At 67.1% G+C, this 57,671-nt stretch carries 37 protein-coding genes and 1 pseudogene (2 of these 38 cut by a window edge); 29 read left to right on the top strand and 9 right to left on the bottom strand.

Translation table 11 applies throughout. The features are described from left to right. On the top strand, positions 1–1,314 hold the 3' portion of the coding sequence (locus BSF38_RS27850; protein ID WP_168189480.1) for a YifB family Mg chelatase-like AAA ATPase. Its footprint begins 312 nt before the window's first position; the window shows 1,314 of its 1,626 coding nt (coding positions 313–1,626); its start codon lies off the left edge, out of view; the stop codon is at positions 1,312–1,314. Here the strand turns inward: BSF38_RS27850 and BSF38_RS27845 are convergent. Further along, on the bottom strand, positions 1,311–2,603 hold the full coding sequence (locus BSF38_RS27845; RefSeq protein WP_237170650.1) for a replication-associated recombination protein A: 1,293 nt from the start codon (positions 2,601–2,603) through the stop codon (positions 1,311–1,313). The genes BSF38_RS27850 and BSF38_RS27845 overlap by 4 nt on opposite strands. Before the next feature lie 233 nt (positions 2,604–2,836). On the opposite strand from BSF38_RS27845, the gene BSF38_RS27840 reads away from it, so the two are divergent. The 27 genes and pseudogenes from BSF38_RS27840 to lpdA all read left to right on the top strand — a co-directional run bounded on the left by BSF38_RS27840 (position 2,837) and on the right by lpdA (position 48,565). Next, positions 2,837–5,719, top strand: coding sequence for a right-handed parallel beta-helix repeat-containing protein (locus tag BSF38_RS27840; RefSeq protein ID WP_076350282.1), 2,883 nt, complete (start codon positions 2,837–2,839; stop codon positions 5,717–5,719). Between the two features lie 114 nt (positions 5,720–5,833). Continuing rightward, positions 5,834–7,036: a sialidase family protein gene (locus BSF38_RS27835; protein WP_076350281.1), complete on the top strand. Its 1,203-nt coding sequence runs from the start codon at positions 5,834–5,836 to the stop codon at positions 7,034–7,036. An 84-nt stretch (positions 7,037–7,120) separates the two neighbouring features. Next, positions 7,121–8,422 (top strand): MFS transporter, encoded by a 1,302-nt coding sequence (locus BSF38_RS27830; protein ID WP_083713614.1) that lies wholly within the window; start codon positions 7,121–7,123, stop codon positions 8,420–8,422. Between the two features lie 31 nt (positions 8,423–8,453). Further along, complete coding sequence (locus BSF38_RS27825) at positions 8,454–10,121, top strand: permease (RefSeq protein WP_076350280.1); 1,668 nt, start codon at positions 8,454–8,456, stop codon at positions 10,119–10,121. Between the two features lie 415 nt (positions 10,122–10,536). After that, positions 10,537–12,306, top strand: coding sequence for a phosphoenolpyruvate--protein phosphotransferase (gene ptsP / locus BSF38_RS27820; RefSeq protein WP_076350279.1), 1,770 nt, complete (start codon positions 10,537–10,539; stop codon positions 12,304–12,306). A gap of 368 nt (positions 12,307–12,674) precedes the next feature. Further along, the gene (locus BSF38_RS32485) at positions 12,675–14,027 is read left to right on the top strand and encodes a QcrA and Rieske domain-containing protein (RefSeq protein WP_210405656.1); all 1,353 of its coding nucleotides are present in this window, start codon (positions 12,675–12,677) and stop codon (positions 14,025–14,027) included. 109 nt (positions 14,028–14,136) lie between these two features. Continuing rightward, positions 14,137–14,910, top strand: a complete 774-nt coding sequence (locus BSF38_RS27810; protein ID WP_076350278.1) for a cytochrome b N-terminal domain-containing protein — start codon at positions 14,137–14,139, stop codon at positions 14,908–14,910. 70 nt (positions 14,911–14,980) lie between these two features. Beyond that, positions 14,981–16,594 carry a hypothetical protein gene (locus BSF38_RS27805; protein ID WP_076350277.1) on the top strand — a complete coding sequence of 538 codons (1,614 nt, stop codon included), beginning with the start codon at positions 14,981–14,983 and terminating at the stop codon, positions 16,592–16,594. Between the two features lie 96 nt (positions 16,595–16,690). Next, positions 16,691–20,422, top strand: a complete 3,732-nt coding sequence (locus BSF38_RS27800; RefSeq protein ID WP_076350276.1) for a c-type cytochrome — start codon at positions 16,691–16,693, stop codon at positions 20,420–20,422. Between the two features lie 130 nt (positions 20,423–20,552). Beyond that, entirely contained in the window at positions 20,553–21,497 is a 945-nt protein-coding gene (locus BSF38_RS31560) for a hypothetical protein (RefSeq protein WP_168189479.1), read from the top strand. A gap of 219 nt (positions 21,498–21,716) precedes the next feature. Further along, positions 21,717–22,556 (top strand): cupredoxin domain-containing protein, encoded by an 840-nt coding sequence (locus tag BSF38_RS27790; protein WP_076350274.1) that lies wholly within the window; start codon positions 21,717–21,719, stop codon positions 22,554–22,556. A gap of 103 nt (positions 22,557–22,659) precedes the next feature. Next, positions 22,660–22,830: a hypothetical protein gene (locus tag BSF38_RS31555; protein ID WP_168189478.1), complete on the top strand. Its 171-nt coding sequence runs from the start codon at positions 22,660–22,662 to the stop codon at positions 22,828–22,830. Between the two features lie 447 nt (positions 22,831–23,277). Then, positions 23,278–27,768: an outer membrane protein assembly factor BamB family protein gene (locus tag BSF38_RS27785; RefSeq protein WP_076350273.1), complete on the top strand. Its 4,491-nt coding sequence runs from the start codon at positions 23,278–23,280 to the stop codon at positions 27,766–27,768. A gap of 136 nt (positions 27,769–27,904) precedes the next feature. Beyond that, entirely contained in the window at positions 27,905–28,990 is a 1,086-nt protein-coding gene (locus BSF38_RS27780) for an AAA family ATPase (protein WP_237170649.1), read from the top strand. After that, the gene (locus BSF38_RS27775; protein WP_076350272.1) at positions 28,947–29,852 is read left to right on the top strand and encodes a DUF58 domain-containing protein; all 906 of its coding nucleotides are present in this window, start codon (positions 28,947–28,949) and stop codon (positions 29,850–29,852) included. The genes BSF38_RS27780 and BSF38_RS27775 overlap by 44 nt, the downstream gene beginning before the upstream one ends. 40 nt (positions 29,853–29,892) lie before the next feature. Then, the gene (locus tag BSF38_RS27770; RefSeq protein WP_076350271.1) at positions 29,893–32,103 is read left to right on the top strand and encodes a BatA domain-containing protein; all 2,211 of its coding nucleotides are present in this window, start codon (positions 29,893–29,895) and stop codon (positions 32,101–32,103) included. Positions 32,104–32,115: 12 nt separating this feature from the next. Next, positions 32,116–34,533: a VWA domain-containing protein gene (locus BSF38_RS27765; protein ID WP_076350270.1), complete on the top strand. Its 2,418-nt coding sequence runs from the start codon at positions 32,116–32,118 to the stop codon at positions 34,531–34,533. Between the two features lie 109 nt (positions 34,534–34,642). Then, a complete protein-coding gene (locus BSF38_RS27760; protein WP_076350269.1) occupies positions 34,643–38,587 on the top strand; it encodes a DUF4175 family protein in 3,945 nt (1,314 codons plus the stop codon). Positions 38,588–38,590: 3 nt separating this feature from the next. Next, positions 38,591–39,571: a hypothetical protein gene (locus BSF38_RS27755; protein WP_076350268.1), complete on the top strand. Its 981-nt coding sequence runs from the start codon at positions 38,591–38,593 to the stop codon at positions 39,569–39,571. 5 nt (positions 39,572–39,576) lie between these two features. Then, entirely contained in the window at positions 39,577–40,704 is a 1,128-nt protein-coding gene (locus BSF38_RS27750; RefSeq protein WP_145952361.1) for a prenyltransferase/squalene oxidase repeat-containing protein, read from the top strand. Positions 40,705–40,726: 22 nt separating this feature from the next. Then, positions 40,727–41,983, top strand: coding sequence for an NPCBM/NEW2 domain-containing protein (locus tag BSF38_RS27745; protein WP_076350267.1), 1,257 nt, complete (start codon positions 40,727–40,729; stop codon positions 41,981–41,983). 101 nt (positions 41,984–42,084) lie between these two features. After that, positions 42,085–42,870, top strand: a complete 786-nt coding sequence (locus BSF38_RS27740) for a sensor histidine kinase (RefSeq protein ID WP_076350266.1) — start codon at positions 42,085–42,087, stop codon at positions 42,868–42,870. A 25-nt stretch (positions 42,871–42,895) separates the two neighbouring features. Continuing rightward, entirely contained in the window at positions 42,896–43,348 is a 453-nt protein-coding gene (locus BSF38_RS27735; RefSeq protein ID WP_076350265.1) for a hypothetical protein, read from the top strand. A 319-nt stretch (positions 43,349–43,667) separates the two neighbouring features. Then, positions 43,668–44,639, top strand: a pseudogene (gene pdhA, locus BSF38_RS27730) (pyruvate dehydrogenase (acetyl-transferring) E1 component subunit alpha); the annotation flags it as partial. Then, positions 44,531–45,661 carry a pyruvate dehydrogenase complex E1 component subunit beta gene (locus BSF38_RS27725; protein ID WP_420819235.1) on the top strand — a complete coding sequence of 377 codons (1,131 nt, stop codon included), beginning with the start codon at positions 44,531–44,533 and terminating at the stop codon, positions 45,659–45,661. The pseudogene pdhA and the gene BSF38_RS27725, both read left to right, overlap by 109 nt. 77 nt (positions 45,662–45,738) lie before the next feature. Beyond that, positions 45,739–47,043 (top strand): dihydrolipoamide acetyltransferase family protein, encoded by a 1,305-nt coding sequence (locus BSF38_RS27720; protein ID WP_076350262.1) that lies wholly within the window; start codon positions 45,739–45,741, stop codon positions 47,041–47,043. Between the two features lie 130 nt (positions 47,044–47,173). Further along, entirely contained in the window at positions 47,174–48,565 is a 1,392-nt protein-coding gene (lpdA, locus tag BSF38_RS27715; protein WP_076350261.1) for a dihydrolipoyl dehydrogenase, read from the top strand. 88 nt (positions 48,566–48,653) lie between these two features. On the opposite strand, the gene BSF38_RS27710 is transcribed toward lpdA, so the two are convergent. The 8 genes from BSF38_RS27710 to groL (BSF38_RS27675) form a co-directional block, all read right to left on the bottom strand. Next, positions 48,654–49,574 (bottom strand): sulfotransferase family protein, encoded by a 921-nt coding sequence (locus BSF38_RS27710; protein ID WP_168189477.1) that lies wholly within the window; start codon positions 49,572–49,574, stop codon positions 48,654–48,656. Positions 49,575–50,131: 557 nt separating this feature from the next. Next, positions 50,132–50,362, bottom strand: a complete 231-nt coding sequence (locus BSF38_RS27705; protein ID WP_076350259.1) for a DNA gyrase inhibitor YacG — start codon at positions 50,360–50,362, stop codon at positions 50,132–50,134. Then, a complete protein-coding gene (locus BSF38_RS27700; RefSeq protein ID WP_076350258.1) occupies positions 50,362–50,685 on the bottom strand; it encodes an FmdB family zinc ribbon protein in 324 nt (107 codons plus the stop codon). The genes BSF38_RS27705 and BSF38_RS27700 overlap by 1 nt, the downstream gene beginning before the upstream one ends. A gap of 67 nt (positions 50,686–50,752) precedes the next feature. Continuing rightward, a complete protein-coding gene (gene grpE / locus BSF38_RS27695) occupies positions 50,753–51,307 on the bottom strand; it encodes a nucleotide exchange factor GrpE (RefSeq protein ID WP_076350257.1) in 555 nt (184 codons plus the stop codon). Between the two features lie 75 nt (positions 51,308–51,382). After that, the gene (dnaJ, locus tag BSF38_RS27690) at positions 51,383–52,534 is read right to left on the bottom strand and encodes a molecular chaperone DnaJ (protein WP_237170648.1); all 1,152 of its coding nucleotides are present in this window, start codon (positions 52,532–52,534) and stop codon (positions 51,383–51,385) included. A gap of 265 nt (positions 52,535–52,799) precedes the next feature. Next, entirely contained in the window at positions 52,800–54,425 is a 1,626-nt protein-coding gene (gene groL, locus BSF38_RS27685; RefSeq protein ID WP_076350255.1) for a chaperonin GroEL, read from the bottom strand. Between the two features lie 53 nt (positions 54,426–54,478). Further along, the gene (gene groES, locus BSF38_RS27680) at positions 54,479–54,778 is read right to left on the bottom strand and encodes a co-chaperone GroES (protein ID WP_076350254.1); all 300 of its coding nucleotides are present in this window, start codon (positions 54,776–54,778) and stop codon (positions 54,479–54,481) included. A gap of 119 nt (positions 54,779–54,897) precedes the next feature. After that, entirely contained in the window at positions 54,898–56,586 is a 1,689-nt protein-coding gene (gene groL / locus BSF38_RS27675) for a chaperonin GroEL (RefSeq protein WP_076350253.1), read from the bottom strand. A 366-nt stretch (positions 56,587–56,952) separates the two neighbouring features. Here groL (BSF38_RS27675) and BSF38_RS27670 point away from each other — a divergent pair, with 366 nt between their 5' ends. Continuing rightward, positions 56,953–57,671, top strand: partial view of an alpha/beta hydrolase gene (locus BSF38_RS27670; protein WP_237170647.1) — the 5' portion only. It continues 241 nt past the right edge of the window; the window shows 719 of its 960 coding nt (coding positions 1–719); its start codon is at positions 56,953–56,955; its stop codon lies beyond the right edge, outside the window.

The following is a 57,671-nucleotide window of genomic DNA, read 5'->3' as shown; positions in this document are numbered from 1 at the left end:
CTCGATCTCCCACTGGCGATTATCCTCCTTCAAGCAGCCGGCATCCTACCAGATCTCGCGGAGCACCTCGAAGGGGATTACATCCTCCTTGGAGAGCTCGGCTTACACGGCGAAATCCGCAGGGTTCCCGGGGCGCTTTCGATCGCCTTTTGCGCCAAGCCCGGTCAGAAGCTGATCGTCCCGGCGGGCAACGAGAAGGAAGCAGCCCTCATCCTCGCGAAGCCGGGGCACGCCGGATGTGGAGTTTTTCCAGCTTCGACGTTGGACGAGGTCATTCAATATTTCCGAGGCACCGGCAAGCTGGAGAACGCCCTCAAGAATGGAATCCAGTTCGAAAGCCTCATCGAGCGAGCCGTCGACTTTGGAGCCATCAAGGGACAGAACGAAGCGAAGGAAGGAGCCTGCATTGCGGCTGCCGGTGGTCATAATCTGCTGCTCATTGGCCCCCCGGGCGAGGGTAAGTCACTCCTGGCGAGCGCGATCCCAGGGATCCTCCCGAGGCTTTCGGATGAGGAGAAAGTCCAGCTGACGCGGATTTACTCCGCTTATGGAGCGTTGGACCGTGATGGGCTCGCAATCACGCGACGCCCGATGCGGAGCGTCCATCACACAGCGTCGAGACAGGCTTTGGTCGGCGGCGGAAGTAAAATCCCCCGCCCCGGGGAGATCACACTCGCGCACCTCGGCGTGCTCTTTCTCGATGAGATCGCCGAATTCAGTACCGCCACGCTTGAGTCGCTACGTCAGCCGATCGAAACCGGCGAGATCGTCATCTCTCGCGTTGGAGCGACCCTTTCGTATCCAAGTCGTTTCACGCTTGTCGCCGCGATGAATCCATGCCCATGCGGATATTACGGGACGGATGGTTGCACCTGCGCCGTGACCGAGGTTCGAAAATACCAAAAGAAACTCAGCGGCCCGATCGTAGACCGGATCGATCTCCAGGTCGAGCTTCGGCGACTGTCGACGGAGGAGCGATTCGCCGAGCCGGAGAAAGGCGTCTCGCCGCGATTACGGGCCAAAGTCGAACTGGCTCGTGAGCGACAGGAGAGACGGTTTTCCGGCCAAGGGATTCCCTTCAACGCCGCGATCCCGGGCGGGAAGGTCATGGAATATTGCTCATTCGACGACGGTGGACTCTCTTATTTCAAGAATACAGTCCATACCAACACCCTCTCGACTCGGTCCATGGATAGACTCGCAAAAGTATCTCGAACCATCGCTGATCTTGATGGAAAAGACCGCGTCAGTGACAGCCATGTCCTTCGCGCCGAGAAATTCGTCGTGGGAGGCATGCTTCGCAATCAAACCTAGTCATAGCTCGGCCCCTCCGGCTCAACGTACACCTTGCCCACAAGACCGTCGGGGAGGCAGGTCATCTCGTCCTTGGCTTTGGGGTCGTTGTGGACGTAGCGGTAGCCTTCGCCGTAGCCGACCGATTTCATGAGGCGGGTGACGGCGTTGCGGAGGTGGAGGGGGACGGGTTCGCGGGCGGTGGCGGCGGCGTCGGCGGCGGCGGCGAAGTAGGCGTTTTTCACGGCGGCCGACTTGGGGGCGCGGGCGAGGTAGATCGTCGCCTGAGTGAGCGGATAGAGCCCTTCGGGAAGGCCGATGAGCTGGACGATCTGGGCGGCGGCGGCGGCCTGGACGATCGCCTGGGGGTCGGCGAGGCCGACGTCTTCCGAGGCCAGGATGCAGAGCCGTCGGGCGATGAAGATCGGGTCGGCCCCGCCCTCGATCAGCCGGGCCAGCCAGTAGAGCGCGGCGTTCGCGTCCGAATTACGGAGCGACTTGATCAGCGCCGAGGCCAGGTTGTAGTGCTCCTCGCCCCCCTTGTCGTAGGCGAACCGGGCGCGGCCGAGGGCCTCGATCAGGATCTCACGGTCGACCCTTCGAGCGCCGTCGGGACCCGGCTCGGCCCCCTGGACGGCCGATTCGAGGGCTGTCAGGGCCACGCGGGCGTCACCGCCTGCCGAGCGGGCCAGGTGTTCGAGGTCTTCGTCGGCGAGGTGAGGACGCAGTGACGCGAGGCCTCGGTCGGCGTCGGCCAGGGCGCGGCGGAGGATCGCGGCGACGTCGTTCTCGGTGAGCGGATTCAACGTGAGGACGCGGGCGCGTGAGAGCAACGCGGCGTTGACCTCGAACGAGGGGTTCTCGGTCGTCGCCCCGATCAGGGTGACGGTGCCGTCCTCGACGGCCGGCAAAAGCGCGTCTTGCTGGGCCTTGTTGAAGCGATGGATCTCGTCGATGAACAGGATCACGCGGCCGCCTCGACGGCGAATCTTGACAGCCTCGTCGATCGCGGCGCGGACCTCGCGAACGCCCGCGAACACGGCGGAAAGGGCGATGAACTTCACACCCGAGGCCCGGGCGATCAGGCGGCCGAGCGTGGTCTTCCCCGTGCCCGGCGGCCCCCAGAGGATCAACGACGGCAGCTTGCCGCCGCGGCCGACGGCCCGCGTCAACAGCGTCCCCTCGCCGATCAGGTTCGACTGGCCGACGTACTCCTCGAACGTCCGGGGCCGCATCCGCTCGGCCAAGGGAGCGTCGGCGGCCGGTTCGATATCCTCCGGCTGGTCCGGTTCGTCAAACAGAGAACCCATCGATTCACGAGCCATTGCGTCGGTCCCTGATCCCAGGAAATCTCAGGCGGCCATCTTATCACGAATCGGCCGGCACGACGGCCCCGGTGAAGTAGGGGCGGCTCGTCGGGCTTCAGACGATCATCTGGATCTGGTAGGCTTTCGGCCGGAAAGTGCGATGGAAAATGAGGCTTTCGCCGTCCGATGGAACGGGACGAAGGCGGATCTCAGGACGCGTCTCCACGGAGGTCGGCATGAATCCAGCGACGATGAGAACGACGGCCGTCGGCTTCCTGTTTCTTCTGGCTTTCGTGCTCGACGAGCCGAAGTCGGTCCGGGCCGCGAGCTACCAGGCGGCCGGCGGACGACCCGTCGCGCGGTGGATCGGGCAGGACGGCCAGGACTTCGTCGCCAACAACAACCGGCGCGAGCCCAACGACGTCCAGGACGTCCACATCGTCCTGAGTAACCTCGACCCCGACCGCGAGATCTCGTTCATCGACATCCTGCACCTGAGCGGCGACCCCGCGCAATGGCAGTACAACGTCGAGTCGTTCGCCTGGAAGATCGAAGTCAAGCGTCAAAAGGGATCGACCCAGGCCGACCTCTACATCGAGCCCAGCGGCTGGGAAGGCGCGCGCGATTACAAGATGCTGGTCCGTTACGACAACGGCCCGGAACATCAACTGATCCTTCGCGGCCGGAAGGTGAATTCCAGCCTGCGGACCGCTCAGTCCACCTTGGGGCTGAAATGGGTGGGACAAGACGGCTTCGACCGCGTGGGGACCGGCCCGGAAGTCGGTCCCGACGGCTTGCAAGACGCTCGAATCCAGGTCGCCGGGATCTCGAAGAAGGCCCAGATCAAGGCGGTGCGGATCGACGGTCCCGGCGGCGCCAAGTGGGAATCGGGAATCAATCCCCAGTTGCTGCCGGGCACCGAATTCTGGGCCGATCCCAAGACCCCGAGCGAGGGGGACCTGTTCTTTCATCCCTCGCGCGACCTGAACGGGCAGACCCTCAAGGTCAGGATTCTGTACCAGAACGACACCATGGACTCGGCGACCGTGCAGGCGGGGCGTTGCGACCCCAAGCTCCAGATGCCCGAATTGACCACTCCGAAGGTCCACCTGGCGACGGCCACGGCCCGCTGGCTGGGCCAGGACGGCCAGGACGTCAACGGCCCCGGCGACGTGCACGTCACGGTGTCGGGCCTGGGGAAACTGCCGGACCTGGCCGGGGCGGTCCTCACCGACTCAGTCCGCGGCGCGTGGGTCTACCGGGCGGCCGGCGACGAGAAGCTGAAGGCGACCGAGGAATGGGAGAGCAACGGCGCGCTGACGATCCGCCCGGGGTCGGCCTCGGGGTCGCTCGACCTGTTCTTCCCGCCGTCTCGCGATGAAACCGGGGCGAACCTCGTGCTCCGGCTGGTCTCGAAGACGGGCCAGTCCCTGATCGCCCAGTTCCCCGGCGGCGCGTGCGACCCGACCCGTCGAGCCCCGACGCCCACCGCGAACCGCACCGAAGCGAAACCCGGCGACGACCTCCAGGCGGCCGTCGACCGGGGAGGCGTGGTGAGCCTCGCGCCCGGGACGTACCGACTGACGCAGCCGTTGATCCTCAACAAGCCGACGACCCTGACCGCCGAGCAAAAAGGAGCGACGCTCCTCTTCTCGCAGCCCGCCGGCGCGACTCCGTGGACGACGGCGATCAAGATCCACTGCGGCAACACGACGCTCAACGGCTTCGCGGTCCGGTTTGAAGGGCCGATCCGCTGGAACACCGAGGTCAGCTACGGCTCCGCCGTGATCGGCACGACCGACGACCGCGATCCCCAGCGCCACGAGCTGAAGGTCGGCGTCGCCGTGACGAACCTCGACCTTGAAGGCCCCGCCGCGACCGATCCCTCGAAGTGGGTCGAAGCCATGCGGCTGATGCGGTTCACGAACGCGATGAGCGGGAGGATCGAGGGCAACACTCTCAAAGGCGGGCCGATCGAGTTCTTCAAAGGCCCCTGGGTTTGCCTGAACAACGTGTGCACGGGAACCCAGCCCGGCACGTTTTCGCAAGGGGTGTTCACCGGCCACGGCACGAACGACGTGGTGGCTCGCGGCAACCGCGTCAAGCCGGTCGAGCCCAGCGGCAAGGTCTGGCGGTTCCTGGTCCTCACCCAGAACGGCGCGAACGACCTGGTCGAGCAAAACGAGGTCGAGGGCATCGGCGAGATCGACGGCGACGGCGTGCCTCGCATCAACGCGCCTGAGATCATCCTCACCGAGTCGTACCGCGTGAGCTACGAAGGGAAGTTGCGGGCGCTTTCGGACGACGGCCTTTTGCTGCGCACCGGACGGATGCAAGGGGTGGACGTCCGGCCCGGCGACGTCGTGTCGCTGCTCACCGGCCCGGCCGCCGGCCAGTGGCGGCGCGTGGCGCAGCCGCTCGACCCGACGACCCTGCTCGTCGACGCCCCGATTCCGAAAGGGACCGAGTACGTCTCGATCTCGCGCGGGTTCGTCAACGAGCGGTTCGTAGGCAATCGCATCGACATCCGAGGCAGCCGGACCTCGACCTGCATGGTGCTTCCCGGGAACCACTTCGGTCTGCTCGTCGAGAAGAACCACTTGCTCGGCGGGGCCGCATCGCTCGGGTGCTCGGCCTGCGCCACGGAAAGCCCCGTCGCCTGGGGATGGTCGCACGCGCCGGTGCTGGGCGCCGTGGTGCGCGGCAACGTCTTCGAAGACTCCGAGACCGGGGCGACTCTAGGCGTCAGCCACGACCCTAAGTTCGTCAAGGTGAACACCGGGCGGGTTTATATGTCGGCCGTGGTCGAGGACAACCAGGTCCGCTGGACCAATCCGTTCCTGACCCGCCACGCCGGCTCGGCCGACAAGAAGCCCCTGCGCGGCGTCACGTTCGGCTTTCCGCACGCGGCCCACGCGGGGGAGTTCCTCGTCACGGCCGCGCGGAACACGCTCGACGCGCCGGCCGGCCGCAAGCTCGGCCCCAGCCTGATCGTCCACTCGGCCGAGTTGAACAAGCAGCCGCTGCTCAACAAGAACTTCAGCCTCCCTCGCCAGGGTGAAGCCGATCGCGACAAGGCTCCCTCGGCCGGCGGCGGCCCTCCCGGCCTGCGGCGCTGACCTCCGGGGCGATCGAGCCGTCGGGTCGGCCCTTGTTCGCGCCCCTCCGTCGCACTAAACTCTTGAGCCTACGAGTCATCCATCCGTGAAACCAAGACCAGGAACGAGACCGGAATGGCGCGACCGACGATCCTCGCGGTGCTGTGTGGGCTGATCTGTCTCGGCGCCGTCGGCGACAGCCGGCGGGCCGCTTCGGCCGAACCTCCGCAGCTCGTCCGTCAGCCGATCTTCAAGCCCGAGAAGAAACACAACCATTCGTCGTGCGTGGTCGAGACGGCGAACGGCGACCTGCTGGCCGTCTGGTACTCGGGCACCGGCGAGCGGAAGTCGGACGACGTGCTGATCCAGGCCGCGTGGCTCGCCAAGGGCGCCAAGGAGTGGAACCCCCGGTTCGTGACGGCCGACACCCCCGGCTATCCGGATTGCAACCCGGCCGTCTTCGCCGACCCCGACGGCAAGATCTGGCTGTTCTGGCCGACGATCCTCGACCATCGCTGGGAAGGCGCCCTGCTCAAGTACGCCGTGGCCGACGCGCCGCAGACCGCTTCAAGCCCGATTGCGTGGTCACGTTCGGGAGTGCTTCACCTGACGCCCGAGAGCGCCCCGTTCGCCGAGGCGATTCACAAAGCGGTCGCCTCGCTCACGCCCGCTGAGAAGGAGAAGTACAAAGCCGAGTTGGAGCCGGTCGAGCGCCGGGCCGACGACTTGCTCTATCAACGACTCGGCTGGATGCCCCGCGTCCATGCGGTCGTCCTTCCTTCCGGGCGTTGGATCTTGCCGTTGTACTGCGACACGTTCTCGTCGTCGATCATGGCGATCAGCGACGACAAGGGGCAGACCTGGAAGGCCGGCGACCTGATGGTCGGCTTCGGCAACATCCAGCCGAGCCTGGTGCGCAAGAACGACGGGACGCTCGCGGCCTACATGCGCGACAACGGACCGCACCACAAGATCCGCCTCAGCACGTCGCCCGACGAGGGCAAGAGCTGGACGCCGGTCGTCGACACGGCCCTGCCGAACCCCGGCGCGGGGATCGAGGCGATCCGGCTGGCGAGCGGCCGCTGGGCGCTCGTCTACAACGACCTCGATCGAGGCCGGCACTCGCTTGCCGTCTCGCTCTCGGACGACGAGGGAGCGACCTGGTCGAAGACCCGGCACGTCGAGCGAGCCGAGGCCGGCAAGGGCTCGTTCCATTATCCCTCGATGATCCAGTCCCGCGACGGCGCGATCCACCTGACGTACACCCACTCGGTCGGCGGCGAGAGCACGATCATGCACGCCGTGCTCACCGAAGACTGGGTTCTCGCGGGCGACTGATTGATACGGCCCCGGCGCGACGTCGCGCATCGCGTCGAACTCGACGCAGGCTCCTTCCGAAATACTCTGCCTCGCGGTGACCGCATGACCATGGACAGCGACTTCGAATCCGTCCCCGCGCCCCCCAAGGCCCGCCGGCCGCCCGCCGGCGCGTCCTATCCCTGGGTCGTGCTCGGGCTGCTCTGGTTCTGCGGCTTCTTCAACTACGCCGACCGCCAGGCGCTGTACTCGGTCTTCCAGCCGCTCAAGGAGCAGTTTCAGCTCGACGACGACCAGCTCGGCTGGATCGGCTCGGCGTTCATGATCGTCTATGCGTCGACGGCTCCGCTGGCGGGCTTCGTCGTCGACCGCGTCTCCCGGCGCGTGCTGGTCCCCGTCGGCCTGGCCTTCTGGAGCTTGGTCTGCGCGGCGACCGGCTATTGCGGCACCTACTGGCAGCTCATCGCCGTGCGGGCGGCGGAAGGTCTGGGCGAAAGCTTCTACTTCCCGGCCTCGATGTCGCTGCTGGCCGACTACCATGGCCCCCGCACGCGGTCGCGCGCGCTCAGCATCCACCAGACCAGCGTTTACCTCGGCACGGCGGGGGGCGCTGTGCTGGCCGGCGGCCTGGCCAAGCGGTACGGTTGGCCTGCGCCGTTCCTGGCTCTCGGCCTGATGGGCATGCTCTACGCCGTCGTGCTCGCGTTCTGGCTGGTCGAGCCGGAGCGCGGCCAGACGGAACGCGCCGAAGACGCCGCTCCGGAAGCCGATCTCACGGCGTCGATGACGCTCTGGGACAAGGTCGCGCGGATCTTGAGCAACCGGGCCGCGCTGCTGCTGCTCCTGGTGTTCGTCGGGGCCAACTTCGTGGCTTCGACGTTCCTGACGTGGCTGCCGACGTTCATCCTGAGGAAATTCGAGATGGACGTCTCCAACTCGTCGTTGACCTCGACGGCCTGGCCGCTGGCGAGCCTCGTGGGGGCGCTCTGCGGCGGTGTGCTGGCCGACTGGCGGGCGCGGCATCGCAAGGGGGGGCGAATCCAGGTTCAGAGTCTCGGGTTGATCCTGGGCGCTCCGTTCGTCTACTGGGCGGGCGTGAGCAGCACGCTGCCGGTCCTCGTGACGGCCTTGCTCGGCGCGGGGCTCTGCAAGGGGATCTACGACGCCAACATCTTCGCCTCGCTGTTCGACGTCGTGGCGCCCGAGGACCGGGGGACGGCCGCGGGGCTGATGAACTCCGTCGGCTGGACGGGGGGCTTCCTCGCGCCGGTCGCCGTCGGCTACGCCTCGAAATATTATGGTTTGAGCGTGGCGATCGGCTCCACCGCCGTCGTCTACTTCCTGGTGGGAATCCTGGCTCTCTTCGCCGCGAGGGCCGCGGAAAGGCCGTCGCGAGCGCCGGGCTGAATTCGGTTCTAGCTCGTGAGGGGACGCCGCCGTGGACAACTCGACAGCCGTCGCGGCTCATGGTCGAAAGACGTACCAGTGGGCCGGCGCGGGCGACCTGAACGCGTTCTTCGGTCTAATGATCGACAACATCGGCGTGATGATCCTCACGACCAGCCTTCTGGTTCTGGGCTACGGATTCCCGCGCGACTTCGTGCTCACGCGGATGATCCCGGGGACGGCGGTCGGGGTGCTCGTCGGCGACCTGATCTTCACGGTCGCCGCATTCCGCCTGGCGCGGCGGTCGGGCCGAGCCGACGTCACGGCGATGCCGTTGGGCCTCGACACCCCCAGCACGTTCGGCTCGGTGATCCTGATCATCGGCCCGGCCTTCCTGGCGGCGAAGGGCAGGGGGTTGGAGGCGACGGCCGCCGCCGAGCACGCCTGGTTCCTGGGGATCACGATGCTCCTGGCTTCGGGCGTCTTCAAGCTCGCCTGCGCGCCGTTCGGCGGCTGGGTCCGCCGGATGGTCCCGCGCGCCGGGCTGCTGGGCTCGCTGGCGGCGATCGCCCTGGTCCTCATCAGTTTCCTGCCGCTGCTGGACGTCGCCGGCCACCCGGTGGCGGGCTTTGCGTCGCTGATCGTCGTCCTGGCGACCCTCACGGCGCGTTGGCGGTTGCCCGGCCGGTTTCCGGGCGCGGTGTTCGCCGTGGCCCTTGGCTGCCTGGTGTTCTACGGGATGAACCTCGCGGGCCTCGGCGCCGGGGCCGACGGGACCGCGCCGTCGACCTTGTTGCGGTTCGCGCTGCCGTTTCCGATGGCCGCGTGGTGGACCTGGTTCGCCACGGCCTGGCCCGAGGCGCTCGGCTACCTGCCCGTGGCGATCCCCCTGGCCCTGGCGACCGTCGTGGGGGGCATCGACTGCACCGAGAGCGCCGCGGCCGTCGGCGACGAGTACTCGACCGGTGCGATCGTGGCCGCGGAAGGGTTCGCGACCCTTGTGGCCGGCGGCTTCGGCGGCGTGATCCAGTCGACCCCGTACATCGGCCACCCGGCGTACAAGGCGATGGGCGCGCGGGCCGGGTACACGCTGGCCACCGCCCTGTTCGTGGGCGCGGCCGGCGTCTTCGGCTACTTCGACTGGATCTTCTTCCTGATCCCCAAGGCGGTCGTCTTCCCGATCCTGGTCTTCGTCGGCCTGGAGATCACCGCGCAGTCGTTCCACGCGACGCCGTTCCGCCACTACCCGGCGGTCGCGTTCGCCTGCGTCCCCGCGCTCGCGTACCTGGCGTTGATCACGATCAACCAGGTCCTCCCCGAAGTCGGCAAGCCGTTCGACCGGCTTCAGCCGTCGACCCAACACTGGATAGCCACCGCGACCATGCTCTCCGGCGGCTTCATCGTCACCAGCTTGCTCTGGGGCGCCGCGCTGGCTCATCTGATCGACGGCCGGGTCGGCTCGACGGTCGGCGCGCTGATCCTCGCGGGGGTGTTCTCGTGGTTCGGCGTCATCCATTCCCCGCTGCCGTCGGGCGCGATCATGTCGCCCGCCCGGGTCGTCGCCGAACTCAAAACCCAGGGCCGGACCGCCGCCACGGCCGGCCAGACCCCCTATCACTGGGCGGCCTCCTACGGCGTCATGGCGGTCGTCGTCCTGATCCTCGGCGCGCTCGGCGAGCCTCCCCGGCCGGAGTCCGCCGAAACCCCCGAGGGGGTCTGACCGCGCGCGTCGGCGGGAATCAAATCGAGCCCCGGCCGAACCGAACTGGACGACGCGCGCGGGAACCCTTACGCTATAGATTGACGGGGCCGTCCCGCGCGGGGCGGAGGCGACCGCTCGCGCCCGTCCCTCATCTTGCTGATCGCGGGCGCGCCAAGTTTCAACACGGCCCGCATGCAGACAGTTCACACTTGGTCCTTTGACCTCGAAAGCTCTTGAACCACGCTCGTCACCGCTTGCTCAGGTCCCTGGATGTTCGGAACGGCCGCGCCTCGCGGGTTCTCCGTTCAGCGAAACTCGCCGGAATTCGACACGTTTAGTTAGACCATAATGGTCTGGATAAGCGTTCATTGCGGGTTTGGTGCTTTCCAAAACAGGGTCGATTTGCGAACCGGGACGATTTGACGGACGCGCCATGCACAAAGGTATCGGAGTGAGTCCTGGGGTCGTGGTCGGAGCCGCCTACCGGGTGGAGTCGGTTCTCGGCTCGGGCGAGCCGCAGACGCTCGACAGCCCGAGCCAGGTCCCGGCGGAGATCGAGCGATTCGACCGGGCGGTGGAGGAGACGACGGCGGAGCTTGAGATCTTCGTCCAGCGGATCGCGCTCGAGCTCGGCACGCCGGCGGCCGACATCTTCAAGTCGCACCTTCAGATCGTCAACGACCCGGAGCTGCTGGCGAAGGTGCATGCGGCGATCCAGAAGAAGCTGCTCACGGCGTTCTCGGCCTTGCAGGTCGTGATGAACGGGTACGCGGCCCAGTTCGCGCGGATCGACCAGGAGTATTTCCGGGAGCGGCTGACGGACGTCCGCGACGTGATCACGCGGATCGGCTCGCACCTGACTCGGAAGACCGAGTCGAGCGTCAACGGCGCGGCCGAGTCGCACCCCGGCGACGAACCGGTGGTTTTGGTGGCGCACGAGATCCTGCCGAGCCAGGCGATGAACCTCGGCGAACTGCCGATCGCGGCGATCGTGACCGAGATCGGCGGCTCGACGAGCCACGCCGCGATCCTGGCCCGGAGCCGCGGCATTCCCGCCGTCTCGGGCGTCGAGGGGATCATGAACGACGTGGTCAGCGGCGACCTGATGGTCGTCGACGGCCGCGAGGGCCACGTGATCGTCCGCCCCGACCGCGAAGCGACGATGGCGTACCGCAAGGTTCAGCGCGAGTTCTTCCACCTCAAGGACAGCCTGATCGCCAACCGCGACCAGCCGGCGGTGAGCTGCGACGGCACCCAGGTCGAGCTGCTGGCGAACATCAACAACCTGGCCGACGCCCATTCCGCCGAGACCGTCGGCGCGGGGGGGATCGGGCTGTTTCGCACCGAGTACCTGTTCCTCACCCACCACGACGTCCCCGGCGAAGAGGAACAGTACGAGTACTACCGCCAGATCATCCTCGACTCCCCCAACAAGACGGTGACGATCCGCACGCTCGATCTCGGCGGCGACAAGACGGTCCCCTACCTGGGCCGCCGCAACGAGCCCAACCCGTTCATGGGATGGCGGTCGATCCGCATCTTCTTCGACAACCCCAAGCTGCTGGTCACGCAGATGCGGGCCATCCTCCGCGCAGGGAGGCACGGCAAGGTCTCGATGCTCTTCCCGATGATCACGACCGTCGAGGAACTGCGGAAGCTCAACAAACTCGTCAAGGAGACGCGCAGCAACCTGCGGCGCGAGGGGGTCCCGTTCGCCGAGGACGTGAAAACCGGTGTGATGGTCGAGGTCCCCGCTGCGGCCGTCTGCATCGAGGCGCTGCTCCGCGAGACCGACTTCATCTCGATCGGCTCGAACGACCTGATCCAGTACCTGGTGGCCGCCGACCGCGACAACCCCAAGGTCGCCCACCTCTGCGAGCCGCTCAGCCCGGCGATCTTCCGGGTGCTCCACATGGTGCTCGAAGCCTGCCAGCGGACGGGCACCCCGGTGACGCTCTGCGGCGAGATGGCCGGCCAGCCGCGGTCGGCCCTGGTGCTGTTCGGCATGGGCCTGCGGCGGTTCAGCATGAGCCCGGCGTTCGTGCCGACGGTCAAGGCGCTCCTCTCCTCGGTGACCACCGCGCAGGCCGAGCGGTTCGCGCACCACGTGCTCCAGCTTTCGACCGGCGACGAGATCCGCTCGTACCTCTCGGAACGGCTCCGCGAGATCTCCAGCACGCTCGAACTTTTCGACTCCGCCTAGGCGCGCCGCGAAACGCTTGTTCGCACAACCGGAGCAGGTTGTTGAACCGCGCCGCGCGGGGTGCTAGTCTAAAGCTATTGACCTTTCTTTGGGAAATCGCTCCAAAAGGCCGAGGTCAACACGTGCCGTCGGAACCGAGTCGCAAGCTCCCGATCCGACGTGGATTGAACGAGAATCACGCACGTCACGAGTTGGGGTCGCTCAAGACAGGCGCGATGCAGAGCCGAGGTTGAAATATAGAGCCGAACGAGGCTGACAGACGGGCGGCGCCGGGATTGCGATGAATGCGACGTTTACGTCTCAGGTCGTGAATTGGATGACCGGACAGCGACGAGGCGAATCGAGCTACCCAAGGCTGGAACCGACTGATGGCAAATCGACCAAGCATCAAGGAGATCCTGGAAGCCGCTCGCCGTGGAGGGCCGGCCACGCCGGGCGCCTCCTCCGACGACGCTCCGGCGCAAGCGAGCGCCCCATCCCCCGCGACTCCGCCCCCGGCGGCCGCGCAGCCGGCGGCGGCCGTCCCCTCGCCGGCGACGTTGGGCCGACCGCTGACGTTGAAGGAGAAACTGGCCGCGGCGCGAGCCGGCGGTTCAGCCGCTCCCGCCCCCGCGGCGAAAGCCGCCCCAGCGCCAGTTGAAGCCGAGGCGCCCGCGCCGGCCGCCGCCCCGGCGGTTCCTCCTCCCGCGGCGCCCCTGGGCCGTCCGCTGACGTTGAAGGAGAAACTGGCCGCCGCCCGAGCCGGTGGATCGGCGGCTCCCGCCCCCGCTCCCGCCGCGAAAGCCGCCCCCGCGCCGGCTGAAGTCGAAGCCGAGGCGCCCGCGCCGGCCGCCGCCCCGGCGGTTCCTCCTCCCGCGGCGCCCCTGGGCCGGCCGATGACGCTTCAGGAGAAGCTGGCCGCCGCCCGCGCCGGAGCCAATCCCGCCGCCGCGGCGCCGGCCGCCGGAGCCAAGCCCGCGGCGGCCGCCAAAGCCGCCCCCGCCGCGAAGGCCGCCGCCCGGACCTTGCCCCCGATCGGCGAGATCAGCGACCCGCGCGACCTGGCCGAAGCCCTCCGGCAGACCGGCGCCAAGAAGGATCAGGAAGTCGCCGCCAAGATCGCGGCGGCCAAGCCCGCTCCGAAGGTCGCCGCGCCGAAGCCCACGAGCGTGCTCCCCAAGCCCGATCGCGCGACGGCCGTCGGCGAAGCCTCGCGCGGCTCTCGACTCGAGATCACCCGGCGGGGAATTCTGCTCTTCCTGACGACGCCGGTCGTCATCGCCTGGACCGCGTTCACCCTCGGCGCCTCGGCCTTCACCGTCATGATGGGCCGGTTCATGTTCCCCAACGTCCTGGCCGAGCCGCCGAGCACCGTCAAGGTCGGACTGCCCACCAACTTCGACCCCGAGGACGTCAACGAGCGGTTCAAGTCCGAATGGGGCTTCTGGATCGTCCGGTCGACGAAGGTCAACGGTCAGGACATCATCTACGCGATCCAGTCGGTCTGCACGCACCTCGGCTGCCCTCCCAACTGGCTGGCGAGCGAACAGAAGTTCAAGTGCCCGTGCCACGGCAGCGGCTTCTACATCACCGGCGTGAATTTCGAGGGCCCCGCGCCTCGTCCCCTCGAGCGGTTCAAGGTGACCCTCGCGGACGACGGCCAGATCCTGGTCGACAAGAGTCAGAAATTCCAGCAGGAGCTCGGCCAGTGGTCGGACCCTGACAGTTTCATCTCGGTTTGACGGCCCGAGCCCCGTCGTCGTCGTCGCGCCCGTGGTCTCTTTGATTTGATGGTCCGGCCCTCCCAGGGGACGGATCGCATCGGCCTCCAATCGACCTCCCGAGACGCCCATGTCATTAATGGACTCCATCACGCAGTCGCAGCTCTGGAAGAGCGTGTTCCGCCACCCGATGCCGACCGACCGTCGCAATCGCGTGGTGGTGATGCTCACGAACTTCTTCCTCCACCTGCACCCGGTCAGCGTCCGCAAGCAGGGCATCGCCCTCAGCTACACCTGGTGCATGGGGGGGACGACGTTCTTCCTATTCATCGTCGAGGTGGTCACCGGCGTCTTGTTGATGTTCTATTACCGACCGACGCTGGAGCACGCCTACAACGACATCCTGGCGCTCCGCGACGTCACCACGCTGGGCATCCTCCGCGAGCTGCATCGCTGGGGGGCGCACGCGATGGTGATCACTGTCTGGCTGCACATGTACCGGGTGTTCCTCACCGGCAGCTACAAGCCGCCGCGCGAGTTCAACTGGGTGATCGGCGTGCTGCTGCTGGTGCTCACGCTGTTGCTCTCGTTCACCGGCTACCTGCTCCCCTGGGACCAGTTGGCGATCTGGGCCATCACCGTCGGCTCGAACATGGCCCGGGCGACGCCCGGGGTGGGGGTCGAGGGCCCCGGCGCGGCGTTCCTGGATCTGAACGGGGTGAAGCTGATCACCTCGGGCTCGGACGCCAAGTTCGCCCTCCTGGGGGGCCGGGCGGTCGGCGAGATGACGCTCAACCGGTTTTACGTGCTCCACTGCGTGGCGATCCCCCTGGCGGTCTCGCTGCTGATCATGGTCCACTTCTGGCGCGTGCGCAAGGACGGCGGAATCAGCGGCCCCTTGTAGCGGGGCCGCGCGAGTACCCGCGGTTTGGCGTTGGTTTCCAAGGCTTCCGACTCCACGGTCTCGTAAACTCATGCACCAAGAAATCCTCCCGATCCTCCCGCACCAAGACATCACCCCCGGCGTCATGGTCGGCCTGGCCTGGTATTATCTGCTGGCCTCGGCGTTGAACGCGGCGGCCGCGGCGTACGTCGCCTACATGGAGATGGTCTCCGAGGGGGCGTCGCGCGTCGGCCTGGCCCCGCGGACCCGGCGGCTGCCCGACTGGCTGGTGGGGACGTACATCGGGCTCTACGGGCTGGCGATGGTGATGATCCTGGCCCGGCCGTTCCTGCCCGGGGCGCTCGACGTCGCCTACTGCCTGTGCGCTCTGGCCAACATCGTCGTGGCCCTGACGGCCGGCGCCGACGCCGCCCATTTCTCCGAGCTGCGGGCCAGCGACGGCACGCACTCGGGCAACAGCGGCGAGCTGACGCTCGACGACCACATCCCGGCCGTGGGGCTGGGCAAGTCGATCAGCCGGATGCTCTGGACGCTGATCTGGGCCATCGCCGCGGTGTTGTTCCAGGCCATCGGCCTCGCCTACCTGTTCGGCGGGGCGATCGTCCTGCCGCAGATCTTCCGGGACCGCATCAATCAGGTCTCGGGGCCGACGACGTTCTTCGTCGGGGCGACGATCGCGTTCGTGGCGATGATCGCCTTCCGCAAGCTCGCGGCCAACGGCCTGGTCGCCTGGGGGCTCGTCAACGCGGCGCTCCTGTTCTTCGGCTTGAGCATGAGCGACTTCGACTTTCGCGACATCGTGACCAAGCCCGACAACGTGCCGATCGTCGGCCTGATGGTGCTGGTCGGCTTCTTCACCTGGCTGAGTCTGCGGCGGGCCGTCATCAACGACTCGCGACAAGCCCGTGGACTGCCGGTCCTGGAGGCGCTCGAGCCCGAGAAGACGCTCACCTGGCCCGACCTGGTGTACACCGAGCTGGTCTGCATGGTGATCTGCACGATCGTCCTGGTGCTCTGGGGGATCGTCCTGCAAGCGCCGCTGGAGCAACCCGCCAGCTCGACCGTCGCCCCCAACCCGTCGAAGGCGCCGTGGTACTTCCTGGGCTTGCAGGAGATGCTCGTCTACTTCGACCCGTGGATGGCCGGAGTGGTTCTGCCGAGCCTGATCGTCGTCGGCCTGATGGCGGTGCCTTACATCGACAACAACAAGGAAGGCAACGGTTACTACACGATCGAGAAGCGGAAGTTCGCCTACATCACCTTCCAGTACGGCTTCCTCGTCCTCTGGGTGGTCCTGATCCTGCTGGGAACCTTCCTCCGGGGGCCGAACTGGAACTTCTTCGGCCCCTACGAGTTCTGGGATCTGCACAAGCTGATCCCGCTCAACAACGTCAACCTGTCGGACATCGTCTGGATTCAGATCCTCGGGCAGACCAAGCCGTCGTCGATCCTTCAGCGCGAGGCTCCGGGGATCATCCTCTGCGTGCTCTACTTCGCGATCCCGCCGCTGCTCATGTATCGGCTGTTCTTCCGCAAGTACGCCGAGCAGGCCGGGATGGTTCGCTACTTGACCCTGGCCGTCCTGCTGCTGTTCATGGCGAGCCTGCCGATCAAGATGGTCCTCCGCTGGACGATCAACTTGAAATACCTGGTCGCGATCCCCGAGTACTTCTTCAACATCTGATTCGTTGGTGAATAGGCCGGCCGCATGAGTCGGCCGGCGAGCACGTCCGCCGCCCCGATTGGACCCCGGCGGACTCACGCCCAAGGACCGATACCCATGCCGGCAACCGAGGAAACGTACTATCGCCAGCCGACGCTGCACGTGATTTTCGCCGTCTCGTCGGTCGCGATGCTGCTCTCGATCGTCTGGATGATCATGGCCGACCACCTCCGCCCCTGGAAGGCCGTCCAGCGCGACTTCCACCGCGTGGAGGACCGAAAGCTACAGGCCGCCGAGCAAGAGAAGCTCGCCATTCAGAAGGAGAAGTATCAGGCCGAGATCGACAAGGTCGACCAGCAGATCGAGCAGGCCAAGCAGGGCGCCATCCAGCGCGCCGCCGATCTGAAGAGCGTCGAATACGAGCTGAAGAAGCTGGGCGGCCGGACCGAGCGACTCGACACCGAGAAGAAGTTCCAGAAGGCCGAGCTGGACAGCCTCCGCAGCCTGTACGACGGCATGGTCGAGCGCGGCGAGGAGCGCGAGGCCCGGGCCTTCCTGAACTCGAAGGTGGCCGACGCCGAGCGGAAGCTGCTGACCCTCTCCCGCGAGCTGGAGACGGCCCAGGCCGAGCAGAAGGTCAAGACCGACGCCAAGAAGAAGCTGGAAGGGGGCGTCGAAGATCTCGAAAAAGAGAAGAGCCGGCTGACGCGCGAGGTCGATCGGGTCGCGCGGCTGAAGGAACAGAAAGAGAACCAGTATTTCGGCGTCCTCGCCTGGCTGCGCAGCCTCCCCGGCGTCGACATGGCCGCCTCGCCGACGAAGATCCAGCAGATCAGCCTCCCCGAGCTGACGATCAACTACAACTTCAAGGAAGTGCCGCGGTACGACCGCTGCACCACCTGCCACCAGGGGATCGACCGGCTCGGCTACCAGAAGGACGAGAAGGGGGAGAAGATGACCCCCGTCTTCGCCGCGCACCCGTTCCTCCAGGAGGGGGCGACGACCATCGACCCCAAGGGCAACGTGGTCAAGGCGGGGCTCTACCTCGACGGCAACGGCCCGCACCCGATCAACGACTTCGGCTGCACGATCTGCCACGGCGGCCAGGGCTCGGGCACCGATTTCACGTTCGCCTCGCACACGCCGGCCAACCTCAAGGTGGCCGAGGAATGGAAGAAGGAATACGGCTGGCAGGAGATCCACCACTGGGATTACCCGATGCAGCCCCAGCGGTTCCTCGAATCGAGCTGCCTGAAGTGCCACCACGACGTCACCGACGTCCCCCAGGCCAAGCAGCTTCAGGCGGGCTACCAGCGGATCGTCCAGTACGGCTGCACGGGCTGCCACACGATCGGCGGCGAGGGCTCGTTCGGCCCCGACCTGACCGAGGAACGCCAGGTGGGCCCGAACCTCGGCCACGTCGCGTCCAAGGTTTCCAAGGACTGGATCGTCAAGTGGATCAAGAATCCGCACGCGTTCCGCCCCGACTCGCGGATGCCGCGGTTCTACGGCGTGACGAACAACGGCGCGGCGGAAGACCAGCCCAAGAACGACGCCGAGATCCACGCGATCAGCCACTACCTGTTCGCCAAGAGCACGCCGCCCGGCGACTTCGTCGACCCGCCGGCGAATCCCGACCCCAAGCACGGCAAGGAGCTGTTCCTCCAGAAGGGCTGCCTGGCGTGCCACCAGCATCGCCCCTACAAGACGGCGCCCGAGGCCGAAGCCGAGGTCCAGCTCAGGGACCGCAAGGCGATCAACCCGAACTACAAGCTCGACCCCGCGCTGACCTACGACCCGACGAGCTTCCCGAAGGACGTCCAGCAGTTCGCGAAGGCCGATTTCGGGCCCAATCTGAGCAACATCGCCGCCAAGTTCCAGTCGCAGCCCCAGGGGCTCAAGTGGCTGACCAACTGGATCCAGTCGCCCGAGCGGTACCACCCCAAGAGCCTGATGCCCAACCTTCAGCTCTCGCTCCAGGACGCAGCCGACGTCGCCTCGTGGATCATCTCCACGCCCGGCGAGTGGCCGGTCGAGGTCAAGACGGCCTCGATCGACTCGGACGAGGTCAAGAAGGGGCTCGACGACCTGGTCAAGCTCTACGTCACCAAGGGGGGGTATCGGAAGGACGGCAAGAACGTCGCGGTGGCCCTGAGCGAGGTCGACCCGTTCGTCGAGAAGCTGAGCACCGACGACAAGCTGTTCTTCCTGGGCGAGAAGTCAATCAGCCGGCTCGGCTGCTTCGGCTGCCACAACATCCCCGGCTTCGAGAACGCTAAGCCGATCGGCACGCCGCTCAACGACTGGGGGATCAAGAGCCCGGCCCGGCTCGACTTCGGCCACGTCAACGAGTATCTCCAGGACCAGCAGAAGACGGTCAAGGGCGACCGCGACGGCACCGACCCGTTCTACCAGGAGCAGCTCGGGCATGAGACCCGCATGGGCTTCCTCTACCAGAAACTGCACCGGCCGCGAAGCTACGACTACCTCAAGAAGAGCGAGAAGTACAAGTCCTGGGACGACCGCCTGCGGATGCCCCAGTTCGCCTGGGCCGACGATCCCAAGGCCGTCGAGGAAGTCATGACCTTCATCCTCGGGCTGACCGGCGAGAAGATCAACGCCCGGTACGTCGCCCGCACGAAGTACGACAAGGCCCAGATCGCCAAGGCCGAGGGGGCGAAGGTCCTCAACCGGTTCAACTGCGGCGGCTGCCACGTCCTCGACATGCCCAAGTTCGAGATCCCCCAGGGGACGACCACGGCCGCCGCGTTCCCCAGCTTCAAGACCAACCTTCGATCGTCGTACAGCGCCCGGAACACCGACTTCCTGCCGCAGCTCTTCCCCGATCTCTCCTACGATCCCAAGAAGAAGCTCGACGACCCGAACATCGAAGCCGAACTCGGCGTCAAGCCCGACGACGGCGCCGCCGCGACCCTCGAAGGGATGCCGACCGGCCAGTTCGAGAACGAGGTCAGCATCCAGCTCTGGAAGCCGGTGACTATCCGCGGCTACACGTTCAACGTCGGCGACACGGTGACGCTCGACCAGACCAAGATCGAGCGCAAACCGGGCGTCGGCGGCGATTTCGCCTGGCTCTACTCCACCCACCAGGCCGAGAAGGCCGGGACCCCCGTCGAAGCGTTCTGGAACCGGTTGCCCCCCCCGTTGATCCGGGAAGGCCTCAAGGCGCAGACCCCCTGGCTGTCGCTCTTCTTCAAGGACCCCTACGCAATCCGCCCGGCGACCCAGCTCCGGATGCCGCGGTTCCACTACGGCAAGGACGTCGCCCAGGCCTCGCGTGAAACCGAGCAACTGGCCGACTTCTTCGCGGCCCGCGACGCGGCCGAGTTCCCTTACCAGTCGATCCCGCAGCAGCAGCAAAGCTACATCGCCGAGCGCGAGAAGGCCCATCCCGACTACCTGAACGCGGGCTGGACGATCATGGCGAACAAGGGTTCGCCGTGCCTCCAGTGCCACGCGGTCGGCCCTTTCAAGCCGACGGGGGGCGATCAGGTGATCAACGGTCCTGACCTCCGCCAGGTGGCCAACCGGTTCCGTCCGGGCTACCTCGAACAGTGGCTCGCCAACCCCCGGCGGCTGCTCCCCTACACGGCCATGCCGCAGAACGTCGTGCCCCACGGACCGTTGCAGATCCCCGTCCCCAAGTCCTTCGAAGACCAACCGCTCGAAATGGTGCGAGCGCTTCGCGACACGCTGCTCAACTACACCAACGTGATCGAGCGGCAGATGGCGGCGGGAACGAACCCTCCCGCGGCGGCCCCGGCGGCTGCGGCCGGGACGGGAACGGGAGCGACCGCGGCGGCCAAGCCCGCCGGATCGTCCGAATAACGAGACAACCGGCGTTCGGGCGCCGACGCCTCGTCGTCGGCGCCCGGATTCTCGATTGAGCGCGTGTTCAACGTCGCCGTCGTCGCCCTGTCGACCGGCGCGAAGCCGACACCTGGAGCCAGGAGAAAGAATGATGCGGAACAGCTGGATGCGGAAGCCGACGCGGCTTGGTTTGAGCTTCACCGGCGTGCTGTGCATGGGCATGTGGGGCTGCGGCGGGTCGACCGAGGTCGGCGACGCCGTGGTCGTGCCGCCGCCGGGATCGGGGACGCCGGCCGCCTCGACCGCCTCGCACGCGGCCCCGACCGCCGCGCCTGGGGCCGGCTCGACGGCCGCCGCCCCCGCCGCGACCCCCGACGCCTCGCCCGTCAAGGCCGAGGGCTGGGGCACGCTCAAGGGCCAGATCGTCCTCTCGGGCGACGCGCCGGCCGCCAAGACTCTGGTCGAGCCGGGCAAGGCCGCCAAGGACCCCGAGGTCTGCGCCGTGGGCGCCCCCATCCTCTCTCAACGACTGGTCGTCGACGCCGGCACCAAGGGGGTCAAGAATGTGCTGGTCTACATCCCCAAGCCGACGGCCGTGAACCCCGAAGCCAAGAAGACCGCTTCGGAAGCCAAGGTCATATTCGACCAGACCAAGTGCATCTTCGAGCCCCACGTCCTGGTCGCCCTGGCCGACGTGCCGATCACGCTCAAATCGTCCGACACCGTCAACCACAACGTCAACATCAAGCTCAAGAACAGCCCGGGCAACAAGCTCCTGGGCCCCGGCGCGAGCGACACTGTGACCACCTCGGGCGCCGAGCGCACGCCGGGCATGGTCACCTGCGACATTCACCCCTGGATGCAGGCCTGGTGGATGATCCTCGACAGCCCCTACTTCGCCGTGACCGACGACAAGGGGAACTTCGAGATCAAGAACGTCCCGGCCGGCACGCAGAAGGTGGTCGTCTGGCAAGAGGCCCTCACGGGCAACGGCTTCGTCACGTCCCCCGCCGGCGAAGACGTCAACGTCAAGCCGAACGACACGACCGCCAAGAACTACACGATCGACGTCGCCAAGCTTCGGGCGGAGTGATTTCGCGACCCCTTGACGCGATCTCGTCATCGACGTAAATCCAACAACGAGGGCGACTTCGAAGACCTCTTCGCAAGCCGTCCTCGTTTTTTTTGAAGCCGCTTGCTATTCTGAGAGAACGATCCGTCGAATCGAGCTTCGCCGGTCGCTCGCCCCGTTTGTCGAACCTTCCCCCCCGCCTTCAATCCCCACACACCGATGAGAATGGAGGGACCTTCCATGTTCCGACGATCCACTTTCTTGCTCAGGCCCCTTGCGATGGCGACCGGGCTCGCGAGCCTGGTCTTCGCGGCCCGCACGGCCGACGCCGCGATCCCGCCGGTTGGTCCCGTCTCATCGGCGATCATCGGCCAGGGGTCGTATGGAACCATCAAAGGCCGCGTGGTCTGGGAAGGGGACGTCCCGACGCCCAAGGTGCTCGTCGAGGAAGGCAAGGCGTCCAAAGACCCGGAAGTCTGCGGCGCCAAGCAGCCGATCCTCTCCCAAGAATTGCTGATCGATCCCAAGACCAAGGGAATCGCCGGCGCCCTGGTCTACCTGTCGAAGCCCAACGGGACCAACCCCGAAGCGGTCAAGGCGCTGCTGAGCAAGAACCCGAAGGCGGTTCTCGACCAGAAAGGCTGTGAGTTCTTCCCCTACATCCAGGGGATCTACAAGGACCAGCCGCTCGAGATCAAGTCGAGCGACTCGGTGAACCACAACATCCGTTACACCTGCTTCACCAACCCCTCGCTCAACCAGATGCTGGGCGTGGGCGGCCACCTGGAAGTGAAGTTCGAGGCCGAGCGCCGGCCGATCATGGTCGCCTGCGACATCCACCCCTGGATGAAGGCGTACGTCGCCGTTTTCGACCACCCGTTCTACGCGGTCAGCGGCAAGGACGGCTCGTTCGAGATCCACGGCGTGCCGGCCGGAGCGCAGAACCTGGTCGTCTGGCAGGAGAAAGTCGGCTGGATCAACCCGGGCAAGGCCAAGGGGGCGCCCGTGACCGTCGCCGCCGGCGAGGCCGTCGACGCGGGGGAATTCAAGATCGAGCCGAGCCAGATCAAGAATCCTTGACGCTCAACTTCCAACGGCGAGTCGTCCGAACCGTCGGGCGGCTCGCCATCGGATTTCGATTTCGACGTCAACCTCTTTCGCTTCCTCTCCAGGACCCGTCTCCATGGGACGCTACCGCGTCGGCCGCTTCCTCCAGGTTCTAGGAATGATCATCCTCCCGTTCGGGATCGCGTCGGAACTGGTCGGCGAAGTGGGACTCGGGCAGTCGTTGCTCATCGCGGCGGCCGGCACGTTGATTTTTTACGTGGGATACGTCGTTCAAAATCAATCGTAGCCGTGGTCGAGTGCCTTTCGGCACGCAGTTCGGCGGCTTCGGCCGTCATACCGAAACCCGCACGCCTCAACCTCAAGCGGCGATGCATAATCCAATGGCACTCACGCCGGAACGTCGCATCTCGTAGTACCCTAATGAGAGAACCGCGGCGGTTCGAGCGAGTTGGTATCGGATTTGCCGTTGCAGATGCAAACGGTTTTGCGGTCCAATGAGCAGGTTGGATTCCAGCGGTTTTTCGGCTCGGATCGATTTCTCAAGTCTCTCCCTGTCTGCGAGTCAGGGACTTCCACGGAACAGACGCGCGGACCTCGCTTCTAATGATTTCGGCGTGTTTCTCCGAGGGAGAATCCCATGGTCCGATCCGTGTCGTAAGCTCCATGACGGTGAGCGGCTCTTGATCCCTTGATCCATAAAAGAGATCCGAAGATCGGGTAGAGGGGAGAGAGGATGACTTGGTTCCGGTTCCACCGGCGCAAGACCGTCGCGATTCCATCCCGAGTCGTCGGAGTCCTTTCGGCTTGTCTCCTGGCGACGGTCGCGGGCTCGGCCGCCGCTCAACCCGCCGGCCGCAGCGCTTCCAAGTTCTACCCGGATTCGAGCGAGGCCGCCGAGACCCTGCTGCGCAACGCGGCCAGCCATGTGCGGGCCGGCCAGTGGTCCGAGGCCGTCGGGATCTATCAGCGGGTCATCGAGCAATACGGCGACAAGGTGGCCCGGCTGCCGCGCGACCCGGCCGACGGGGGCGAGGGAGGCGACGAGTTCGTCCTGTACGTCGATCTTCGAGGCTACTGCCAGCGGACGCTGGCCGGACTCCCCGACGAGGCCCGCGCCGTGTACCGCAAGCGGATGGACGCGCAGGCGGAACGCTGGTTTCGCGAGGGTGAAGCCGGGCGCGACGCCGGGCCGCTGCGGCGGGTGGTCGAGCAGGCCTTCTGCACCTCGTGGGGCGACGACGCGCTGGAGCTGCTGGGCGACCTGTCGTTCCAGGACGGCCGGTTCGGCGAGGCGCTGGCGATGTACCGGCGGCTCGTGGCCGACGACCCGGAGAACCCGCTCAACCTGGTCCATCCCGACCCGTCGGTCGACCTGGCTCGGGTCGCGGCCAAGAAGCTGCTCTGCCGCGCCGCGGCCGGCGAGAGCCTGACGCCCGCCGTCGAGATCGAGGCCTTCGCGAAGCGGTTCCCCGGCGCGTCGGGTCCGCTCGCCGGCCGCAAGGGCCTGCTGGCGACGAGCCTCGCCGCGGCGCTCGAAACCGACCACCTGGCGCCTCCCAGCCAATCCGACGGCCGCTGGCCCACGTTCGCCGGCTCGCCGACCCGCAACAAGATCGTCGCCGAGTCGATCGACGTGGGGTCGTTGCAATGGCGGGTCGCGCTCGAACGGATCAGCCCGGTCCGGGCCGGCGGCCCTTACGTGCCTCGGGCGTTCGGGGTGAACAACGGGGCGTCGTCGCCGGCCAACCAGCTTCTGGGCTATCACCCGATCATCGTCGGCGACCAGGTGATCGTCAACAACGGCTCGCGGATCACGGCGTACAACTTGAGCGACCGACCGAACCCGTCGGAGGGAGGCCAGGCGCTGGCGGTCGAACCGGCCTGGAAGCACGACCCGGACGACGGCGCCGCGCCGCCGCAGGCGTTGCCGTCGAGCTGGGCGATCCCCCGGTACACGCTGACCGCGGTCGGCGACCGGATCTACGCCCGGATGGGGTCGTCGAGCCAGCCCAACTTTGCGGGGGGCCCCCGGCCGGTCGGCGCCGACAGCTCCATCGTCGCGATCGACCGCAACCGCCCTGGCGGCAAGCCGCTCTGGATCCAGAGGTCGAGCAAGCTGACCCTGCCCGACCGGCCCGCGGAGCAGGTCGGCCGGTCGGTGAATTTCGAGGGCACGCCCGTCGCCGACGACCGCAGCGTGTACGTGGCCGTCACCGACCGTCGCGAGCAGACCGCCACGTACGTCGCCAGCTACAACGCCGACGACGGCTCGCTGCGATGGCTGCGCTACCTGGGGGCCGCGGCGTCCGAGAACGACAACTTCATGGCCATGGGGGGCATGGGATTCGGCGCCCTGGCCTCGGCCGACTCGGGGCACCGGCTGCTCTCGCTCGACGGCCCCGTCCTGTACTATCAGACCAATCTGGGCGCCCTCGCGGCCCTCGACGCCGAGACGGGATCGATCCGCTGGGCGGCGACCTATCCGCGGCAGGAGTCCGGGCGCGGGCAGGGGGGTGAGCGCGACCTGAACCCCGCCGTGGTCCACGACGGCCTCGTGTTCGTCGCGCCCAGCGACGCGTCGTCGATCTTCGCCTTCGAGGCGCAGACCGGCCGGTTGAAATGGCGGACCGTCGCGATCCCCGACGAGGTGAAGCTCTCGCACCTGCTGGGCGTCGCCAAGGGCCGGCTCGTGGCCACTGGCGACAAGGTCTTGTGGTTCGACGTCCGCGACGGCAAGCTGCTGCACGCCTGGCCCGACACCGGCGGCAGCCGCGAGGGCTACGGCCGCGGCCTGCTCGCCGGCGATCGAGTCTACTGGCCGACCCGCAACGAGATCCAGGTGCTCGACCAGGCGAGCGGCGCCCGTTCCGGCCCGCCGATCAAGCTGCTGGAGACGTACCGCACGACCGGCGGCAACCTGGTCGCGGGCGACGGCTACCTGGTCGTCGCGCAGAGCGACGGCCTCGTCGTCTTCTGCCAGAACAGCCGTCTGATCGAACGCTACCGCGACGAGATCGCCCGCGCCCCCCACCACGCGCCGACGCATTACCGCCTGGCCCGCGCCGCCGAGGCCGTCGGCCGCGACCAACTGGCGCTCGACTCGTACGTGCAGTCGATCCGCAACGCCGGCGCCGGCGAGACGATCGACGGCTCGCCGCTGATCGACGCCGCCCGCGACCATCAGTTCCGACTCCTGCTCCGGCTCGCGGCCTCGCTTCGCGGCGAGAAGAAGTACGACGACGCGGGCGCCAAGCTGGAAGCCGCCGTCCTGGCCGCCCGGCAGGAGCAGGACAGGCTCAAGGCCCGCTTGCTGCTGGCCGACGTGCAGCTTGAACGAGGCCGTCCTCCGGAAGCCGTCGACATCCTCGAACGGCTGCTCGGCGACGACCGGCTGCAACAGCTCACCGTCGGCTCGGACGACGGCCGCCGCGCAGTTCGCGCCGACCTGTTCGTCGGCGACCGGCTCGCCGAGATCGTCCGCGACCACGGCCGCAAGGTCTACGACTCCTATGACCGCAAGGCCCGCGAGCTGTTCAAACGGGGCGTTGACGAGCAAGACGCGCGGTCGCTGGCCGAAGTGGCGCGGATCTTCCCGGTCGCCGAGGCGGTCCCCGAGGCGCTGCTGGCCCTGGGCGCGGTGCACGAATCCCAGAACCGGCCGACCGCCGCGGCCGCCGTCTACAAACGGCTCCTGACGCTTTCGGCCCCCAGCGACGAGGCCCGCGCCCGGGCGCTCTGGCGGCTGGCCCGGATCTACGAATCGCAGGGCTATCTGGTCTCGGCCCGCGACGCCTACCTGCAGATGGCGGATCGGTATCCCCGGCTGCAACTCGAACTGGGCGGACGCGTTTCGGCGGTCTCCGAGCGGGTGTCGGCGGAGCTGGCGCGCGACCCGCTGGCCCGGATCGTCGCCGATCGCCCCCGGCCCGCCGTCCCCTCGCCGATGGTCCGCCGATGGCGCTGGAAGGGGATCGACGGGGCCGACGCCGCTCGGCCGCTGACGGCCGCGGGCGCGCCGCCGGCCGTTGATTCGAGCCGCGTCTTCCTCGCCGCCGACGCCGGCCTGTCGCCGCTCGACCCCGCCACCGGCGACCGGCGGTGGACCGCCGCGCTGGGCGAGCGGGCGGTCTGGGTCGGCTACCTCGCCGACAAGCTGCTCGCCGCGACGCCCCATCACGTGGCGGCGATCGACGTTCAGACCGGCGCGATCCAGTGGCGGTTCGGCCGCGACGGCTCGGCGCGAGGCCGGCGCGGCCCCGACCCGTTCGCCCGCGACGATCCCCAGCCGAATCCCGCGGCGACGCCCGGAACAGTACTGCACGATTTCCAGATCGTCGCCGGCCGCCTGTTCCTGCTCCGCGGCGACGACGAGCTGATCGCCCTCGACGGCGACACCGGATTCATCAACTGGTCGTACACGCCCCGCGGCGGCGCGATCAATCCCAAACTCTGGATCGGTCCCGCCCGGCTGGTGTTGCAGGTCGACAGGCCGAGTGAGCTGGTCGTCCTGGAAACCGTCACCGGCCGGCCGATCTCGCGGTGCGGACTGAGCGAGGGCGAAGGGCTCGAGCGCGAGCCGACGCCGATCGACGAGGATCACGTGATCGTGGTCACCGACCGCCGGACGGTGAAGAAGTTCGACCTCGAGCGCGGCCAGTTCGTCTGGGACTACCGCGAGAGCGTCGAGATGCCGGTCAACGGAGCGCCCCGGGCGTTCGTGGACGCCGAGCATCTGATGGTGATCCACGACGGCCGGACGCTGATCCGGCTCGACCCGGCCACCGGATCGAAGCAATGGTCGACCGTGCTGGGGACCGAAGACCTGGGCGAGCGCCCCGACGCGCTGGCCTTCGACGAGCAGCGGTTCTACTGTGTAAGCAAGCAAAGTCTGCGGGCGCTGTCGCTGAAGGACGGCTCGCCGCTCTGGTCGCGGCACTTGTCGGGTCGCGAGCTGATCCACTGGTCGCTGGCTCTGTCCGACCGCTCGGTGCTGGTCTATCCGAGCCTTTCCAGCCTGTGGGAAGAGGAAGTCGAGGCGATGCCCCTGGTCGTCTGCAAGCAAGAGAACGGCGCGCTGGTGCAACGATTCGTGTTTCCGGCGACGATCGCCGAAGTCCATCTGCGGTTGGATTCGCGCGGCGCGGTGATCGCGACGCCCCGCGAACTCTGGGCCCTGGGCGCCCGCCCGCCGAGCCGAGAGGGGCGGCCGTCGCCGACGCCTTGAAGGAAGTTCGCTGGTTCCTTGAACGCTCGTCCCCGGGGTCGATAATACCTTCGAGCCCCGGCGTCGAGCCGCCGACTCGCCCGTTCCGGCCCGACGCGAGGCTGGACGAGTCATCCAAGAAGAGGGAGGACCGCGCGTGAGCGACTCGACCGTGACCCCGACCGAACCGCCGGCCGAAGACGACCTGGCGGCCGTCGCCCGCCTCAAGGACGCCTACGAGAAGCTTCGAGCCGAGATGGGCAAGGTCATCGTGGGCCAGAACGCCGTGCTGGAGGAGTTGCTGATCGCCGTCTTCGCACGCGGCCACTGCCTCCTGATCGGCGTCCCCGGGCTGGCGAAGACCCTGATGATCCACACCCTCGCCGACGCGCTGAACCTGAGCTACAACCGGATTCAGTTCACCCCCGACCTGATGCCCTCGGACATCACCGGCACCGAGGTGATCCAGGAGGACAAGGCGACCGGCGTCCGCCAGTTCAAGTTCCTCCGCGGCCCGATCTTCGCCAACATCGTGCTGGCCGACGAGATCAACCGGACGCCCCCGAAGACCCAGGCCGCGTTGCTCGAAGCCATGCAGGAGCGGCAGGTGACCGCCGGCGGCGAGCGGCACCGGCTCCCCGACCCGTTCTTCGTCCTGGCGACCCAGAACCCGATCGAGCAGGAGGGGACCTACCCGCTCCCCGAGGCGCAGCTCGACCGGTTCATGCTCAACGTCATGGTGGGCTATCCCAACGAGGCCGAGGAGCAGGACATCGTCCGGCTGACCACGACGACGCATCGGCCGGTCGTCTCGAAGGTGCTCTCGGGGAACGAGATCCTGGCGCTTCAGGAGATCGTCCGCAAGGTGCCCGTCGCCGATCATGTTGTCCGTTACGCCGTCCGACTGACCCGGGCGACGCGCCGCGACCTGGACGACGCGCCGACGTTCATCCGCGACTACGTGAGCTGGGGGGCGGGCCCTCGGGCCAGCCAGTACCTGATCCTCGCGGCCAAGGCGCGGGCCGTTCTGCACGGCAACTACCACGTGTCGATCGACGATGTCCGGAGCGTCGCCAATCCCGTGCTCCGGCACCGGATCATCACGAATTTCAACGCCGAGGCGGAAGGACTGAAGCCCGACGACGTCGTGGACCGTCTCGTCAAGACGATCCCCGTCGACGACCACGAGGCCGAGCAAAGTGGAAAACTACCAAAGCTATTTAGATCCGCGAACGCTGGCTAGCCTCGAAGGGCTCGACCTCCAGGCGCGGCTGCTCGTGGAAGGCTACGTGGCGGGCATGCACCCGAGCCCCTACCACGGCTTCTCCGTCGAGTTCGCCGAGCACCGCGAGTACGTGCCGGGCGACGACGTCCGCCACGTCGACTGGAAGGTCTGGTCCAAGACCGACAAGTTCTACCTGAAGCAGTACGAGGAGGAGACCAACCTCCTGCTCTACCTGCTCCTGGATACGAGCGAGTCGATGGCCTACGCCTCCGGCGACAACGTCTCGAAGTTCAAGTATGCGCAGTTCGTCGTCGCGGCGCTCGCCTACCTGATCTTGCAGCAGCAGGATTCGGTCGGTCTGGCGCTGTTCGACGACGCGGTGCGGCGGTACCTCAAGCCGGCCGGCCAGCCGTCGCACCTGAAGGAGTTGATCCACCTGCTCGACGTCACCCCCGCGCGGGAGAAGTCGGACCTGGGCCTGGTGCTGCACGACCTCTCCGAGCGGTTCAAGAAGCGCGGGGTGATCGCGATCTTCTCGGACCTGTTCGACGACGTGGAGAAGGTCCTCTCGGGGCTGAAGCACTTCCGCCACCGCCGCCACGAGGTGATCGTCTTCCACATCCTGGACCCGGCCGAGATCGACTTCCCGTTCCGCGACCCGACGTTGTTCAAGGGCATGGAGGGGCTCCCCGACGTGCTCGCCGACCCCTACGCCCTCCGCCGCGCGTACCAGGAGGAGATCGGGAGCTTTCTGGACGGCATCAAGAAGGGGTGCCGGCTGATCGACATCGACTACGTTCCGTTGCGCACCGACCAGAGCCTGGACGTGGCGCTCTCGGCCTACCTGGCGTCGCGGTCGGCCCGGAAACGCAAGCGCTAAGGCCGGCCGCCGTCGTCGGCCTTCTCGGGAATGGGAGCCCATGTTGCCGCTTTACCGATTGCACCTGGTCTGGGGTTTGGGATTCGCCAACGCGCCGCTCCTGTACGGGCTGGCGGCGGCGTCGGTGCCGATCCTGATCCACCTGCTCAACCGCCGCAAGCACCGCGAGCAGCGGTGGGCGGCGATGCGGTTCTTGATCGCGGCGATCCGCAAGAACCAGCGGCGGATTCGGATCGAGCAGTGGCTGCTGCTGGCGATCCGCTGCCTGCTGGTCCTCCTGGTCGTCTCGGCGATGGCCAAGCCGTTCCTCGAAAGCTTCGGCAGCGTGATCTCGGGACGGCGGACCCACCGCGTGCTGGTCCTGGATTCGTCGCTCAGCATGGGATACACCGCCTCCGGATCGAGCCGGTTCGACCAGGCCAAGACGGTCGCCTCGCAGCTCGTCAAGGACTCGCGCCGGGGCGACGCCGTGAGCGTCGTCCTGATGGGCGATCCGCCCCGGGTGGTAATCGGCGACCCTTCGCCCAACCTGGCCGAGGTCCAGAAGGAGATCCAGGAGCTGGTCCTGGGCCACGCCGGGACCGACCTCGACGCCACGTTCGAGGCCGTCGACCGCGTGCTCGACGTCTCCACAATCCCGCAGAAGGAGGTCGTCTTCCTGACCGACCTTCAGTCGACGAGCTGGCGGCCTCGCCCAAGCGACGGCAAGGAAGGGCTGGCGCGAATCGTCGCCAAGCTCGAAGCGCGGCGGCCCCGGTCGGTGGTGATCGACCTGGGACGCGCCGGCAGTGAGAACCGGGCGATCGTCGACCTTCAGGTCCAGTCGCCGGTCGTCACGCCGGCGACGACGGTGCTGGTCCGGGCCGTCGTTCACAACTTCGGCCCGTCCAAGGCCGAGGGCGTCCGCGTGCGGCTGACCGTCGACGGCCGGGTCGGCCCGGAGCAACTGGTCGACCTACCGGTCGGCGAGGACGTTCCAGTCGTCTTCAACCAGCAGTTTTCGAGCCCCGGCGACCACGTGGTCGAAGCGTCGATCGACGAGGACGCCCTGCCGCTCGACGACCACCGCCGCCTGGTCGTCCCCGTCCGCGAGTCGGTCAACGTCCTGCTGGTCGACGGCGATTTCAAGTCCGAGCCGTTCCAGGCCGAGACCGACTACCTGGCGCAGGCCCTCGCCCCCACGGAGGGCTCGCCCGGCGAGCCCAACATGATGCGGGTCGAGGTCGTCTCCGAATCGCAGCTCGCGCGCCGCGACCTGAAGGCGTTCGACGTCGTGGGCCTCTGCAACGTCGCCCAGTTCAGCCAGACGGAAGTCGACGCGCTGGAAGACTTCTTGAAGCAGGGGGGCGGGGTGATCGTCTTCAGCGGCGATCAGGTGATGCCCGACAACTACAACAGGCTGCTTTACGCCGACGGCAAGGGGCTGCTGCCGGCCGCCGTCGGAGCCCCGGTGGGGGACGCCGCGAAGAAAGAGTCGGCGTTCGGGTTCAACCCGCTGGGGTACCGCCACCCGCTGCTCGCCGAGTTCCGCAACCAGGCCGACCCGGTCGTCGCCGGCCTGACCCGGACGTTGACCTGGCGGTATCACAAGCTGACGCTTTCCAAGGACTCGACGGCTCAGGTCGCACTCGCGTTCGAGAACGGCGACCCGGCCCTGATCGAAGCGCCCCGGCATCGCGGCAAGGTCTTCCAGGCGGCGACCTCGGCCGACGCCGGCTGGACCAATTGGCCCGTGCACCACAGCTACCCGCCGATCATGCAGCGGATGATCCTGGAAGCCGCCGCCGGCCGGTCGGCCGAGCGCAACATCCGCGTCGGCCAGCCCTACGACCAGTCGTTCGACCCGTCGGCCGCGGGGGCCTCGGCCACGGTTCTGACGCCGCGAGGTCAATCGCTGCCGGCCAAGCTGAAGGCCGCCGGGGGCGTCAGCCAGCTTCACTTCGTGGAGACCGACGCGTCGGGTGCCTACGAGGTGAAGATCGGCCCGCCGCTGGCGACCGAGGTCGCGTTCGCCGCCAACCCTGACCCGGCCGAGAGCGACCTCGCGAAGCTCGAACGAGCCTCGCTGGCCGAGCGGCTGCCGGGCTGGAACTTCATCCATCTGACCAACTGGCGCGAGCTGGCGCAGAACGCCGCGTCGGTCGGCCGTCGGGGCGAGCTGCACCGTCCGCTGCTCTACGGCGTCTTACTCCTGCTCCTGGTCGAATCCATCACGGCCTGGAAGTTCGGTCACAACGATCCGTCTAGCTGAGGCTCGCCGCACTTGAGGGATACGATTCTCCAGTACCTGGCTGATCGATTGGGCGTCGAACCTCCCCGCGCCGGCGAGGCCATCGCGCCGCACGTCCGGTTCGACCAGCCGTGGTCGCAGTGGTCGCTGCTGGCCGTCGTGGCGGGGGGCGCCGCGCTGGTCGTCTGGCTCTATCGGCGCGACGGTCGGGCGCCGGCGTACTACAAGACGATCCTCGCCACGCTGCGGATCAGCCTGATCCTCCTGGCCGTCTTCATGCTCTCTGAGGCCGTCCTGTCGGTCGACCGCACGGGGCTCCCGTACATCACGATCATGGTCGACGATTCGGCCAGCGAGCGGATCGCCGACCAGTACGAAAAGCCCGAGGTCCAGGGCGAGCTCGCCGCGCTGGCGGGGACCGCCAAGGACGCCGCCGCCGCCGCCGAGACCTCGCGGCTGGCGATCGCCAAGGGGCTGATCCTCCGCGACGACGCCAAGCTCGTCCGCGAACTCCAGAAGCAGCACAAGGTGCGGCTCTACCTCGTCTCCAACTCGGCGCGGCTGGCGTCGGAAGTCGACCGCCCCGGGGACGTCGAGCCGGCCGTTCAGAAGCTGCGCGAGGTCGAGGCGTCGGGCGGCCAGACCCGCCTGGGCGACGGCCTCCGGCAAGTCCTCACCGAACTCCGAGGCGCGCCGCCGTCGGCCGTCGTGCTCCTGACCGACGGCCAGACCACCGAGGGCGAGCCCCTGTCGAAGGCCGCCGAGCTGGCCGCGCGCAAGGGGGTGCCGATCTATCTCGTCGGCCTGGGAAGCGTCGAGCCGGCGCGCGACCTGGAGCTGACCGAGCTGCTCGTCGACGACGTGGTGTTCGTCGACGACGCCGTCCGGTTCCAGGCCAAGCTGCTCGCCCGCGGCTTCCAGGGGCAGAAGATCACCGTCCGGCTCAAGGAGCGTGAGCCCGGCTCGACCGACCCCAAGGCCGACCGCGAGATCCAGACGATCGAGGTCGACGCCCCGGCCGACGGCCAATCCAAGCGCGTCGAGCTGGTCCATCACCCCAAGGTCACCGGCGAGCGGACGTTCTTCCTCGAAGTCGACCCGCGTCCCCGCGAGCTTCAGACCGAGAACAACCGGATCGAGCGCGCCGTCGTGGTCCGCAAGGAAAAGCTCAAGGTCCTGATGGTCGAGAGCGAGCCGCGGTACGAGTTCCGCTACCTCAAGAACTACCTCGAACGCGAGGAGACGATCGACCTGAATGTGGTCCTGCTGTCGTCCGACCCCGAGTACAGCGAGCAAGACCGTTCCGCCCTGCCGAGCTTTCCGGCCGCCAAGGAGGATCTGTTCGCCTACGACGTGGTGATCGTCGGCGACGCCGATTCGAGCTTCCTGAGCCAGTCGCAGATGCAGAACCTCTCCGAGTTCGTCACCGAGAAGGGGGGCGGCCTGCTGTTCATCGCGGGCGAGCTGTTCAACCCGCTGACGTACCGGGGGACGCCCCTGGAAGCCCTGCTGCCGATCGAGCTGGCCGAGGCCCGCAACCCCGCCGCCGTGGGGGCCGTCGCCCAGTTCCGTCCCGAGCTGACGCTCGAAGGTCGATCGAACCCGATCTTCCGGTTCGGCGAGAATGAGGCGCAGAGCGCGCAGATCTGGCAAGACCTGCCCGAGTCGTACTGGTATCTGGAAGCTCCTCGCAAGAAGCCCGGCGCGCTCGTGCTGGCCGAGCACGCCTCGGCGACGGGGAGCGACGGCAAGCTGCCGCTGATCCTCTACCAGTTCGCCGGCACCGGCCGGACGATGTTCCACGCCTTCGACGACACCTGGCGCTGGCGGTTCCGGTCGGGCGACCGCTACTTCGGGCGGTTCTGGGTCCAGACCATCCGGTTCCTGGCCCGCTCCAAGCTGGCGGGCCAACGCCAGGCCGAGATCCAGACCGACCGCCGGAGCTACGAGCGCGGCCAGCCGATCCAGATCCGGGTCCGATTCCCGAACCCCGGCGTGGCGCCCAGCAACGGCGAGGTGGTCGTCCAGATCGAGCGCAACGGCGCCGGCCCCCGCAAGCTCACGCTCAACCAGTCGCCGGGGACCCGCAACGTCTTCGAGGGCGCGCTCTCCCAGGCCGCCGAGGGGGAGTACCAGATCCGCCTGCTGCCGCCGCCGGTCCTGGAAGGTCCGATCCCGACCGCCTCGTTCCGCGTCGACGCGCCGGCCAGCGAGTTCGAACGCGTCCAGATGAACGAGCCCGAGCTGAAGCGGGTCGCCGAGGCGACGGGGGGCAAATATTACACGCCCCTGGCCGCCTCGACCCTCCTGAACGACCTGCCGAAGCCGTCAAAGGTCCCGCTCGACACCGACCCGCCGATCGCGCTCTGGAACACCTGGCCGCTGCTTGGGCTGTTTCTGACGATCCTGACGGCGGAATGGATTCTCCGAAAACGGGCTCGAATGGTATGATAGATGTAGGATGGAATCACCGTTCTCCGACCGCAATTCTCGCCGATCCCACTCGGCGTAGCGCCGTGACCAGCTCCGGGGCCTCCCCCGGCGCGACTCGGAGGGTCCCATGAGCCGGTCTCAACTGGAATCGCGAATCGCCTCCCTCCGCGGCCGGGTTCGACGGCTCTTGCTCGTCCACGGGCTGAGCTGGGTCCTCGCCGGCCTGCTGCCGCTGGTGATCGCGGCCTGCCTGGCGGACTGGGCGTTCCACCTCGACCCCCTCGTCCGGCTGTTCCTGCTCGCGGTGATCGCGGCCGTGACCTGCTGGCTGGGCTGGACGCGCGTCGTGCGCCCGCTGATCGTCCGGTTCGAGGATCTCGACATCGCAATGCGGATCGAGGAGCGCTGGCCGGGCCTCAACGACCGCCTGGCCAGCACGATCCAGTTCCTCCGGATGCCGGCCGGCGACGAGGACCGCTACGGCTCGGCGGCCCTCCGCGCGGCGACGGTCGAGCAGGCGATCAAGGAGGTCGAGTCGATCGATTTCCGCGAGGTGATCGAGGTCAAGCCGATCGTCCGCGCCGGGGCGGCGGCGGCCCTGGCCCTGGTGGTCGCGGGCCTGTCGGCGGCCGTCGAGCCGGAATCGACCCGGATCGCCCTGCGACGCCTCGTGATCCCGTTCGGAGGCGATCGCTGGCCGCAACGAACCCATCTGGCGGTCGACGACCAGGGGACCACCCGGAAGATCGCGCGCGGCGACGTCTTCAGCCTGGCCGTCGTCGTGCGGCCGGGCGACCGCATCCCCGACGTCGTGAAGGCCACCTATCGGTTCGCCGACGGCGAGGTGGTCGTCGAGCCGCTCCGGGCCCTCGAAGGGGGCGAGTTCCGGGGCCGGATCGAGACCGTCAACCAGCCGTTCGAGTTCTCGGTGGCCGGCGGCGACGACTCGACCTCGATCCGCGACGTGGCGGTCCGCGTCGTTCCGCCCCCCGCGCTCGGCCGGCTCACGCTCCGGCTCGTCTCGCCCCCGTACACCGGAGTCCCGGCGCAGACGCTGGCCGCGGGCCTGACCTCGTTCCGCGTGCTGGAAGGGACCCGGATCGAAATCGACGCCGCGGCCAACAAGCCGCTCGCCGCCGCCGAGCTGCGTCTGGGCGACGGCGCGGACGCGCGGCCGACGAAGCTCGACCCGAGCCAGACCCAGTTCCAGGCCGCGCTCGACGTCAAGAACGACATGAGCTTCTGGTTCAAGCTGACCGACTCCGAGGGGTTCCAGAACCGCGAGGCGGTGCGGTTCGACGTCAAGATGTTCAAGGACGACGCCCCGCGCGTGGTGATCGCCGAGCCCAAAACCGACCGCGACGTGCCGGCCGACGCCCAGATCCCGGTGAAGATCGAGGTCGACGACGACTACGGCATCCACTCGGCCCGGCTCATCTACAAGCTGGCCGCCGGCGATTCCGAGCCCCACGAGGCCGTCGCCGTCCCGCTCTGGTCGGCGCCGTCGGGCGCCGTCAACGGCACGAGCGCGGGCCCCGGCTCGGCGGGCGTCCCCGTCGCGTCGACGGCCACCCTGGTCAAGCACCAGGAGATCGACCACGACTGGGAACTCGCCCCGCTCAAGCTTGCCCCCGGCTCGATCATCACGTTCTACGCCGACGCCCGCGACTTCGACGCGATCCCCGGCCCGAACCTCGGCAAGAGCCGCGAGATCCGCCTGCGGATCGTCTCCAAGGAAGACGCCGCCCGCCAGTTCGACGAATCGCGCCGCGAACTGCGCGAGGAGATCGCGCGGACCCTCGCCATGCAGAAGCAGGCGATCACGCCCGTCGATGAAGCCCGACGGACCCTCGACAAGACCAACCGCCTGCCGAAATCACAGCGCGCCGACCTCGACAACGCCGGCCTGATCCAGCGCCAGGTGGGGGGACGGCTGAGCAACCGCGACGACGGCCTCGAACAGAAGATCCGCCGCTCGCTCGACGACCTCCGCAACTTCAAGATCGACAACGCCCCGGCCAAGGAACAGATGGAGCAGATGCTGGCGCAGCTCGAACAGGTCCGCGAACGCAACCTCGGTCCGGCCGAACAAAGCCTGACCCGCGCCAGCAAGGACCTCGAACAAACCGCCGGCGATTCCGACCAAACGAAGCCAATCGCGCAACCCGTCGATCAGGCCGGCCAGCCCAAGCCGAACGACGCAAAGCCCAGCGACGACAAGGCTTCCAAGACCGCCGAAACCAAGCCGGCCGCCTCGAAGTCGTCGCCGACGTCGAAAACCGCGTCGAACGAACCCAATCCCGGACAGCCCAAGGCGGGCGACCCGGCCTCGAAAACCGCGTCGAACGATCCCAATCCCGCGCAGGCCAAGGCGGGCGACGCGACCTCGAAAAATGCGTCGAACGAACCCAATCCCGGACAGACCAAGGCGGGCGACCCGGCGTCGAAAAATGCGTCGAACGAACCCAATTCCGAGCAGCCCAAGAACGGGGGCGCCGATCCGGCCAAGGCCGCCAAGGAATCGCTCGCCCAGGCCAAGACCAACCAGCAGGCGATCGCCGACGAGCTTCAAAAGATGCTCGACGGCCTGAGCGAGTTCGAGACCTACCGCGGCGTCGTCAAGGACGCGCAAGAGTTGCTCAAGAAGCAGGAAGAGGCCATCAAGCAGTCGGCCGACGCGGCGGCCAAGCCCGAGCTGGCCGGCAAGCCGTCGGACGGGCTGTCGCAGGAGCAGAAGGCCGAGCTGGGCAACCTGGCCTCGCGGCAGAACCAACTCGCCAAGGGCCTGCAAGACTTGCAGGAGCGGATGGACGAGATGGCCAAGCGGCTTGAGGAGTCCGACCCACTGGCCGCCGCAGCCCTGCGCGACGCCGCCGCCGAGAGCCGCCAGAAGGCGACCAACGCCAAGATGGGCGAGGCCGCCGACCGCCTCGAAAAGAACCAGATGGGCGAGGCCCGGGACAAGCAGGAAAAAGCCCGGCAAGAGCTGAAAGACCTGGTCGACTCGGTCCAGAACCGCCGCGAACGCGAACTCGCCCGGCTGGTCAAGGAGCTGAAAAAGGCCGAGTCCGAGCTGCGCGACCTCCGCGCCCGACAGGCCAAGAATCTCAAGGCCACCCGCGACGCCAAGAAGAATCCCAACGCCGGCGAGCGCAAGGAACAGCTCAAGAAACTCGCCAAAGAACAGGATCAGATCCAGCAGGAGTTGAAGCGACAGCTTCAAAAACTGGCGAAGCTGAACGCCGATGCGGCGGGCCGATCGGGCCAGCAAGCGGCCGGCAAGATGGGCAAGGCCCAGCAGAACCTCGACCAGGACGAAGGCGACGAGGCCGGCAAGCAAGAAGAAGACGCCCTCGCCGACCTCAACGACGCCCAGGACGAACTCGAACAGACCCGCAAGGACGCCGAGGAGCGGCTCGCCAACGAACAGCTCGCCCGCATGGGGGACCAGCTCAAGTCGCTGGCCGAGCGCCAGGGCAAGCTCGTCGGCGACGCCGAGGGCTACGACAAGCTCCGACGCGAGGCCGGCGACCTGACCCGCGCCCAGCGGGTCGGCGTCCGAAGCCTCGGCCAGATCCAGTCGGGCCTGAAGGACGAGACCGGCGAACTGGTTGAGCGGCTCGAAGGCGCCCCGGTCTTCGCCCTGACCCTGAAACGCGCCAAGGAGCGCATGGAGGCCTCGGCCGCCGGACTCGCGGCGATCAAAACCGATCAAGAAACCCTCGACGCCGCCCGCGCCGCGGCCCGCCGGTTCCAGCAACTCATCGACGCCATGAAGGCCGACGACGCCAAGAACGGCGGTCAAGGCGGGCAGGGGGGCGGAGGCGGGCAGGGAGGCGGCGGCCAGGGGGGCGGAGACGGCATCCCCGCCACGGCCCAGGTCAAGATGCTCAAGGCCCTCCAGGAAGAAATCAACGACCGCACCGAGGCCATCGACGAGCTGCGCCGGCGCCGCAAGGAATTGACCGCCGATCAGAAGCAGGAAGCCGAAAGCCTGGCGACCGACCAGGGGACCCTGGCCGACCTCGTCCGCGACATGACGCGCCCGAAACGCGACGATGGGGAGGATTGACCCATGATCTCGACGACGAATCGACGACGTGTCGCGGCCCTCGCGCTGATCGCCGCGTTTGGCTTCGGCCTCTCCGGGCCCGCGCGCGGCCAGGAACCGGCCAAGCCGCGGGATGAGGCCCTCGACTCCCTGATCGAGAAACTCGGCCAGGAACCGAAAGATCAACCCAAGGCCGACGCGGGCAAGGACGACCAGAACCGAGACAAGCCGGTGGTCGACGCCGAGAAACCAGCCAAGCCCAAGGCCGAAGCCGGCAAGCCCAAGGCGGGCGAGGGGGACGTCTCGTCCGAGGACAAGGCGGTCGATGACCTGCTCGAAAAGCTGGGCGCGACCAAAGACGAACCGACCGCCGAAGACCGCCCCAAACAGCCCGGCGGCGGCGAACAGCCCCCCGGCGAACCGGGCCAGGGGGGCGGCGGGAGTGGCAAGGACGACCGTCAGGCCCCCGGGCTGACCGGCGAGGACAAGCAGATCGACGAGCAGCTTGAGGAGCTTTCGGGCCGCAAGCGGAAGCGCAACCAATCGGATCGGCGACAGAGTGAAGCCTCCGGGCCGATGGGCAAGATCGTCAAGGAGATGCGCGACATCGAGGAGCGGCTGGGCAAGCCCGACACCGGCGACGACACCCAGGGCAAGCAGAAAGAGATCGTCAAGCAGCTCGAAACGCTCATCGAGCAGATCCGCCAGTCCAGCTCGCAGGCCGGCAAGGGGATGAAGGAGGTCCGTCAGGCGGGAAACAAGCCCGGCGACCAGCCGGGCGACCAGCCGGGGAAGAACGCCGCCGGCGCGCCGCTCTCGAAGCCGGCCAAGCCTACCGACAAACACGTGCTGGCCGGCGGCAAGGACGCCTGGGGCCACCTTCCTCCCGAGCTTCGGCAAGAGATCGACAACCTCTTCAAGGAAGACTCTCTGCCGTCGCGCGAGGAGCTGATCCGTCGCTATTACCTGTCGGTTTCTCGGAAGAAACTCGTACGCGGGGAGTGACGTCCATGGATCGCCGAATCGTCGGTCTCGCGGCCTCGCTGATCGCCTGCCTCGCACCAGTCCTGGAACCGGCGTTGCGCGCGCAGCAGGCCAAAACCAAGGAAGCGCCCGCCCAGGAGGCTCAGGCCAAGGAGAAGCCGAAGTCCGTCGGCGCGTTCGGCGAGGCCACGCGCGGCGACGTTCCCGACGGCACGCGCGAGGTCCTCGGCCCGGACGCCGACCGGTCGATCCAGAACGGCCTGGCCTGGCTGGCGAAGTCGCAGAACGCTGACGGCTCGTTCGGCAGCGGCACGTATCGCGGCAACATCGCGGTCACGAGCCTTTCCGGCCTGGCCTTCATGGCCGCCGGGTCGTCGCCGGGTCGCGGCCCCTACGGCGCGCAGATCGACAAGGCCCTGGTGTACGTGATGGACAACACGTCCCCCTCCGGCTTCATCTCCGTCGCCGGCGCCTCGACGCACGGGCCGATGTACTCGCACGGCTTCGGCACCCTCTTTCTGGCCGAGGCCTACGGCATGACCCATCGGGCCGAGGTGCGCGAGAAACTCCAGAAGGCCGTCCACCTGATCATCGACACCCAGAACGACGAGGGGGGCTGGCGGTACCAGCCGATCCGCCGCGACGCCGACCTCTCGGTCACCATCTGCGAGATCAACGCCCTTCGCGCCGCGCGGAACGCCGGGCTCTACATTCCCAAGCAGACGGTCGAAGCCTGCATCCATTACGTTAAGCAGTCGCAGAACCCCGACGGCGGCTTCCGCTACATGCTTCAGGGAGGCACGAGCGCCTTCCCCAGGTCGGCGGCCGGCGTCGTGGCCCTCCAGAGCGCCGGCGAGTACGACAACAAGGAGGTCAAGGACGGCGTCGCGTACCTCAAGGGGTACATGCGCGAGATCAAGCTGGGCAACCGGTACAGCCATTATTTTTATGGCCACTATTACGCCGCCCAGGCGATGTGGATCCGCGGCGGTGACGACTGGAACGACTGGTTCCCGGCCATCCGCAACGAGCTGGTGCGCCGGCAGTCGGCCGCCGGCTACTGGACCGACAGCATTTGCAGCGAGTACGGCACGGCCATGGCCCTGATCATCCTCCAGATGCCCAACAACTTCCTGCCGATCTTTCAACGATGAAGAAAGGTGCTATAATACGTTGATGCACCGCCCCCGCCACCACTCGTCGTCGACGCGCACGAAGGGCCTCCGGCTGGTCGCCGTCGCCGCGGCCTTGACCGTCGGGATCGCGCTCACAGTGCGCGCGGGCGAGCCCCCGGCCGCCGTCGCCCCCGTGTTCGAGGTGCTTCAGGTCGACGGCCGGACCTCGTCCGGTCGAATCGCGGCGATCGCGCCCGATCGCGTCGCCGTCACTTCGGCCGACGGCCAGGTCCATCAGATCCCCCTGACCGCCCTGGTCAAGCTGTCGCGCGAGAACACGCGCGGGCGGGCCGCCGAAGGCGCGAACGTCGCCTTGCCCGACGGCGACCGGCTGATGAACGTGATCGTCGGCTCCGCGACCGACGCCGCCGTCGAGGTGCATTCCTACGCGCTCGGCAAGATGTCGGTGCCGCTCGACTCGGTGCTCGGCTTGATCCTAACCCCGCCGCTGGATGCGGAGGCCCTCGACCGCCTCTGGGAACGGGTTCGCACCCAACCGCGCACGAGCGAAGTCGTCTGGCTCGGCAACGGCGACCGGATCGCCGGGACGCTCCTGGGCGTCGACGACCGGCTCGTCAGGCTCCAGGTCCAGGGCAAGCCCATGGAGATCGATCGCGCGGGGATCACGGCGGTCGGCTTCGATCCGGCCCTGGTCTCGTATCCCCGCCCCACGACCTCCTATTTCGAAGCGACCCTGGTCGACGGCACCCGGCTGGGGATCGTCGACGTCAAGCTGGATAAGGGGAACGTGTCGGCCGTCACCCGGTTCGGCCGCGCCTTGCGGTTTCCGCTGGCCGACGTCGTTCGACTGGTCCCCCGGACCTCGGCGGTCGACTACCTCTCGGAACGGCCCGTCGACGGCCACAGCTACGTTCCGTACCTCGGCCCCGTCCGGCCCTTCCGCATCGACGCCACGGTCGAGGGACGGCCGTTCCAGCTCGGCGGGCGGACCTACGATCGCGGGCTCGGCGCCCAGAGCCGCACCCTGATCGCCTACAAGCTGAAGCCCGGCGACCGCCGGTTCCAGGCGCTCGTGGGGGTCGACGACCGGGCCGGGCCGCTGGGCAGCGTCGCGTTTCGCGTCATGGTCGACGGTCAGTCGCGGTTCACGACCCCTCCCATGACCGCCCGCGACGCCCCCCGACCGATCGACGTCGACGTCACCGGCGCGAAGCTGCTGATCTTGATCACCGAGTTCGGCGATCGAGGCGACGTCCGCGACTTCGCCGATTGGGTCGAAGCCCGGGTCGTCCGCTAACCTCACTCCACGCTCCAGCCTTCGCTCGGGGCCGGCTCCTCCACCGGCCGTCGTCCGCTCGCTCCAGGTTTCGTCGTGCGTCGTCGATCAAAGGGCTCGTCATGTTGGATTCGACCACCTGCGAACCGGAAAAGCTGGATGAACCCGATCCGTATCTGGTTCTGGGGCACCTGTCGTCGACCGTCGTTCATCACGTCATCAACTACTTCAGCTCGATCGTCAGCCAGGCCGAGATCCTCAAGACGCTGGCCGTCGCCGCGGGCGTCGAGCAGGCCGAAGCCGTGACCCGGACCGACGCCATCATCAAAGCCGCGCTCGACGGCTCGACCCTCGCCCGGGGCCTGGCCGAGTTCAGTCGAAGGGCCACCGCCTTCACCGTGGTCCCGGGCGAGGCCGACGACGACCTCGTCGACCTCAATCAGCTCGTGAGCGAGCGGATCGCCGACCAGAAGCGACGGTGCGGGTCGAACACCGAATGGATCGTCAACCTCGCCGCCGCGGCCAAGCTGCGCGGTGAGGCGTCCCATCTCCGGATCATGCTCGACCGCCTGCTCGAGAACGCGCGCGAGTCGTTGCCGGCCGAAGGAGGCGTCGTCACGGTCTCGACCCTCGTCGACCCCATGGAATGGCTGGTCCTGGAAATCCGCGACACCGGATCGGGGATGGAGGCCGAGGTTCTGGAGCACGCGCTCGAACCGTTCTTCAGCACCAAGACCGGCCACCAGGGCCTGGGCCTGGTCCTCGCCCGAGGCATCTGGCGACGGCATCGAGGCGCCTTCTCGATCGAGACCACGCCGGGCCACGGAACTTTGGTACGGCTCTCATGCCCCCCGTCGGGCCCTCGTCCCCCTCAGAACGTCCAACCGCGGCCGGTCGGCGCGAAGTGAAGACGACTCTCGATAGGAGGCCGCTATGCGACATGATCCCTCCCAAACTTGGATCGACCACGACCAGGTCCTCGCCGCTCGGTTGGAGCAGCATCCCGGTTCGTCCAGCATTGTCCTCGCGAACGACCTCGCCGCTGAGACCGGCCTCCCGTTGGGGACGGCTGCGGCAATCGTCGAAGATTATACTTTTCGCAAGGCCATCGACACCCGGGCGGCTGATTGGAAAGCCGTTCGGCCGGCGCTGATGCAATATCTGCGCGTCATGGGGGGACTGACGGCGTCCATCTGCGTGGGCCACCTCATGGCCCTCTTTCTGCTACCACCCATGCGCACGATCATTCGCACGGCGGGGTTCGTGCTCGGCACCGTGATAACCGTCACCACGCTCGTCCGACAAGCCGGCCGAGGGACCGAAGCAATGACGTCGCAGCTCGACGAAAGGTCCCAAAAAGCAGGGAATTCCCGTGTTTTCGCGTGAGTTCGAAGGTCCCCGGCCGCCGCGGTGATTCTGAATCTTGCCCAAGGTTCCTGGCGGTCGGTCTGGCCTTTTGTGTAAGATGCGGATATCAAACACAATCGGCGGACGGTGAACCTGGGCCACGGCCAGGTCGCGGCGATCAGACGGAAGGGCCGCGCGAACTGAAAGCCGCTTGCGACGAATCGCCGACTCCCTCAAGGCCAGGCGACGTCTCCCACGATGGTCGCCGGATCAATTGGTTGAGTTCCGAAACTCGCCGACCCCCGCCGTCGCCTCGCCGACAGCCCGACCAGCCCGTTCATTCAGGAGTTAGGTTGAAATGGCCCCAGTCCAAACGGAAGCAAAACCGGTCGTAAACAAGACCCAGGCCGTGGTATGGCTCCGCCAGATGATCCTGATCCGCCGGTTCGAGGAACGGGCGGAGATGCTCTACCAGAAGGGCAACAAGATCGGCGGGTTCTTCCACCAGTACAGCGGCCAGGAGCCGGTGGCGGTGGGGTCGATCGGAGTGCTTCGCGAAGACGATTACGTGATCACCGCCTACCGCGACCACGGCCACGCCCTGGCCCTGGGGATGACCGCCCGCGCCGGCATGGCCGAGTTGCTGGGCAAGGTCACGGGCTGCTCCCGAGGCAAGGGGGGCTCGATGCACTTCTTCGACGCCGAGAAGGGCATGATGGGGGGCCACGCCATCGTCGGCAGCCACATCCCCCTGGCGGCCGGCTTTGCCTACGCCAGCAAGTATCGGGGTGAAGATCGGGTCGCCATCTGCTACCTCGGCGACGGCGCCATCAACCAGGGCGGGGTGCATGAGGCGCTGAACATGGCGGCGCTCTGGAAACTGCCGCTCATCTGCGTCGTCGAGAACAACATGTACGCGATGGGGACGTCGCTGGCCCGGTCGAGCGCGACGCTCGACCTGACGACGCGGTGCGCCACGCCTTACGGCATCCCCGGGTTCGCGATCAACGGCAACGACATCGAGCTGATGGCCCAGACGACCCGCGAGGCCGCCAACCGCGCCCGGGCCGGGGAAGGGCCGACCTTCATCGAGGCCCAGACCTACCGCTACAAGGGGCACTCGATCAGCGACCCCGGCAAGTACCGGCTCCACAACGAGCTGGAAAACCACATGAAGAACGACCCGATCATCATCTATCAAAACATCCTCAAGGATCGCGGTTGGATCGACGACGCGGCGATCGAGAAGATGCGCGCGGACGTCAAGGCGGAGATCGAGGAGGCCATCGAGTTCGCCGAGCAGAGCGAGCAGCCCCCCCTCGAAGCGCTTTACGAAGACATCACCGTAGCCCCTTTTATTCCGCAGGAGTAATCATGGCGGTTTTTTCCTACCGGGAAGCGCTGAACCAGGCGATGACCGAGGAGATGGAGCGCGACGACCGCGTCTTCCTGATGGGCGAAGAGGTCGCCGAGTACGACGGCGCCTACAAGGTCAGCCAGGGCATGCTCAAGCGGTTCGGCCCCCGGCGCGTGGTCGACACGCCGATCTCCGAGGAAGGCTTCGCGGGCATCGGCATCGGCGCGGCGATGGTCGGTCTGCGGCCGATCATCGAGTTCATGACCTTCAGCTTCAGCCTCGTGGCGATCGACCAGATCGTCAACAACGCCGCCAACATGCGGTACATGAGCGGCGGCCAGTTCGCGGTCCCCATCGTGTTCCGCGGCAGCTCCGGCATGGCCGGCAGCCTGGGCGCCACCCACTCGCACCGGCTGGAAGCCTGGTACGCCCAGGTCCCGGGCCTGACGGTCGTCATGCCCTCGACCCCCAGCGACGCCAAGGGGCTGCTCAAGACGGCCATCCGGTCCGACGATCCGGTCGTCTTCATCGAGCATGAAGTGCTCTACCACGAGAAGGGGGAGATCCCCGACGGCGACCACCTGGTCCCCTTCGGCAAGGCCGACGTCAAGCGGCCGGGCAAGGACGTGACCCTCATCACCTACTCGCGGTCGCTCAAGGCCACGCTCGCCGCCGCCGAACAACTCGCCGCCGAAGAGATCGACGCCGAGGTGATCGACCTGCGGAGCATCCGGCCGCTCGACCTCGACACGCTCCTGAAGTCGGTCGTCAAGACCCACCGCGCCGTCATCATCGAAGAAGACTGGCCGTACTGCGGCCTCGGCGCCGGGATCTCCGACCGGATCACGCGGCGCGTCTTCGACGAGCTCGACGCCCCGATCCTCCGCGTCGCCAGCAAGGACGCGCCGGCCCCCTACAACAAGCAGCTCGAAAACTCGATGCTGCCGTCCGTGCCGCGGATCGTCGAGGCCGTGCACGACGTGCTGTACCGTTGAAACCGAGATGAATTGAACAACCACGAATCCCTCGATAGATCGCGGCGGCCCTCGCACGGGCCCCGAGGAGCAGACTCGTGCCGATCGAAGTGACCATGCCCAAGCTCAGCCCCACCATGGAGAGCGGGGTCATCACCCAGTGGCTCGTGAAGGTGGGCGACACGATCCACGAAGGGGACGTGCTGGCCGACATCGAGACCGACAAGGCCACGATGCAGATGAAGTCGTACGAGGACGGCGTGATCGCGCACATCGATCACGCGGCCGGCGACGAGGTGGCCCTCGGCCAGCGGGTCATGGTCCTGGCCAAGAAGGGGGAGGACCCGAAAACGGTCGCCGCCGGCCTCGCCCAGGGAGGAAGCGGCAAGGCGGCCGTGGCCAAGCCCGCCTCGGACGACCACAAGCCCGAGGCCGGAACCGCGACCAGCCCCACCTCGGACAATGGCAAGCAGGCCGACGCGCCGGGCGGCCGACTCCGGTCGAGCCCCTTGGCCCGGAAGATCGCCGCCGAGGCGAAGGTCGACCTCGGACGCGTCGCCGGCAGTGGACCGGGCGGCCGGATCGTCCGCAAAGACGTCGACGACTTCGTCGCCGGCAAGGGCGGGGCCGCGCCGTCGAAGGCCGCCGCCGTCGCCGTCGCCGAGCCACGCGCCAAAACGCTCGCCCCGGCCGCGCGGATCTCGACCGCGCCGCTCGCCGACGAGCGGATTCCCAACTCGCGGATGCGCAAGACCATCGCCCAGCGGATGCTTCAGTCGAAGCAGTCCGCCCCCGAGATCCACGTCACCGTGGACGTCCGGGTCGACAAGCTGCTGGCGATCCGCGAGACCCTGAACAAGGAGCTGGCCGCCGAGAAGGTCAAGCTCTCTGTCGGCGACTTCGTGACCAAGGCCGTCGCCATGGCCCTCCGCCGCCATCCCGCGCTCAACGCCACGTTCGAGCCCGACGCGATCGTCCGCCACGGCGCGATCAACATCGGGATCGCCGTCTCGCTGGAAGAGGGCCTGATCGTCCCGGTCCTCCACCGCGCCGACGAGCTGGGCCTGATCGACATCCGTCGCGGCAGCGAGGCCCTGGCCTCGGCGGCTCGGGGCGGCGGTCTGTCGGGCGAACAGCTCTCGGGCGGCACGTTCACGATCAGCAACATGGGGATGTACGGCGTCCGCCAGTTCGACGCCATCATCAACCTGCCCGAGGTCGCCATCCTCGCCGTCGCCGCCGCCGAGAAGCGGCCGGTCGTCGAGGGGGACGCGATCGTCGTGGGCACCGTGATGACCCTCACCCTGAGCGCCGACCACCGGGCCGTCGACGGCGCCGCCGCCGCCGACTTCGTCCGCACGCTCAAGAACTTGCTCGAAGAGCCGGCCCGGATGCTGCTCTGATACCGACGTCCGCGAAATCGCCCCGCTCCCACGGCCCTCGCGACGCAACGCGGCGGGGCACCGAATCGGAGCGGGGCGGTCGTCTTTTCAAATCATCAAATCCCACCTTTTGGATTCGACGAAAACGACCATGGCCAACGACTACGACATCGTGGTGATCGGGGGCGGTCCCGCCGGCTACGCCGGAGCGATCCGCGCGGCTCAACTCGGCAAGCGCGTACTCTGCGTCGAACGCGACAAGCTCGGCGGCATCTGCCTCAACTGGGGATGCATCCCGACCAAGGCGCTGCTGTCGAACGCCCACCTGGTCGAACTGATCAAACAGCACGGCAAGCGGTACGGCTACAACGACAACGGCCAGGGCGAATGGGATTTCGGCCAGATGATCGGCCGCAGCCGCACCGTCGCCGGCCAGTTGAACAAGGGCATCGAGGGGCTCTTCCGCAAGTACAAGGTCGCCTCCAAGTTCGGCGTCGCCAAGGTGGTCGCGCCGGGCAAGGTCCAGATCGGCGGCGAGACCGTGACCTGCGACTCGATCGTCGTCGCCACCGGCGGCCGGCCTCGGCCGCTGCCGGGGATCGAGTTCGACGGCAAGACCGTCATCACCTCGAAGGAGGCGATGTCGCTGCCCGCCCAGCCCAAGTCGATGCTGATCATCGGCGGCGGGCCGATCGGGCTGGAGTTCGGCTACTTCTACAACGCCATCGGCACCAAGACGACGGTCGTCGAGATGCTCGACCGGATCGCCCCCGGCGAGGACGAAGAGGTCTCGGCGGCCCTCCGCAAGAGCCTCGAAGCGCGCGGGCTCGTGATCCACACCAGCTCGAAGACGTCGAAGATCGAGAAGACCGCCACGGGCGTCAAGGCGGAGGTCGAGACGCCGTCGGGCAAGACGACCATCGAGGCCGAGGTGCTGCTGGTGGCGATCGGCGTCACCGGCAACGTCGAGGACCTGTTCGCGCCCGGGGTCAAGGTCGAGATCGAGAAGGGCCACATCAAGGTCGACCGCGCCAACGGCTTCGTCACCGCCGTGCCGGGCATCTTCGCGGTCGGCGACGTGATCGGTCCCCCCTGGCTGGCGCACGTCGCGCACCATGAGGCCGTCTGCTGCGTCGAGCGGATCGCCGGCCACTCGAAGCGGACCGTCGACTACGCGATCATCCCCGGCTGCACGTACACCGAGCCGGGCGTGGCGAGCGTCGGCCTGACCGAGAAGGCCGCCCGCGCCGCCGGCCACGAGATCCGGATCGGCCGGTTCCCATTCCAGTTCAACGGCCGCGCCCTGGCTGCCGGCGAGACCGAGGGCTTCGTCAAGCTGATCTTCGGCGCCAAGTACGGCGAACTCCTGGGCGCGCACCTGATCGGCGTCCAGGCGACCGAGCTGATCAGCGAGCTGGTCATGGCCATGAAGCTCGAAGCGACCGAGGAAGAGATCATCCACGCCATGCACCCGCACCCGACCTTCTCCGAGGCCGTCATGGAAGCGGCCGGGCAGGCGACCGGCGAGTCGGTCCACATCTGAGGCGCCGACGCCCCCAACCGACCCCCTCGAATCGGCCCGTCCGAGATGGGACGCGGCCGATTCGGCCGGGGATCGATCCTCCCCCGCCTCAGCCCTGGGCGTCGCTCGACCAGCAGCTCGCGTCGAAGCCGAATTCGGCCTCCAGATACGCGGTCGAGGCGTCGAACCGCTCCTGGAGCCGCTTGCGCGTCTCGGGCAGGATCGGCGGCGGAGTGAGTCGGCGGCGGGCCCGGCGGCCCAGCGGCGACTTCTGGATCAACGAGATCGACGCCGCGCGAAAGTTCGAGGGCATCCGCTCGTAGACCGCCCGCAGGCCGGGAATCCGCCGCAGCGGAGCCATCGTGTAGGAACGCATCATGATCGACTTGAATGCGTCCGTGTTGTTCGAGTGCAGAGGTTCGCCGCCGTCCTCCTCGGATCGGTCGTCCACTCCGAGGAAGTCGAAGACCTGCTTGAGCGTCGAGACGGGGTCCTTGACGAACCGCTCGAACGACAGCAGCAGCAGCGACTGCTTGGGGAAATACTCGAGGTAACGACGAATCTGCGCCGCGTAATCGCTCGCGTCCGCGATGATCGGATCGAAGTTCAGGTACTCCTCGAACGTCATCCGATAGGGCTGATCCCTCAAGACTTCCCGCTCATGTCGATGCATGAAGTGCGAGTAGCACCGCCGCAGGGGATCACGCAGCAGGTAGATGAACCGGGCGTCCGGATTGACGCGCGCGATCGATCGGGGGACGTTCGGAACCAACGGCCACATCGCGTAGTTCGTCGACGACTCGGCGCAGAGTTGGTCTTCCCGCGCCCCGCTGAAGAGGCCGTGGTAGGTCTCAGGATCGCGAAGCTCGGCCGCGACGTTGGGATCGAAGAAGCACGGCTCCTTGTCCGCGCTCATCCAGAGGTCCGGATGCCTCGCCAGGTATTCGTGAAGCGTCGTCGTCCCCGACTTGGCGGCTCCTATCACGAAGAAATCGGGAAACCGCCTCGTACAATCCACTTCTGTAGCCATGTCGGTAGTTCGATGCAAATGGGTCGTCACGATTCTCTCCAGGTACGAATCGATCTTGATCATCAGACGGAATGATCACGACAACAATGCACACGTCTACCGATTTCAACGCGATGCGGCGAGGCTCCGCCTCAAATGATTCCCGCCCAAGACCGACGACGGCCGTCGCCGTCCAGCGGGTCGCGAGGACGATCAGGCATCCATCAACGTGTGTAATAAAAAGAAGATTCGAATGGCCGAGGCGAATCCGCGCGCGACCAATCCTTACTGATCTAGGCAGTGATCTTTACGAAGCTAACATCTCGCGACGCGGCCGCCAACCACTCGCAAGTACATTAACGATTTTTAAATTCCATATAGATCGATGCGTGGACCATCCGGGAATGCAAAAAAGCACGCTGATGCGTGCCCATCATGATGCACCGAGGCGTGCCTATCATGATGCACTAATGCGTCCGCCGCCGCTCCTCGGCGGCGGTGCGGGACGTCCGCGTCGAGGGGGGCGAGGAAGGGGGCGGGATGGGGGCGGCGGCGGGGTGGGCGAGATGGTTGCGAGGCTACGATTCCGAGTCGTCGAGGGCGTCGTTCGGCTCGGCCGTCGCGGCGTCCCCCCGAGGCGAATCCGGATCGCGATCGGCGGGGGGGCCGGGGACCGAGTAGGCCCCGTCGATCCACCGGCCCAGATCGATGAGCTTGCACCGCTCCGAGCAGAACGGGAAGCCGGGCGGAAGGGCGTTCCGATCCACCTCGAAGTTCTTGGAACAGATCGGACAGCGTACCTTCATCATCAGGTCGTCCCGTTGCTCGATCCACTGGACGAGTTGGAAGAGGACGCGGGAGGCGAGGAGGAGGGCTTGGACGAATCGCCGCCGCCGGTGCTGGAGGCGCTGCTGGTGCTGTCGGCCTTGGCGGCCTTTTTGTAGGAATCGCTGCGATAGTCGGTCTGGTAGAAGCCCGAGCCCTTGAACAGGATCGCCGCGCCGGGGCCGATCTTGCGTCGGAGCTTGACTTCCTTGCAGGCGGGGCAGACGTTCTGAGCGGTCGAGGTGATCGGTTCGAACGCCTCGAACTCATGGCCGCAGGCGTCGCAGATGTAATCGTACGTCGGCATCGATGGTTCCTTCTTCCGGATCGTCTGGCTTGCTTGCCCGCTCGCCGGCCCGCGGCCGCGCCGGGCGTCAGGGTTTCGCTGAGACGGCGACCTTGCTGGGCCGGAGCACGCGGTCGTGAATCTTGTATCCCTTGCTCAGCTCGGCGACGACCGTGCCTTCCGGGTGGTCCGCCGAGGGCTGTTGCAGCAAGGCGTCGTGAAAGTTGGGGTCGAAGGGCTGGCCCAGCGCCTCGATCGGCTCGACCCCGTACTTGGCCAGGGTCGCCAGGAACTGCTTGTGGACGATGTCGAGGCCCGCCGCGATCCCCTCGCCGGCCGTCCCGCGCATCGAGTCGGTGGCGCGCTGGAAGTTGTCGATCACGTCGAGCAGGTCGTGGGCCAGGTTGCCGATCGCATACGTGCGGTCGACGTCGGCCTGCTGCTTGGACCGCTTCTGATAATTGACGAACTCGGCGCGGGTGCGCAAGAGTTGATCGCGGGCGTCGTCGCGTTCCTTCTGAAGTTCGGCGAACGGCCCTTCGTTGACCGCGCCAGCCGCGCCGGACTCATCGGCGGCGACCGGCTGGTCGTGCGGGTGGATCTTCTTATGATGATCGTCGTGATGCTTCTTGGATTCGGACATAATTCCTGATCTCCTGACTGACGGCCCTCAAGGCTGTGACACGGGCGTGCGACGGACGTTCCTCGCAAAGGCGCGTCAGGCCTCGTCCGCATCGTCCTCGGGTTCGGTCTCCTCGGTGAAGTAGTCGCGGAGCTTCTCGAAGAAGCTCTTGCGCCGAGGATTGACCTGTTCGTGTTCGAGCACCGCGAATTCGCGGAGCAGTTCTTCCTGGCGAGCGGACAGGTTCCGGGGCGTTTCGACGACGACCTCGACCAACTCGTCGCCGCGTCCCCGGCCGCTGATGTCGGGCATCCCGCGCCCCTTGATGCGGATCACTTCGCCGCTCTGGGTCCCACGCGGGACGTTCATCTTGTCGGGACCGTCGAGCGTGGGGACCTGGATCTCGGCGCCGAGGGTCGCCTGGGCGAAGCTGATCGGGACCTGGCAGAAGAGGTCGTTCCGCCGCCGCTCGAAGAACGGGTGCTTCTTGACCATGACCTGGATCTGCAAGTTGCCCCGGGGCGCGCCGACGTCGCCAAGCTCTCCCTGGTTGCGAAGCTGGAGTCGCATGCCGCTCTCCACGCCTGGCGGGACGTCGACCTGAAGCTTGACGGTCTGCGGGACTCTCCCCGCGCCCCGGCAGCCCGGGCACGGATCGGTGATCCGCACGCCTTCGCCGCCGCAGGCCGGGCAGGTCGTCGCGACCTGGAAGAAGCCACGGGCCTGCACCACCTGGCCGCGACCGCCGCAGTAGTTGCAGGTGGTCGCGACGGTCCCTTTCCGCGCGCCCGATCCCTTGCATTCGCCGCAGAAATCCTGCCGGTTCACTTCGATCGACCGGCTCGTGCCCCGCGCGGCCTCCGTCAGCTCGATTTCAAGCCGCATCAGGAGGTCGGGGCCGGGCCTCGGCCCTCGCCGACGCTCGCCGAACAGGTCGCCGAACAGGCCGCCGCCGAAGATGTCGCCGAAGGCCGACATGATGTCGTCGGTCGACCGGAAGTCGTGGAAGGCCGAGCCCTCGATCCCGGCGTGGCCGTAGCGGTCGTATCGCTGCCGCTTGTCAACGTCGGAGAGGACGTCGTAAGCCTCGGCGGCTTCGCGAAACTTCTTCTCGGCGTCCTTGTCGCCCGGATTCCGATCCGGGTGGAACTTGAGCGCCATCTGCCGGTAGGCCTTCTTGACGTCGTCGGGCGAGGCGTCGCGAGCGACCGTCAGCACCTCGTAGAAATCACGCTTGGTTGTAGCCATCGGCACGGCGTCTCATCAGATCAATTTTCAGATCCGAGTCGCGCGACGGCCGTCCGTCAACCATCCGCAACTCGATGTATATTCTCAAGCTAGCATACGGACCGAAATCCTCCCAGACGACCCGGCGGGATGTGCGAGGGTCGACGCTGGACGCGACGGTTGGGCGTGCTTGAATTTTACGCCCCGAGTTTGGATCGGGTCATGGAAAAGGCCGGGAAGCCGATCGTTGATACGGCTTCCCGGCCTGGCGGTCTCGAACGGATTCTCAGCGCACCGATCCTTCGACGCGCTTGCCGTTTTCCTTCTCGTCGTCCTTGATGTTGGTGATCAGGGCCTCGGTCGTCAGCATCAGGCCGGCGATCGAGGAGGCGTTCTGAAGCGCCGTGCGGGTGACCTTGGTCGGGTCGATGATGCCGGCCTCGAACATGTCGACGAGCTTGCCCGTGTTGGCGTTGAAGCCGACCGCGCCCTTGCTCGACTTGACGTCGTCGGCGATCACGCCGCCGTCGTATCCGGAGTTGGACGCGATATGGCGGACGGGCTCTTCGAGCCCGCGGAGGACGATGGCCGCGCCCAGCTTCTCGTCGCCTTGCAGCGAGGCGAGGAGCTTCTCGACGGCCGGGATCGTGCGGATCAGGGCGGTGCCGCCGCCGGGGACGATCCCTTCTTCAGCCGCCGCGCGGGTGGCGTGAAGGGCGTCTTCGATGCGGGCCTTGGTCTGCTTCATGTCGGCTTCGGTCGGAGCGCCGACGCGGATCAGGGCGACGCCCCCGGAGAGCTTGGCGAGCCGCTCCTGGAACTTCTCCTTGTCGTACTCGCTGTCGGTCTCTTCGATCTGCCGGCGAAGCTGATCGATCCGCCGCTGGATCTCTTCGCGCTTGCCCGCGCCCTGGATGAGCGTGGTGTGGTCCTTGTCGACCTTGACCTGCTTGACGGTGCCGAGCTGGCTGAGATCGACGCTCTCCAGCTTGACGCCCAGGTCTTCGCTGATGACGGTGCCGCCGGTGAGCACGGCCATGTCGCCGAGCATCGCCTTGCGACGGTCGCCGAAGCCCGGCGCCTTGACCGCGGCGATGTTGAGCACGCCGCGAAGCTTGTTGACCACCAGGGCGGCCAGCGCCTCGCCGTCGACGTCCTCAGCGATGATCAAGAGCGGCTTGCCCGACTGCGCGACCTTTTCGAGCAGGGGGATCATCTCGCGAAGGCCGCTGATCTTCTTCTCGTGAAGCAGGATCAAGGCGTCTTCGAAGATGACCTCCATCGTCGTCGGCGAGGTCACGAAGTAAGGGCTCAGGTAGCCCTTGTCGAACTGCATGCCCTCGACGAACTCGAGGGTCGTCGAGGCGGTCTTGCCTTCCTCGACGGTGATCACGCCGTCGCGGCCGACCTTCTCGACCGCGTCGGCCAGCATGGCGCCGACCTCGGGGTCGTTGTTGGCCGAGATGGCGCCGACCTGGGCGATCTCTTCCTTCTTCGAGACCGGGCGCGAGAGCGTGCCGTGCAGCTCGGCGACGGCGGCCTCGACGGCCTTCTCGATGCCCCGGCGGATCGCCGTCGGGCTGGCGCCGGAGGTCACGTACTTGAGACCTTCGCGGTACAGGGCGCGGGCCAGGATGGTCGCCGTCGTGGTGCCGTCGCCGGCCACGTCGGAGGTCTTCGAGGCCACCACGTTGACGAGCTTGGCGCCCATGTTCTCGAACGGGTCCTTGAGCTCGATCTCCTTGGAGACCGTGACGCCGTCCTTGGTCACGAGCGGGCCGCCGAACGACTTACTGAGGATCACGTTCCGGCCGGTCGGCCCGAGGGTCGAACCCACGGCCTTGGCCAGAATGTCGACGCCTTCCAGCATTTTGCGGCGGGCGGCGTCGGAGAAGAGCAGTTGCTTAGCCACGAAGTTGGGCTCCTCGAAGGTAGGGTGGAATCAAAACCGACGACACAGCCCGCTCACTTGACGATCTTGGCCAGGATGTCGGACTCGCGAAGAATCTTGATCTCCTCGCCGTCGACCTTGATCTCCGTCCCGGAGTACTTGCCGAAGAGGACCTCGTCCCCCGCGACGACGCCGACCGGGCTCCGCTCGCCCGAATCCAAAAGCTTGCCGGGGCCGACCGCGAGGACCTTGCCACGCTGCGGCTTTTCCTTGGCGGTGTCGGGCAGCACGATGCCGCCGGCCGTCTTCTCCTCGGCCTCGATCTGCTGAATCACGACGCGGTCTTCAAGAGGGCGAATTGCGAGCTTGGCCATATCCGATCGTCCTTCCGTACTGGCTGGTGAAATCTGTCGAAAATTCGGTTCGTATGCGGGTGAAAGACCCTCTCCCAAGACTCCGGAGAGGGTCCGAGATCGCGAATGTCAGGGGCGGATCACATCATCCCCATTCCGCCCATGCCACCCATTCCGCCCATGCCACCCATCCCGCCCATGCCTTCCATGCCGCCGCCGTGATGATCGTGATGATCACCGCCGGCGTCTTTCTTCTTCGGCGGCTCGGCGATCATGGCCTCGGTGGTGAGCAGGAGGCCGGCGACGGAGGCGGCGTTCTGGAGCGCCGTGCGGGTGACCTTGGTCGGGTCGACGATGCCGGCTTCGAGCATGTCGCCGAAGGTGTTGTTCTCGGCGTTGTAGCCGAACTTGGGGTCGTCGTTCTTCTTGATGCGGTTGACGACGACGGCGCCGTCGATGCCGGCGTTCTCGGCGATGTACCGGGCCGGCTGCTCGGCGGCGCGACGGATGATGTCGACGCCGAACTGTTCGTCGCCTTCGAGCTTGAGGCCGTCGAGCGCCTTCGCCGCCCGGATCAGGGCGGAGCCGCCGCCGGGGACGACGCCTTCTTCGATGGCCGCGCGGGTGGCGTGCAGGGCGTCTTCAACCAGCGCCTTGCGCTCTTTCATCTCGGTCTCGGTCGCGGCGCCGACGTTGATCTGGGCGATGCCGCCGGCGAGCTTGGCGAGACGCTCCTGGAGCTTCTCCTTGTCGTACTCGCTGTCGGTCGTGCCGATCTCGCGGCGGATCGAATCCGCGCGGCCCTTGATGGCCTCGGACGAGCCGGCGCCTTCGACGATCGTGGTGTTCTCGCTGCTGATCGTGATCTTGCGGGCGCGGCCCAGGTCGGAGAGCTGGACGCCATCGAGCTCGATGCCGAGGTCCTTGAAGACGGCCTTGCCGCCGGTCAGGACGGCGATGTCTTCGAGCATGGCCTTGCGGCGGTCGCCGTAGCCCGGCGCCTTGACGGCGGCGATCTTGAGGATGCCGCGGAGCTTGTTGACCACCAGGGTCGCCAGCGCCTCGCCCTCAATGTCCTCGGCGATGATCACCAGCGGCTTGTTAGCCTTGGCGATCTTCTCGAGCAGCGGGATCAGCTTGGTGGGGGAGGAGATCTTCTCTTCGTGGATCAGGATGTAGGCGTCTTCGAGGACGACTTCCATCCGGTCCTGGTCGGTGACGAAGTGCGGGCTCAGGAAGCCGCGGTCGAACTGCATGCCCTCAACCACGTCGACGGTCGTCTCGAAGCCCTTGGCTTCCTCGACGGTGATCACGCCGTCGGTGCCGACCTTCTCGAACGCGTCGGCCAGCTTCTCGCCGATCGACTTGTCGTTGTTGGCGGCGATCGCGGCGACTTCGGCGATCTCCTTCTTGCCGTTGACCTTCTTGGCCTGCGACTTGACCTTCTCGACGACGACCGCGACGGCCTTGTCAATCCCTCGCTTCAGCGCCATCGGGTCGGCGCCGGCGGCCAGGGCCTTGAGACCTTCCTTGAAGATCGCTTCGGCCAGCACGGTGGCCGTCGTCGTGCCGTCGCCCGCGGCGTCCGACGTCTTCGAGGCCGCTTCCTTGACGAGCTGCGCGCCCATGTTCTCGTACGGGTCGGTCAGCTCGATCTCCTCGGCGACCGACACGCCGTCCTTGGTCACCGTCGGGCTTCCCCAGCCCTTGTCGATGACGGCGTTCCGGCCGCGCGGGCCCAGCGTGCTGCGGACCGCCCGGGCCAGCTTGCCGACGCCGCTAGCCAGCTTTTGGCGGGCCTCTTCATCGTATGCCAAGATCTTCGCCACGTTGGTTCTCCTTCATCGATTCGAACGTGTCTGCCGAGGGCGACTGGCCCGGCGCGACGCGGCGGGAGTGCCAAAAGCGACCCCCATGATGTTTCGCACTCCCTATTTGCAACTTGCGTACCGGCAGCATGACGATTATCTAACTAACGACCATGCTGTTTGTTACGCCGATTTCGATCACCGCACAGCATCGCCCTGGCTGCCGTTTTGACAGTGTGATCCGCGATCTGACACGGAGTTTGGACGGTCGCCCGGATCGCCGTTTTCGGGAGTGAGGCCGGTTGTGAGCGACCGACCTATGGACTACGATCGGGGCGATCGGACGGGGACGAAGTGAAACGAACGACAAGACAGGAGGCGGCAAACGTGACTCGTCGCAAGGCGAAGATGGTTCTCGGCGTCATCATGATCGCGGGGGTTTCGGCCCTCGTCGGCCCGGCCCGCGGGGGGGGGCCCGACTCGGCCAGCGAGGTCGTCAAGCTCTGGCCGAACGGGGTGCCCGACGCCAAGGGAACCGATCCCGACAAGGACGTTCCGACGCTCTCGGTCTTCCTCCCCAAGCCCGGCACGGCCAAGGGCTCGGGCGTCGTCGTCTGCCCCGGCGGCGGCTACGGCATGCTCGCGATGGAACACGAGGGCAGGGAAGTCGCCGAGTGGCTCAACTCGCTCGGCGTCGCGGCCTTCGTGCTCAAATACCGGCTCGCCCCTAAGTATCATCACCCGGCGATGCTCCACGACGTGAACCGGGCCATCCGCGTGGTCCGCCACGGCGGCTCGAAGTGGGGCGTCGACCCCAACCGAATCGCGCTGTTGGGCTTCTCGGCGGGGGGCCACCTGGCCTCGACCGGCGGGACCCATTTCGACGCCGGCAAGCCCGACGCCAAAGACCCCGTCGACCGCGTCAGCTCGCGCCCCGATCGGTTGATCCTCGCCTACCCGGTGATCGCGATGGCGACCCCGTACACCCACGGCGGTTCGAACAAGAACCTGCTCGGCGACAACCCGCCGGCCGAGCTCGTCCGCTCGCTCTCCAACGAGACCCAGGTGACGGCCGACACCCCGCCGACGTTCCTCGCCCACACCAA

This window comes from Paludisphaera borealis, from assembly GCF_001956985.1.
GTDB lineage: Bacteria > Planctomycetota > Planctomycetia > Isosphaerales > Isosphaeraceae > Paludisphaera > Paludisphaera borealis.
The sequence above is the reverse complement of the archived record's forward strand: the minus strand, read 5'-3'. Positions and strand labels throughout refer to the sequence as shown.

Excerpts from the sequence above, each read along its gene's own strand:
- BSF38_RS27845 (WP_237170650.1), bottom strand. The coding sequence starts at position 2,603 with ATGGGTTCTCTGTTTGACGAACCGGACCAGCCGGAGGATATCGAACCG.
- BSF38_RS27840 (WP_076350282.1), top strand. The coding sequence starts at position 2,837 with ATGAATCCAGCGACGATGAGAACGACGGCCGTCGGCTTCCTGTTTCTT.
- BSF38_RS27835 (WP_076350281.1), top strand. The coding sequence starts at position 5,834 with ATGGCGCGACCGACGATCCTCGCGGTGCTGTGTGGGCTGATCTGTCTC.
- BSF38_RS27830 (WP_083713614.1), top strand. The coding sequence starts at position 7,121 with ATGACCATGGACAGCGACTTCGAATCCGTCCCCGCGCCCCCCAAGGCC.
- ptsP (WP_076350279.1), top strand. The coding sequence starts at position 10,537 with ATGCACAAAGGTATCGGAGTGAGTCCTGGGGTCGTGGTCGGAGCCGCC.
- BSF38_RS32485 (WP_210405656.1), top strand. The coding sequence starts at position 12,675 with ATGGCAAATCGACCAAGCATCAAGGAGATCCTGGAAGCCGCTCGCCGT.
- BSF38_RS27810 (WP_076350278.1), top strand. The coding sequence starts at position 14,137 with ATGTCATTAATGGACTCCATCACGCAGTCGCAGCTCTGGAAGAGCGTG.
- BSF38_RS27805 (WP_076350277.1), top strand. The coding sequence starts at position 14,981 with ATGCACCAAGAAATCCTCCCGATCCTCCCGCACCAAGACATCACCCCC.
- BSF38_RS27800 (WP_076350276.1), top strand. The coding sequence starts at position 16,691 with ATGCCGGCAACCGAGGAAACGTACTATCGCCAGCCGACGCTGCACGTG.
- BSF38_RS31560 (WP_168189479.1), top strand. The coding sequence starts at position 20,553 with ATGATGCGGAACAGCTGGATGCGGAAGCCGACGCGGCTTGGTTTGAGC.
- BSF38_RS27790 (WP_076350274.1), top strand. The coding sequence starts at position 21,717 with ATGTTCCGACGATCCACTTTCTTGCTCAGGCCCCTTGCGATGGCGACC.
- BSF38_RS31555 (WP_168189478.1), top strand. The coding sequence starts at position 22,660 with ATGGGACGCTACCGCGTCGGCCGCTTCCTCCAGGTTCTAGGAATGATC.
- BSF38_RS27785 (WP_076350273.1), top strand. The coding sequence starts at position 23,278 with ATGACTTGGTTCCGGTTCCACCGGCGCAAGACCGTCGCGATTCCATCC.
- BSF38_RS27770 (WP_076350271.1), top strand. The coding sequence starts at position 29,893 with ATGTTGCCGCTTTACCGATTGCACCTGGTCTGGGGTTTGGGATTCGCC.
- BSF38_RS27760 (WP_076350269.1), top strand. The coding sequence starts at position 34,643 with ATGAGCCGGTCTCAACTGGAATCGCGAATCGCCTCCCTCCGCGGCCGG.
- BSF38_RS27755 (WP_076350268.1), top strand. The coding sequence starts at position 38,591 with ATGATCTCGACGACGAATCGACGACGTGTCGCGGCCCTCGCGCTGATC.
- BSF38_RS27750 (WP_145952361.1), top strand. The coding sequence starts at position 39,577 with ATGGATCGCCGAATCGTCGGTCTCGCGGCCTCGCTGATCGCCTGCCTC.
- BSF38_RS27745 (WP_076350267.1), top strand. The coding sequence starts at position 40,727 with ATGCACCGCCCCCGCCACCACTCGTCGTCGACGCGCACGAAGGGCCTC.
- BSF38_RS27740 (WP_076350266.1), top strand. The coding sequence starts at position 42,085 with ATGTTGGATTCGACCACCTGCGAACCGGAAAAGCTGGATGAACCCGAT.
- BSF38_RS27735 (WP_076350265.1), top strand. The coding sequence starts at position 42,896 with ATGCGACATGATCCCTCCCAAACTTGGATCGACCACGACCAGGTCCTC.
- lpdA (WP_076350261.1), top strand. The coding sequence starts at position 47,174 with ATGGCCAACGACTACGACATCGTGGTGATCGGGGGCGGTCCCGCCGGC.
- BSF38_RS27710 (WP_168189477.1), bottom strand. The coding sequence starts at position 49,574 with ATGGCTACAGAAGTGGATTGTACGAGGCGGTTTCCCGATTTCTTCGTG.
- BSF38_RS27705 (WP_076350259.1), bottom strand. The coding sequence starts at position 50,362 with ATGATGAAGGTACGCTGTCCGATCTGTTCCAAGAACTTCGAGGTGGAT.
- BSF38_RS27700 (WP_076350258.1), bottom strand. The coding sequence starts at position 50,685 with ATGCCGACGTACGATTACATCTGCGACGCCTGCGGCCATGAGTTCGAG.
- grpE (WP_076350257.1), bottom strand. The coding sequence starts at position 51,307 with ATGTCCGAATCCAAGAAGCATCACGACGATCATCATAAGAAGATCCAC.
- dnaJ (WP_237170648.1), bottom strand. The coding sequence starts at position 52,534 with ATGGCTACAACCAAGCGTGATTTCTACGAGGTGCTGACGGTCGCTCGC.
- groES (WP_076350254.1), bottom strand. The coding sequence starts at position 54,778 with ATGGCCAAGCTCGCAATTCGCCCTCTTGAAGACCGCGTCGTGATTCAG.